We start from the raw sequence: 57,671 nt of genomic DNA on the forward strand, positions 1-57,671 counted from the left end.
TGCGTTTTTACGATGCGCTGCAAATCTTCAAACGTTTGGTCAATATTGGTGATGCCAAATCACTGGCTTGCCATCCCGCATCCACGACTCATCGGCAAATGAGTGAGCAAGAGCAATCTAAAGCAGGCGTGAGACCAGAGATGATCCGCTTATCGGTTGGGATAGAACATATCGATGATCTGTTGGCCGATCTCGAACAAGCTCTCAACGCTTAACACAGCGCTGGTGATTCCAGCGCTTAGCTTGCTCCCTCTCATGCGAGACGGAGCAGCTTACCGCTAAACCCTGCACTTTTGGCCCAGCAAATTGCATTTATCAGCAGATTCTGCGACAGTGGCGCGACTTGTTGCCTGACTCTACAAAGCCTGATGTTACCCGCTAAATTGATTGCCCTACTGCCCGATCTCGCCACCTTTATTGTAGTGGTCAATGAAGGCAGTTTTACCGCTGCCGCTAGCAAACTTGGTGTGACTCCTTCGGCGCTGAGTAAACTGATCACTCGCCTAGAACAAGCGTTATCGATCAAACTGTTTGAGCGAACTACGCGTAAACTGATCATTACTCAAGCGGGACAAAAGGTGTATGAGCAAAGCCGCTTAATGGTCAATGCTGCCCAGCAAGCGATGGAGATTTCCAATGCTGAACACGCTGAACCTGCCGGCGCGCTGACGGTTGCTGCGCCAGAAGCATTTTTAAATTCGGTATTACAGCCGTTTGTGCTGCCGTTTCTCGCCCGTTATCCACACATTCAGCTCAAACTGCGCGCCGCCGATGGTGAGATTGATCTGTTCAAACACAATATTGATGTGGCATTTCGTTTAACCGATAAACCGGATGAAAACTTAGTGCTGCGTGAGCTGTGCAAAACCAACTTAGTGCTATGCGCTAGCCCAGACTATCTCGCGCTGCGCGGTACGCCAAGCCATCCCACTGAGCTGGCCGAGCATGACTGTTTGTATCTGGCCGAAACGGAGAAAGATCATATCTGGAGCTTCGCCCAAGGCCAAGAAACACACACCGTAGCGGTGAGTGGTCGCTACGCGGTCAATCAGTCACAACTGCGTTTAACTGGGGTAAAAAATCATCTGGGCATCGGTATTTTCCACGATTTTGTGGTGCAAGATGCCCTTGCGACCGGCAAGGTAGTGCAGGTGCTGCAAGCGTGGAGTATTAAAAGTAATTATCACGGCGCGATTGCCATGCAGTATGCACAAACCAAATACATGCCCACTCGTGTACGGGTGTTTATTGATTTTGTGCTTGAGCATTTATGCCCGAAGCATTCTACACCCAAACCACTTGGAGTTGCAGGTAAGCAGCAAGTGAGTGAGTCCCCATGAGCATAGGCAAAACTGTGTAATAAGATAAATATGTCATTAGGTAAACGATGTGATTAGGGTCAACGAGCGTAGCCAACACCGCGGCAGCTTTAAGTAGGAAGGGGATAAGGAGTCAACATGCTAAAACGTATTCATCATGCCGCGATCATCTGTGCCGATTACCCACGCTCGAAGGCATTTTATAGCGAGGTTCTCGGCTTACGCGTGATCGCCGAGCACTATCGCGCCGAACGAGACTCTTACAAGCTCGATTTAGCTCTGCCTGATGGGTCGCAAATTGAGCTATTTTCATTTGCTCACCCACCAGCCCGTGCCAGTTTTCCGGAAGCACAAGGATTACGTCATTTAGCGTTTGCCGTGGAAGATGTCGCCCACTGCAAAGCTCAACTAGAACAGCAAGGCATCGAGGTAGAACCGATTCGGATCGATCAATACACTGGCAAAGCCTACACGTTTTTCGCCGATCCGGATGGCTTACCACTTGAGCTGTATCAGATCTAATCTCAATCGCGACTCATATCACGCAACGTGCTCTTTCTTTAAACGAAAAACTTAAACGAAACAGTTAAACGCAATGCTTAAACCAAATCGGCAAACTCGGCAATCGGCTGACGGCCACGTAACTGCAGAAAATCTAAAAACTGCCGAGCAGTGTGCGTGATCACCCGCGATGTCGGGATCCCGACTTGATCAATCAGTTGACTGGCTAAAGATAATTCACCGAGATCTAAGCAAAAATGGGCATCGCTCCCAGTCGTAATATAAGCATCGAGGGTTTTGGCGACCTGAGCAATCTGATAGCAGCGATCGATACTGCCGATCCGACTATTGCCCTTAAGTGTGCTGTTATTGATCTCAATCGCCACATGATGAGCTTTGGCACAAGCAATCACCTCGGCAAAATCGAAATCAAAATTGGGATTGCCCAAATGGCCTAATGCGTCAACCCGACCACTTTCAATGGTATTGATCAGTGCTGCGGTGTGGGTCGCTTTATCGGCTGGAGTAAAAACCGGCTCATGAAAACTGGCAATCACCCAATCAAGGTTGGCATCCACACTCGGATGCAGATCAATCTCCCCTTGCGGATTAAGAATATTAGCCTCAACCCCACGCAGTACCCCGACCCCTTCCAAAAAACGCGGCAAAATACGTTGGTTAGAGAAAAACCAATAATGAGGCGCACCGGGCATTGAGTGTGCATGATCTGTGGTGCAAAACAGGGTCAAACCATTGGCTTTGGCTGCGCGCGCATTTTCAATCAGCGTGCTGTAAGCGTGGCCACTGGCGTAAGTATGAGTGTGTGTATCTACAACAAATTTCATTTTAATCATCCTTGCAAGCGCATTGCCGCCAGTGTAACAGCCCGCCCGATCAGTTACTACGTTGCAGATTATGCTGTAAGTTTGACTTACCCAGCCGATCACTCGGTTATCCGTGCTATGTTTAATCTTACCTGCTGGAACAGCCCAAGCCGCAAACCTTGCGTCACCTCATTCAACCGCGCTGTTCATAGACAAAATCGCTGGCTTGAGCATCAAAAATCTAAATATAACCATTTTTACGTGTCACAATTTAATCGATTGCGCCATCAAGAGTTGATGTATGTCAAAGAGTCGTAGACAATACGCCACCAAGTTGAGTCGGCCTCTCGCTCACGCAGTCGACTTTGTACTTGATTGATTTTATCTATTGAAACTATAGATAGGATCGGTTTTTGATTTGTGTAATGCGCTGCTAGGGTTGGCGCATACTAAGCATACCCAAATATTTTGCGGGGGAATGGTCATTTTTTGCCCGCAAAGATGGGAAATACCTCGTTTCGAAAGGAAAGATGATGGTAATACCTGAAAACAGCAGCATCGTAATTTTCGGTGCCTCGGGAGATTTGACCTACCGTAAGCTTATTCCTGCGCTGTATCACCTCTATGCCAGTCAACAACTGCCAAAATCATTTGTGATTTTAGGGGTGAGCCGTACTGAGTACAGCGATGAAACTTACCGTGACAAATTGCAACGTTCGCTGCAAGAGCTGGAAAAGACTGAACCCGCCGTTTTAGCGGCGTTCATGCAGCATGTGCATTACCAAGCTCTGAATACCTCAGCGGTGAATGACTACCAACACTTGGTGACTAAGCTCGATCAGCTGGCCAACCAACATCAATTAACCCAGCGCAATACGCTGTTTTATCTTGCCACACCGCCAAGCCTGTATGGGGTGATCCCAGCTTGTCTGGCTGCCCATGGTCTCAACGATGAGCGCCAAGGCTGGAAGCGGCTGATCATCGAAAAACCCTTTGGTTACGATCTGCAATCAGCGCAAGCGCTGGATGTGGAGATCCATCACCATTTCCAAGAACACCAGATCTACCGCATCGACCATTATCTTGGTAAAGAAACGGTGCAAAATTTGCTGGTATTCCGCTTTGCGAACGGCATGTTTGAGCCGTTGTGGAACCGTAACTTTATTGATTATGTCGAAATCACTGGCGCAGAGTTTCTTGGGGTTGAAGAGCGCGGCGGCTATTACGATGGCTCTGGCGCGGTGCGTGATATGTTCCAAAACCATCTGCTGCAAGTGCTAGCGATGGTCAGTATGGAACCACCCGCGGCGATCAATGCAGATTCGATTCGTGACGAAGTCAATAAAGTACTGCAAAGCCTACTGCCACTGTCTGAGAGCGATCTGCGCAACAATTTGGTGTTGGGACAATATACCGAATCAGCAGTGCGTGGGCAGTTTTTGCCGAGTTATCGTAATGAACCTGGCGTTGCTGCCGATTCACGCACTGAAACCTATGTTGCGCTGAAAATGTTCATCAATAACTGGCGTTGGAATGGCGTACCTTTCTATGTGCGCAGTGGTAAACGTTTACCAACCCGCGTCACCGAAGTGGTGATCCACTTTAAACGTACGCCGCATCCGGTGTTTGGCCAAAATGCCCCGGAAAACAAACTGATCATTCGTATTCAGCCGGATGAAGGTATTCTGATGAGCTTTGGTTTAAAAGAGCCCGGCGCGGGTTTCAAAGCCAAAGAAGTATCGATGAATTTCCACTATGCCTCACTGGAGCAGATCAAAATGCTCACCGCCTATGAGCGTTTGTTGCTTGATGCACTTAATGGTGATGCGACACTGTTTGCGCGTACCGATGCAGTAGAAGCGTGTTGGAAGTTTGTACAACCCATCCTCGATTTCAAACAAGACCCACAATCGCTGTATGGATACGCCTGTGGCACATGGGGACCACAACAAGCCGATACTTTACTGCAAGCGGACCAGCGCACATGGCGCTTTCCTTGTAAAAACCTAACGGATACGGATTACTGCGAATTATGATCAATCATAAAATTTTTGTTACTGCGGATGCAGTCGTGACCCGTTTGGCCGACGAGTTGCTCAGTTACAGCCAACAAAGCCAACCGGTGCATATTTCACTTTCCGGCGGCAGCACGCCAAAAATGCTGTTTCAATTGCTGGCTAGCCAACCTTATGCGCATGATATTCAGTGGCAAAATCTGCATTTCTGGTGGGGTGATGAGCGCTGTGTGGCTCCCGATGATGCAGAAAGCAATTACGGTGAAGCCAATGCGCTGCTGTTTAGCCACATCAACATGCCTGAGCAAAATATCCATCGCATTTTAGGTGAAAATCCACCTCAGGCGGAAGCGGAGCGTTTTGCCCAAGCAATGGCCGAGCTGATCCCTGTTGATAATAATGGTACGCCAGTGTTCGACTGGATTTTGCTTGGCGTGGGGGCCGATGGTCACACAGCATCCCTGTTTCCAGAGCAAACCGACTACGCGGATCCGCATCTGGCCGTGGTGGCCAGCCATCCACAATCTGGGCAACTGCGCGTATCAAAAACCGCCAAAGTGCTGCAAGCGGCCAAACGCATCAGTTATTTAGTACTTGGTGCAGGTAAAGCCGAGATCGTACAACAAATTCACACCACTCCAGCGGAACAACTGCCCTATCCGGCAGCCAAAATTCACTCTACGAGTGGAGTAACCGAGTGGTATTTAGATTCAGACGCCGCAGCAAAGATTGCGTGAAGGAGAGCAAAAAATGAAAGGTGATATCGGTGTAATCGGCTTGGCTGTTATGGGCCAAAACCTGATCCTCAACATGAATGACCACGGCTTCAAAGTGGTGGCGCACAACCGTACTGCGGCGAAAGTCGACGAGTTTTTAGCCGGCCCAGCCAAAGGCACTAACATTGTTGGTGCTTATTCGCTGCCAGAGCTGGTGGAAAAATTAGCTACCCCACGTAAAGTGATGCTGATGGTGCGAGCTGGTCAAGTGGTGGATGATTTCATCGAGCAGTTGGTTCCGCTGCTTGAGCAAGGCGACATCATTATTGATGGAGGTAACACCAACTTCCCAGATACTAACCGCCGCGTCAAAGCGCTGCGTGACAAAGGCATTCACTTTATTGGTACTGGCGTATCTGGCGGTGAAGAAGGCGCACGTTTCGGACCTTCGATCATGCCAGGTGGCGCACCTGAAGCATGGCAAGCGGTGAAACCGATTTTCCAAGCTATTTCGGCTAAAACTGACGCTGGCGAGCCTTGCTGTGACTGGGTCGGTAACGATGGTGCTGGCCACTTCGTGAAAATGGTGCACAACGGTATCGAATACGGCGACATGCAGCTGATCACTGAAGCATACCAGTTTATGAAAGATGGTCTTGGGATGTCGGCTGACGAGATGCAAGCGGTGTTTGCCAACTGGAACAAAACTGAGCTAGACAGCTATTTAGTTGAAATCACCGCTGATATCTTGGGCTACAAAGATCAAGATGGTGAAGCGCTGGTTGAGAAAATCCTCGATACCGCAGGCCAAAAAGGCACCGGTAAATGGACAGGCATCAACGCGCTTGATATGGGGATTCCTCTCACGCTGATCACCGAATCTGTGTTCTCGCGCTGCCTATCAGCACTCAAAGATCAACGTGTAGCAGCCGAACAACTGTTTGGCAAAACTCAAACTCAGGTGACTGGTGATAAGCAAGAGTGGGTTGATGCCCTGCGTCAAGCGCTGCTGGCTTCAAAAATCATCTCTTACGCACAAGGCTTTATGCTGATGCGTGAAGCATCAAATGAGAATGGTTGGAACCTGAACTACGGTAACGTGGCTCTGATGTGGCGCGGTGGCTGTATCATCCGTTCTGCATTCCTTGGCAATATTCGTGATGCGTTTGAACACAATCCTGATCTGGCATTCTTAGGTTCAGATGCCTACTTCAAAGGGATTTTGGAGAACTGCTTGGCCGCCTGGCGTAAAGTGGCCGCTAAGTCACTGGAAGTTGGTATTCCAATGCCTTGTACCACCTCTGCATTGACGTTCCTTGATGGTTATACCACCGCACGCCTGCCAGCAAATCTGCTGCAAGCACAGCGTGACTATTTCGGTGCCCACACTTATGAGCGCATCGATCGTCCACGTGGCGAGTTCTTCCACACTAACTGGACCGGAACCGGCGGTAATACCGCTTCAACCACCTACGATGTATAAACTTACGATTGAGCTATCGCCAAATAAGGATGAAAAATAGGACTAGCTACTTCTTTGCTCTCAGCCTATAATTTCGCCGTTTAAGGAGGATGTCGGTTTAGCCGACATCCTTTATTTTTTCTGCACATTGGCTTTTTAAGAGAATCGATGATGACTATCAACAAGTACTATGTTTTGGTACCACAAGCGTTACAAACGCCAATACATCAGGATAGTGACGTTGCATCTGAGAAGGAAGCTCAGCGCCAGCAGATGGTGAAACAAGCACAGCAGCAAGGCGGATTATGATCGGTACCCAGCAATATCGTGATTTGAACCGATAAAAAAAGCACCCGCAGGTGCTTTTTTTATTTAGTCATCAGCAATTTTACGATGGCCTTCTTGTAGATGGACAAAATCCACCAGATCATCGCCAGAGACTTGGTAGGCCTGACCAAAACCTTTCACATACAGGCCTTGTTCTGGCTGCAAGCGAAACAAAATAAAGTCTTGTAGTTGGCTTAAACCATCAATAATTTCACCAAACCGCTCACTCATTTGCGCAATCACCGGTTGCCATAGCTCACTGTCGCGCTCAATGATGCTCGCGACTGAATCAAAAGTTAGACGCTTGCGCGCAAACAACTGCTTGGCTTGCCCTTCATCTTCAATCAACATAATCGAAACCTGTGGATTGACTTCCAAATTACGTGCGTGACGGGCAATGCGTGAAATCAGCACAAAATAACCTTGCTGATTTTGCACGAAAGGCGCGTAGCTGACATTCGGGCGACCTTCGGCATCCACCGTGGCGAGTTGCAGTGTTTGGCGTTGTTGGCGAAATTCTTTGATTTCTGGCTCTAAGCGGCCCTGTAAACGCTCTTGTTTAACTTGCTGATCCATCTCTTTCTCCTCAATGATGGGCATTATCGTTATTATTTTTATACCCAAACAACTTGGAGTTGCAGCTAGGTGGCAAGTGAGTGAGTCCCTATGAGCATAGACAAACTATGTGATGGGGGTGAACCAACGTCGCCAACACCGCTGCAACTTCAAGTCGGAAGGGGGATATAATTATACTGACTGCTGTTGCTGCATCGCTTTAAAACGCGCCACTTGCTCGGCAATTAATTCGCGTTTTTCATCACGACCGAGATAGATTTTGAATGCGTTCTCGCCTTGTGCGGTAAAAAATCCAAAGTAGTGGCTTTCACGCCCCATAAACGGTTTGCTGACCAATGCAACATGGCTAATGTTGTCCAGCAGCAAATGGCCATGCAATTCGCCCTCACGACCCATTAAGTTGTAATAACCGCGCGCAACCTTACCTTTTGGAAACGGCGCTTTCACCTCAAAAATTGAGCCAGCCACGGTCATAATGGTCGTGACCGGTCCCCAATCAGGTAAACTTTCTAAAATGGATTGCGCTTGCGCACCATCGATAATCGCGGCCATCTCTTGCGGTAGTGAGCTCACAACCTCAAACTCGGTAATTCCCAATTGCTCCGCCATCGCGGCAGGTAATAACATCGGTTGCTGCTCAAGCAGCTGCATGACTTGCTGTGCTAATGATTCCATTGTGTTTTCCAATCTGGTTGTGCTTAGGCAATAAGCGGTTGTTGATGCGAATGAATGAGAACTTGAATACAGGCTTGCGCTAAACTCACCGACCAAAAACAGCCTGCAGTGGTCAAGATCAAGTAATCCTCTTCGACAATGGCTAGCCCCAGCGCTTGCCAACGTAAAAAGAGTGGCATTAACCATTCAAAAGCAGACTGATGCTGAAAAGCGGGTAAACGTTGTTTGGCTACCACGCCAGCATCAAAACCGGATTTTAAGGCCGCGAATAGCGGTTCATATGTATGCTGACGCATCATCATCGCGCTCAGTGGCTGACCATTTTTCAGCGCGTCTAAATAAGTGGTGAGCTGACGATGTTGCATGAGTCCATAACCGCCAATATTGCCCCCTGCGCCACAGCCGATCGGCAACACTTCGGCGTAAGTTTTTGCCAAGCTGTTGTACAGACTGCGCTCACGATTATCACGTGCCCAGTGATTAACACTCAGTTGGCGCAGGTGATGTTTCGCCATAAACTCCACCCCGATTTGGTACAAGGTGGCTTTTTCTGGCGTAGTGGCGGGCGCGGGTAAACGACCTTGCTCAACCATAGTCAACATGGGTGCACTGCCGCCCACCACCAGTTGATACAAGTCGATACCTTGCGCGCCAGTGGCCATAAAATCGAGCAAATCTTGTTCGAAAACTTGCTCTGTTTGGTAAGGTAAGCCATACAACAGATCGATCACAATCGGCGCTTGTCCGGTCGCCGCTAAAGAAGCGACGCGTGCCATCACCACATCACGATCATCGAGACGTTTAGCCCGGCGGCGCACTTGAGTATCAAAGCTCTGCACACCAAACGAGAAACGGTTAAAACCGCCTTCTAACGCTTGTTCGAACATCTCATCACTAAAACGATGGGTACGTCCTTCTAAGGTCATCTCGCAATCCGCGGTGAGCGGAAAGTAGTGACGGATCGCCTCTCCCAGTTGGCGGATCTGCAGCGGTGAAAGCTCAGTAGGTGTGCCGCCACCAATATACACCGCATGAAATACCCCACTTTGGGTCCAAGGTAGAGCGGCTTTTTGTTTGATCTCTTCGAGCAAGGCATCGAAGTAGGCATCCACCAGCTGACGGCTGGCGGCATTTTGGAAGAAGTTACAGAAGGTGCAACGCACTCGACAAAAAGGCACATGGATATAAAGGCATCGAGTTTGCTCAGGTGAGCTCGGCTGCTGCGATATTTGCTGCCAGACTTTAGCTTGTTCAGGCGGTGCAACAGGCATCGCGATACCACCGGCATGCGCCGAGTGCTTATTTTTGAACGCAAAACGCAGTGGATCTGGGGTATCAGCGCCCAAGATTGATTCATCAAAATTATCTAAATTCAACATACTATTTCTCAAGCCAACACCTAGTGCGACAAGGGTTGTGGTTTATTTAATCTTATGCGGCAAGATCATAAATTGACGCTAATGATAATGCAATTGATAATTGCTATTATTTGCAAGCTAAGGGATAATCCTTAGCGCTGAGGCGTAAATGGTCAAAACTCAGTCAAGTCACAGAATGATGTAATGATGTTGCTAGGGGGTAATCAGTTGAATCTGCACAGATATATTATTGCAGGAGGAGCATCCATCGCGCTTCATGCACTGTTGCTGATCACCACCGATCAAGCTCAAGTGTTTGCCATGCCAGTTGGAAATCCGAGCCAATCGGTAGCAATCAATATGGTTTCGATGCCAAAACCAAGCGCACCCGCACAACCTGAACCGATGTTACCTGCCGCCGTCGAGCCGCAAAAAACCGCGCCAACACCAGCCACTGTGGCCAAACCAAAACCGGCCAAGATCGCCAAGCCTGTGGCTACCACGCCAGCTAAACCACAGTCGACCCAAAAACCGGTTACAGAGCCTATCGAGCCGATCACCCATAATGAAGTGGCGCGTGAAGCGTCCCCAACTCAGCCTAGCGAGGCGAGTAAAGGGATCAGTAGCCAGCCGATTTTGCTTGATAAACCGGCTTTCGTGAGCGCACCGGTGCAACCTCGCTATCCACGTATTGCGCAAAAACGCGGTATCGAAGGCACGGTGATGTATGAAATTTGGCTCGATGAACAAGGACGTCAAATCAAGCAACAACTGATCTCGTCATCCGGCACGGCACTACTGGATCAATCGGCGCTGGAAGCCATTAAACAGTGGCAGTTTTCGCCACGTATTCTTGATGGTGCGCCAGTGGCACACCGAGTTCATATCCCTGTTCGTTTCAAATTGGAAGGCTAATGGAATCGTTACAACAACTCCAACAACAGCTAGGCTTGATGGCTTGGCCACTTTTCATTTGTTCTGCGCTAACTGTGATGCTGTTAGCCGAACGTCTTTGCCAAGTGTTGCTCAGTTTGACGGTTGGTAAAGGTGCAATACGTCAAGCCTTGCAAGCGGTATCACCTAGCAACCCAGATCAAATCGCTGCGCTCACCGAACATTTCAGCCATAAACGACCTGTGTTGTACCGTGGGGTGGCGATGTTATTAGCCCATCATCAATTTGAGAAATCCCTGCGCGAAGATGCCGCGGGTATTTGGCTGCAAGAGCAGCGTCACCAATTTAACTCTGGCTTACGTTTGCTGACCCTGATTGGCGTGATCAGTCCGCTGCTTGGTCTGCTCGGCACGGTATTAGGCCTGATTGCGATGTTTAAAGGGGTGGCCGCAACCACAGGCAACATTACGCCAAACGTACTGGCGGATGGATTAGGTGTCGCGATGTACACCACTGCCGCAGGTTTGATCGTGGCGGTGCCGGCGGTCGCCGGAGCACAACTGCTGAATTTATGGGCCGATCGTACCATGGCCAAATTGGAGCACACGCTCAATTACGTCAATCTTTGGCTCGAAGGGATGACGCTACATGCCAACGCTGCACTGAGCATCGTTACCCGGCAAGACTCTGCAGGTATGCCGACTGAGACAGGAAATGAGCCGCGATGATTAAGTCTTCTGCCAAGCAGCAGGATTTTGGGCTCACTCCCGATCTCACTCCCCTGCTCGATATCATTTTTATTGTGATGGTATTCCTGCTGCTAACGGCTTCCGTGCGGCTGGAATCTTTAGACGTTGCGCTACCCACCACCGATGCACCGGTGGTTAATGAAATTAATCAACAGTCGATCACCATCAATCTATTGGCCAGCCAACCTTACTGGGCGATTGATGGTAAAACCTACCCCGATTGGCATGATTTCTCAGTGGCACTGCTCGAAATGGTACATAACAGCCAACGGCCAATTGTGATCGCCGCAGATCAAGGTGCCGAGGTACAGCAACTGGTTAAACTGCTCGGCTTTTTACAGCAGCATGGCATTCAAGCCACTCAATTACTTACTGAAACTCCTCACTCGTAATGGAAACAAGATGAAACTCACTCAATCATTGGTTGTATTGCTGGCCTGTTGCTCATCGGGCATCACTCTGGCGCAAGAAAGGATCGTTAGTGCAGGCAGTGCCGTCACTGAACTTATGCTCGCACTCGGCGCTCAGCAACAATTGATCGCGGTCGATGTGACCAGCGAACTACCGAGTTCGCTCAATCTGCCCAAGATTGGTTATCACCGTCGCCTAGCCGCCGAAGGTTTGCTAGCGTTAGCGCCGACCCAACTGATTGGATCGGATGAAATGGGTCCCGATAACGCCTTGCAACAACTGCGTAATGCGGGAGTGCAAGTCAGTGTGATTAATAGCGATGCAAGCCCACAAGGTTTATTAACTCGCATTGACCAAATTGCTCAGCTCACCAATAGTGAGTCGCATGCGCAGCAGTTAAAACAGAGCGTGCAACAGCAAATTGCCAGCTTACAAGCCAAGCAGCCGACCACCCCGAAAAAAGTGTTGTTCTTACTGCTGCATGAAGGTCGCGCCGCTAACGTTGCCGGCAGTGATACCGTTCCCGATACCATCATTCGCTTAGCGGGTGGGCATAATCCAGCCAGCCTGGTCACCTCTTATAAACCCCTATCGATGGAATCTATGCTCGAAATGCAACCGGAGATGATTTTAGTCAGCGGCCGCAGCCTAGACGTTTTAGGCGGTGTCGATGCCGTACTGAGTGCCGTGCCAGTATTAGCGGCCACCCCGGCGGGTCAAAACAAAAATATCGTGGCGATCGATGGTCATGCTTTGGTTGGCGGCTTAGGGCTGAAAAGCCTGCAAGAGGCTCAGCGTATTCAATCTCTGCTTTATCCCTGAGGCCGATCCTAGTGTTAAGACGATTTCCGTTTATGCTGACCATAAGTCTGCTGCTGGTGGCGGTGATGTTGGCTGGGATCTACTCGATTACTGTCGGTCCGATGAATATCACGATGACCGACAGTATTCGTAGCCTGCTGTTTCGCTCTGATCAGCAGGCCAGTGCCATCCATCTGGTGATCCATGATATTCGTTTGCCACGTACGTTACTTTGCTTACTGATTGGCGCAATATTGGCGTTATGTGGTACGGCGATGCAGGGGCTGTTTCGTAACCCACTGGCAGAACCTGGTATCATCGGTGTTTCTGCTGGCGCCTCGCTCGGCGCCGCCTTGGCGATTGTATTATTGAGCGATTTAACCTTCCGTTTACCTTGGTTAAATAGCCTGATGTTACCGGTGGCGGCATTTATCGGCGGCGCGCTCACCACGGTATTAGTCTATCGTTTGGGCACCTCTAAATTTGGCACCTCAGTCACCATCATGCTGCTGGCTGGAGTGGCGATTTCGGCCCTTGCCGGAGCAGGCATTGGCTATCTTAACTATTTAGCCAGCGATCAGATGCTGCGTGATTTGACACTATGGTCGATGGGTTCGATGGCTGGCGCCACCCAGTCAAGTATTGTGCTGTGTGGGATCACCTTATTGATCTTATTAGGTTATTTTTGCTGGCGAGCGATGGCGTTAAACGCTTTGCTACTCGGTGAAGCCGAAGCACGTCATTTAGGTGTACCAGTACAACGGCTCAAACGCGAAATGATTTTACTGTCAGCGATTGGAGTAGGCGTCGCGGTGAGCGCGGCAGGCATGATTGGCTTTGTCGGATTGGTGGTACCGCATATTGGTCGTATGTTGGTCGGGCCAGATCATCGTAATCTAGTGCCGATTTCTGCCCTACTCGGCGCATTGATGCTCACCCTCGCCGATATGATCGCGCGAATTGCGGTCGCACCAGCGGAATTACCGATTGGTATTGTCACCGCCTTGGTCGGTGCTCCGTTCTTCTTGTATCTGTTATTCCAACAAAAAGGCCGAATTTTCTGATGCACTCGATGGCAATTCAAGGCACTGATCTTTGTGTCACTTATGGCTCACGCTCCGTGCTCGACCATGTGGATATCACTTTGCGTGGTGGTGAAGTGGCGGCGTTACTCGGTCCGAATGGTGCGGGCAAAAGCACCTTATTAAAACTGCTCAGCGGTGAAATGAGCGGTGCAGGAACACTGCGCTATTTTGATATTCCAGCCAACCAATGGCCAGCAGCAAAACTGGCCACTCATTTGGGTATTTTGCCCCAGCAGAGTTCGCTAAGCTTCCCATTTAGCGCGCAAGAAGTGGTGGAATTGGGCGCTATTCCACTCAATTTATCGCGCAAAGAAGTGCAGCAAGTGGCGCGGCATTATATGCAACAAACCGATGTGTTGCATCTGGCCACTAGCCTCTACCCATCGCTGTCGGGAGGTGAAAAACAGCGCCTGCATTTAGCGCGAGTCTTGACTCAGTTACATCAAGCGGGTCAACAACGCATTTTAATGCTGGATGAACCAACTTCGGCGCTGGATTTAGCCCATCAGCATAATACCTTACAACTGGCACGCGACTTAGCCGACCATCAAGGGTGTGCCGTGGTGGTGGTATTGCATGATTTAAACCTTGCAGCGCAATATGCCGATCGAATGATCTTGCTGCACCAAGGTAAAATTGTGTGTGATGCCGCGCCGTGGCAAGCGCTGACCGCTGAGCGAATTGAGCAAGTCTACGGTTATCAAGCCCTCGTAGCGGCACATCCCACCCGCGATTTTCCGATGGTCTACCCAGCCTAAGCCGCCCGCGATTTCAACCGTAAGCCAGCACCTGAAAAACCGCCGACGTATTGCAAAGCCGGCGCTTTAAACATTCGCGGCTGGCGGCGGTGCTTAACCATCAAGGCCGTTCTGTATGATCACGACTCAGTGGATCATACTGACCAGTGAACGGCCCAGTAACCATTCCACTTCTTTTTGGCTATCTTGGCCAAATTTCTCTGCGGCTAGCTTATATAAGCCATTGATCTCTTTATAAGCAAAATCATCGGCACGTTCTGCACTCACAATATGATGAAATAACAGGCGCAAAATCGCGGTAAATGGCGATTGTTGCAATGCTTGCAGCCAACTGCGACGAAACGCTTCAATATCATGTTCAAAATCAAGGTGTTCAATAAATAGCTTGAAAATCCGCCCATCCAGCGCCGAGGCAAAATCGGTTTTCTTCGGAAAATGATGACTGATCCCAGTCCGAGAAATGCCGGTTTGCTGACTAAGAGTGGTATACGACATTTGGTCATAACCGAGTCGCAACAACTGGTCCACTACTGCATCCATGATGGTCTGAATGGTTATTTGTGTATCTTGTTTACTACGCTTAGGCATGATTAGGCTCTTTTCTAACGTCGATGACTTGTCTGGATGAATCGTGAGCAAGCATCATAATGATTAAAATAGTCAGCTCAAAAGTCACCACCAAACAAGCTCAAGTATGGTTTGGTTGGATCTTTTAATACTAGTCACTCAGTAGATGAATTCACTCTTTTGCATAATTTTTTGACTGTTTTTAAATACCCAGTTCTTATCGCGCCATCGACTCAGTGCAAAAATGCATATCGCTACATGACTAATAATCCATCAATCGATAGACCATAACAATGCGCTAGCGGCAACTCTGACAATTCTCCGACATTGGAAAACCAAATTAGTGCAGAAGCTCACACTGAGCTGCGCAAATTCGCTTCATCACTCGTGGTTTCGAGCTGCGATAGCTCTGACTGACTCAATTCCTACACTCATCGCTGAGCTTTTTTGTGGTATAACCATTCGCTGCGGACTAAAATAGTTCGACTATTGGTAAGAGGATTAGGATATGAGTAACCAAACTTGTGTCGAAAATGAAGTGTGTGAAGCTTGTGGTTGTGCCGGAGAGATTGGTTTTATCATTCGTGAAGGCGATGATGTGGCAGAGGTCTCCATATTTGGTGCTGATCCAGCACATCTGCAAGGCAAATTAGCCGAGTACATCAGTTTAGCTCAGCAGGTTTGTGCTGCAGTGGAATACGAAGTGGCACCGGCCGCAGAGGATGCCACCGAATTACACGCTCGATTTAAATTTGAAGTGAGTGCTGAAAAATTAATTTTCGAACTCAAGACTCGTGCCCTAGCACGCAGCTAAATCAATACTCACTCAGCGGGCATCATGCCCGCTTTTTCTGCGCAGCTAGCCAATTATAACTGGCGCGTGCAACATTGTTTGCAACACTAAAGCCGCGTATTTCCATTCAAGCCAAGGATCGATCGTTATCAATGATGTGGCGTACTTTAGTACTCTGTTGTTCATGTTTAGCCAGTGGCTCACAAGCCATAGCACTGGATCAGTATATGGTGCTCAATCATCTCGATAACTACGGTAATCTGGATTTACGCGCCAAACCCTACCGCTCATTGCCGGAAAATTTTCACATCAAGGGCAATCTGAATATCGGCAACACCGCTATCACATCGCTGCCCAGAGGTCTTATCATCGATGGCAGTCTTGAGGCGGCAAACAGTGGGTTAACCAACGTGCCGCGCGGTACCAGCATCAAAGGCTACGCCAATTTACTGGGCAGCAAAATCAAAGCTTGGCCGGCAGGCATTCGCGTCGGTGGCTATCTCAATTTTACCGATACACCATTAGCCTCCTTACCCGCTCGGCTGACTGTCAAAGGCGATTTAAGCGTGATCCGCACCCCACTGACTGAGCTACCGAATGGCATTATTATTGAAGGTAATTTGTATATTGGTGGCTCACAAATCACCCGTTTTCCTGAGCGGATGACAGTAAACGGCAATATTTATTTAGGTGGTAATCAAATCAGTCAATGGCCAACCGAACTGACACTCGGCGGCGCAGTGGCGCGCTAAAACGCTAAGTGATTACCTACCATCAAACACCGACAAAAAGAGGAGCGTGAGCTCCTCTGGTGATCGGAATGCGCTATACCAAACAGTAACAGCACAGCAACCTAGCGATTAACAACATCCATTAGCTATGAAGATGATTACGCACCGGGTTAGCGTAAGCATCCAGTAGATAACGCTGAGCCGGCTCTGGCAACTCAGCCAGCTTAGCGTTTAACCGCTCACGTACCTCAGCGGTGATCTCGCTATCATCTTGCCCAGCCGCCAAACGGTTGATCGGATAGAGCACATAGTTGTGGTGAATTTGTCGATCAATCTCTTGTGCCAACGCTTCTGGGGTCTCGAAGTCTTCGCCGATCACTTCACCAAAAGCAACATGCACTCGACCTTTTTCACCGATAATGCCTTGGATAATGCTTTCGATATCTTCAAACTCACCTTTTTCGTAGCGACCTTGGGTATCTTTTTCGTACAATTCGCGCGCTTTGGCAATATCACACGGATCGTTTTCATAAGAGATCGCCACCGGAACAATCTGCAAACTACGCATATACTCCGCAAACGGTATTTTTTGATGACGCCCTTCAACATGGAACATTTTCAAAATCGCCGGATCGGTCTGATCGTTGCCATCTTTGGCGCGTCCCTCTTTCTGGGCAATCCAGATCGAATGTCCGGTCTCTAATGAATGCTTGATGTAGCCCGACAGGGTGCCCAACATTTTCATCATCTCACGCGGCCCCTTAGCCGAACGTTTGACAATAAAACTTTTATTTAAGCGCATCAGCTCAGTAGCACAGGGTTTGGTCAATAAATTATCGCCAATCGCGATGCGCACCGTACGATGACCGGCCAGATATAATCCGTAATTGACTAATGCCGGATCCATCGCGATATCACGGTGATTACACACAAATAAATAGGCTTGCTGAGTATCTAACTTATCTAACCCGCTGAAGCTCACCCCTTGTGTGGTTTGAGCTAACGTTTGGCGGAGGTACTTTTTCACCTCAAGTTGGATCGCTTCAATACTGTCCAATTTCGCCCACTTGCGCTTAAGGTAAAACTTAACCAGTGGAGTCATTAAAGCGCGTAACCAGGCCGACTGGTGTTTAAAGCGATGTTTCAAAATCGCCGCAGTAAACTCTTGGTCATTGATCAACCGAGTAAGCGCGGCAGGGATTTCGTCATCGTTGTATGGGCGAATATCAATATAAGGATCAGTTGTTGAAGTCATAAGTTTGTACATCAGATAAAAAACTGGCCTATTCTACGCATAGTTAGCCACGCCATCAGCAAACATCGAAAAGGTCAGACCAGTGCGGCTATTCCTAAAGCACAGCAATTGGCTTTTGCCGTGATAAGGGGTAATCTTAGCGCCGTTAACATTTCCAAGGCCTTTTATGAACTACGCAATTGAGTCGCAAGCCCGCCACTTTGCCCACTTAGCACTAACCGCCCGTAAACGCACACTCAAACACAGTCTGATCCGAGTTGAACAAGGTTTACTGCTGTTTCGACTCGGCAAACACGAGTATGCCGTGGAACACGCTCAAACACTGTGGATCCCTTGTGACTGCCTGTGTGGTCTCACCTTTTTTCCAGATACTCGCATCACTCGCGTAGATTTTTCGGTACGTTTAAGCGCATCCTTTGCCCACCAAGCTGGGCTAGTGCAACTGTCACCACTGGTCAGCGTGATACTTGATCGCTTGCAAGATTGCCCGCGCGAGCAACCCGCATTTGCCCACTTGACCCAACTGCTGATGCTTGAGCTTATCGGCTGCGAGCCTAAACTCATCCATTCGCCACTCACTCAAGCGCTCAGCCAGTGGCAACCAGAAGCGCCATCGGGCATCAGCAAAGAGCATCATCTGGTATTACTGGTTCGTGAAGCGCTAAAACGCTCACAATCTGGCGTGGCGACGCCGCGCATTATTGATCAACTGTTTGCCGGCAATGCTGAGCAATATCAGCAGCTGCGTTCGATTATTTTAGGCCAAGCGTGAGCCATTCACTGGCCCACTAATCGATTAAACCTGCCGAATCATCTCTTGTTCACGAGCTTGACAGGCTAAAGAGGCTGCTCAAGGTAAAGCGGTGGCGACTGATATTCCAACACTTCAATCGAGTCGCCAACCGTAATCATCCCTTCATTTTTGGCCAGCAAATTTTGGCCAAAAAACACACTCCCCTGCGGATTAGCTCGAAATTGGGCCAAGGTGCGCAGCGGCTCTTGGCTTGGTCTAAATGCGCCTTGCGCGAGATCAATGGTGGTTAAAATGCAGCGTTGGCAAGGTTTCACCAGCGTAAACTCCACCTCGCCAATCCGGATCCGCTTCCAGCTATCTTCGGCAAACGGCTCGCTGCCCGCCACCACCAAATTGGTGCGAAATTGATCCATGACATGCGACTCAGGACTGCGCCGATTCAGCTCATCTAAGGAGGCCTGACTGATGACCAGCAGTGGATAACCATCCGCAAAACTGACGTTATGCCCGAGCTTTTCACGCACACGATGGGATTGCTCACCGCAATACAGCAAACGCACCGTCACTCCAAGCAGCGCGCTAAACCAGTGATTAGCCGCATCGGTGGTGGTATAAGCCGGAAAATTATCGGACCAAACTTGAGCTGTAACGGTTTGCCGTTGCAAATCGGCATAACGAATTGTCAGTGCAGCGTGACCGGGCGCGTAAAACTGTACCCCATCATGCCGTAATGCGGTTTTGATCCGCACCAGTTGCGGAAATTGACGTGCAGTGACCATGCGGCCATCACCATCCGCCAACATAAAGCGCCGATCAAAGCTTATCCCTTGTGTTTCAACCCAAGCCGATGACATAGCGATCCCGGCTAATGATTTAACTGGAAAAACATTGATTTGTGAGAGTTGTCCTGCTGACATGCGGTTTCCCTGTGCGTGGTCTAGATAGGGCATCATAAAACAAAGCTCTGATCCGGGATAACAAATTGTGAGCATGCCAAACGTTATAGCCAAGCTACTTGGCGTTGCAGGTTGGCGGCAAGTGAGTCCCGATGAGCATAGACAAACGATGTGATTGGGGTGAATGAACCTAGCCAACACCGCTGCAGCTTCCAGTAGGAAGGGGATAGTTAAGCGAGTGCAACAGAAATAAAGGATGAAAAGGATTAGGCTTTGCTCTATCATCCGCACGCCTAAGCGGAACCGTTTGCGCGGCGCGCTAGGCTCCAATCATTTTATGCCTTTATGGTGGGAGTACTTCATGACAACACTGACCATTACACGCCCAGACGACTGGCACGTTCACCTTCGCGATGGTGAGGTTCTTACCGATACGGTGCGTGATATTAGCCGCTATAACGGCCGCGCACTGATCATGCCCAATACCGTGCCACCGGTCACCACCACCGCCATGGCGTTAGCCTATCAAGAGCGGATCATGGCCGCTCAGCCCTCGGCACATTTTACCCCGTTGATGACGCTGTATCTTACTGATAACACCACCGCCGATGAAATTCGTCACGCTAAAGCATCGGGCCAAGTAGTGGCCGCCAAGCTTTATCCTGCGGGCGCAACCACCAATTCAGATTCTGGTGTTACCTCGGCGCAGAAAATCTATCCAGTGCTGCAAGCGATGCAAGAGGTGGGGATGTTGCTGCTGGTGCATGGCGAAGTCACAACGCATGACATCGACATTTTTGACCGTGAACAAGCGTTTCTTAATCAAGTGCTTGCACCAATCGTGGCCGATTTTCCACAGTTGAAAATCGTCCTAGAGCACATTACCACCGCCGACGCAGTCAATTTTGTGCGCCAAGCGGGCGCTAACGTTGCTGCCACGATCACCGCGCACCATTTACTGTTTAACCGTAACCATATGCTGGTCGGTGGCATTCGCCCCCATTTCTACTGTTTACCAATTTTAAAACGCGCCACTCACCAACAAGCCTTAGTGGCTGCCGCCACCTCGGGCAGTAAACAATTTTTCCTCGGGACTGACTCCGCTCCTCACGCCAAAGATCGTAAAGAGGCGGCTTGTGGTTGTGCGGGATCTTACACTGCCCATGCTGCGCTTGAGCTGTATGCAGAAGTGTTTGAAAAAGAAGGTAAACTAGAGAATCTGGAGGCGTTTGCCAGCTTGAATGGCCCTGATTTCTATGGTTTGCCGCGCAACCCAACCACTGTCACCCTGACCAAGCAAGCATGGCCAGTGGCACACAGCATGCCGTTTGGCAGCGATAGCGTGGTGCCGATCCGCGCCGGTGAGCAGATCGAATGGACGGTTAGCTAAGCACGCTGCAAATATCGAATATTGGTCGATATCCAACAGGAGAGGCTCGCCTCTCCTTATCTACCCAAACCACTTGGCGTTGCAAGTAGGCGGCAAGTGAGTCCCGATGAGCATAGGCAAGCTATGTGATTGGGGTGAACCAACCTAGCCAGCACCGCTGCAGCTTCAACTAGGAAGCGGATATTTTCATCAATCCCGTCTTACCAATAACGTCAGCACTTCCGCATGATCGGTGTGGGGAAACATATCAAACCACTGCACTCGGATCAGTTGATAACGAGCAAGCTCAGCGATGTCTTTGACCATGGTATGCGGATTACAGCTAGAGTAGAGAATATGTTTGGGCGCAAGGGCTTGCAGTTGGGCGGTCAGTTCCCCCCCTAAGCCACGCCGCGGAGGATTAACCAACACTAATTCCGGCGCACTGATTTGCGTGTGCGAAAATTTAGCCGAATCAAGAGCGGCAAAGCTGAGATTTTCAATCCCCATCAGTTGAGCTGAGCGCTGCGCACTGGCAATCGCCTCTGGCTCGATTTCAATCCCCGTGACGGAAGTTTGTGGCGCGGCACAATGCAGTGCAAAACCGCCAACCCCACAAAACAGATCCCACATTTGCTGTGGTGCAATTTCACGCACCCAAGCCCGCGCAGTCGCGTAAAGCTGCTCGGCAACTTGAGGATTGGTTTGGAAAAAACTTTTCGGGCGGATCACCATCGGCACATCATTGAACTGCTCAAGCAAGCTTTGCGTGGCGGTCAGGAAAATTTCCTCTTCACCTTCTAAGCGCGCCATATGCACCGGCTGAATATTGACCGACACCACCGCAATGCTCGGAAACGCCGCCAGCAACGCAGGCAAATTACGTTCAATCCGCTCAAGCACGGCATGACTGCGCGCCACAAAACGCAGCATATATTGGCCACGAATCGCACTGCGGGTGAGCAGAATAAACTTCAACTCACCTTTTTTCTTCAACTTGTTATACGGTGCAATGCCAGCAACCCGGATCCAGTTTTGCAGATACACGAGTAGCTCTTGCATTGGCTGAGGATAAAGTGGGCAACTGACCAGCGATAACGGCTCGCCTTGCCGATCTTCAATACCTAAAATCGGCGCGTGAGCGGCTCCAAGCACCACCATCTTGGCTTTATTACGAAACCCCGTTTCAGCACTGGTGACCGGCTCTAACCACTCGACATCCAAGCTCGGCGTAATCAAGGCTCGCAACTGCTGATCTTTATTCTCAACTTGCTGGGAATACGGCAGCGCACACTGTTGGCAAGAGCTACACCGCTTTTGAATAAAGAACTCACATTGCATACTATCCACCACCGAAAAAGCAAAGCCGCTAGTTTATTGGCCTGCCTGAAAATAACAAGCAGGATCACTCGACTAACAACCGATTTTTATACTGCTCAGGGGTTAAACCGGCGTATTTTTTAAACATAGTGATGAACGGGCTGGCTTGATTGTAACCCAGTGTCAATGCCACCTCTTTCACCGCATGGCCTTGGCGCAGCAGTTCCATCGCATAGAGGTAGCGCACTCGCAAACGCCATTCAGTAAAACTCATCCCCAATTCCGCCTGACAATGACGTGCCAGCGTGCGTTCCGTGGTGTGTACTCGCTCAGCCCACTGCTGCAAGGTGGTATTATCGGTCGGGTTCTCTTCGACACACGCCAAAATCGGCGCTAAATATTTGTGATGGGTCGAGGGCAGAAAATGGTGTTGCGTTTCACGAGTTGCCAGTTGATCAAGCAGTACCTGTACTAAGCGCTGATCTTCACGACTGTCGGCGACATTAATCTGCCGCGCTCGAAAATCATCAATAATCGCAGACACAATCGGGGTGACTTTAATTAAGCTGGTTTTGGTTGGAAACGTGGCAGTTAAATTCGAGGCAATATTCAGTGAACAATATTCAATTGGCTTGCGGTTATAGCTGCGGTGCAAAATCCCCGCGGGTACCCAAATTGCCAAATGAGGCGGAGCAAGAAAGCGGGTATCCTGCGCTTGCATTTCCAAAATGCCACCGGCAATCAATTGTACCTGTCCCCAAGGATGACTATGTTCGCGGGTTTCGGTATTGGACAGAAAAGCTTCGAAATTCATAAACACATCTGAGGGTGGATGTTCGATGGATAATGAAGGGTGCAAATGGCGTGGATGTTTGCTCAAACTTGTCTTCCTATCGCTCACAATGTCTTTTCAAAGATAGTTATAATTATAAAGACCTGCCACACTATGATCCAAGTAACAAAGAGTGATGAGACTCACATGATTTATCTTCTGCCATTTTTAACGGTGCTGATTTGGGGTGGCAACTCGATTGTCAACAAGCTCGCCTCCGTCACCATCGAACCAAGCGCGATGAGTTTTTATCGTTGGTTATTAGCCATGCTGCTATTAACGCCATTCTGCCTACCGAGCGCGATCCGTCAATGGCCGACCATCAAACGTTACTTGAGCAAACTTGCGGGTTTGGCATTGCTGGGCATGGTACTGAATCAATCGCTCGGCTATTACGCGGGGTTAACCACTACCGCCACCAATATGTCCCTTATCTCCTCTTTCGTGCCACTGATGAGTGTATTTATCAGTGTGCCGCTACTCAATAAACCGATTTCACCACTGAGTGTAATTGGCGGAATACTATCGCTAACCGGTCTGGCTTATATGCTTGGCGCAGGCAACCCGCTCTTTTTCTTGCATCAAACCATTACCGAAGGCGATGCTTTAATGGTGATGGCCGCGCTGGTTTATGCGCTATATTGTGTGTTGCTCAAACGATGGAAAATGCCATTTAGCAATTGGATGCTGATTTATTTGCAAGGAATGTGCGCGGTGTTAATGCTGATCCCACTTTGGCTGACCAGTGATCAGCTATTACCGACCTCCGGCTCACTGCCATTGATTGCCTACGCAGGGATTGGCGCATCATTACTGGCTCCTTGGATGTGGGTCAAGGCGATTGATGCGATCGGGGCCGATTCTACCGCGATGTTTATGAACTTATTACCGGTCTTTTCGGTTTCGTTAGCGGCAACCTTATTAGGCGAAACGGTCCATTTTTACCATTTGATTGGTGGCATGTTGGTGGTCAGTGGGGTGGTGTTATCTCAGTTGAAACTTCAACGTTGGCGCAGTGATGCGGTAGAAAAAGTCTCTCAGATTTGATGTTGACTCAACACGCTAACCCCAGGTTAGCGTCATAACGACTCCCTCGTTGCACAACAGCTGAGAAGCGATAGTGCATTTTGATCACGATAGTTCGTTTTTATAAAAAAGGATTAAAAACGAAAAGAATACGCAAATCATGGTTTAAAATTGCGCCGTGACTTCGTAAACTGGAGGCCATTGAAATGATAAGGATATTACGGTGAAAGCAGTCAAGCGCCATCAAGAAATCATTGAATTAGTTCAAGCTCAAGGTTTTGTCAGTACTGAAGAGTTGGTTGCACGGTTTGATGTCAGCCCACAAACCATCCGCCGCGATCTCAACGAATTAGCCGAAGCCAATCAATTACGCCGTAACCACGGCGGTGCCACGATTCCTATCAGTTCAGAAAACTCCTCGTATTACACCCGACAAGTCTCTTATCAAGCCGAAAAAGAGCTCGTGGCTAGCGTGTTGGTACAGCATATTCCCGATGGAGCGACGCTTTTTATTGATATTGGAACTACACCAGAAGCCATCGCCCGCGCATTGATGGTCAACCATCATCAACTAAGGGTTGTGACCAATAACCTCAATGTTGCCACCATGTTGATGAATAAACCTGATTTCAGCGTGATTCTAGCCGGCGGAGAAGTGCGCAATAAAGATGGTGGTGTTACAGGTGAAGCCACCCTAGACTTCATCTCCCAGTTTCGTTTAGATTTTGGCATTTTGGGCATCAGTGGTATCGATTATGATGGCTCATTACTCGATTTTGATTACCATGAAGTGCGAGTCAAACGTGCGATTATTGAAAACAGCCGTAGTGTATTCCTTGCCGTTGATCACAGTAAATTTGGCCGTAATGCGATGGTAAAACTCGGGACCTTAGCCGATGTGGATTTGATCATTACCGATCAAGCCCCACCGCAAGAGATCGCCGAATTTGCTAAATTGCATGAAGTCGCCATTCAAGTGGTTTAGCCGGTCAGCGCTGCAACAGCGCAAAAAGGATCAATACTGCTCAAATTTGTGAAAAATTAAAGAGTTGTCAGGCGCTGTAAGGTTATTTACCAGCGCCTGTCATCCAATTGTCATCAAACTTTGCTTAAATGTTTGCCCATCTCTAGCTCACGGATTGTACGCTTTTGTTATGGCGCTAACCCTCGATAAAATTACGCTAACCGAAACGACTTTAAACAACCTAAAATCGGTCGAATATCAATGGGTCAGAACACTGTACGTGCAAGGCTATCAACCAGAAGCAATTAACCACTATATTCAAACCTGTTTTGGTGGTGATACCACTTTTGCCGATCTGTTCCGTCGCGTTGCGATGCATGAGGAGAGTCTCTATTTGCTGCTGAGATACTTAAATTGTGCGCCTTCTAGTCGAGAGTTCTAATTTTTCTGTACTCTTCATTCTTGATTACCACTCAATTTCTGATCTGACTCGCAACCTATCATGCTAGCTCTGTTGGCAAATAAGGTTGTGCTTATACTGGCAAGCGTGTTCGATATCCTTCTTACTTGAAGCTGCAACTACGTTGTTTGGGTATATAACAGAGATCAGCCATAAAAAAACCCGAGCTAAGCTCAGGTTTTGGTTACAAAAACTGTTAGTCGTGAACTAGTAAGGAATAGAGCTAACAGCCAGCTATGCGTAACGCCAGAATTGCAGCTTCTTAACTTGTCGGCGGCCAAACCAATAGTTGTTAAGAAGGGATACAATGGGCGACCTTAGGTCGCCCTTATGGTTATTATCCTTTCACACCACCAGCCGTAAGTCCTCCGACTAACCAGCGCTGCGCAAGTAAAAATACAATCGTGATTGGGAATGCTGAGAGCACCGCTGCGGCGGCAAAATCACCCCACAGATAGTTCTGAGGATAAAGATACTGCTGCATACCAACCGCAAGAGTGTACGAGTTTACATCAGAAAGCAGCAGCGATGCCACCGGAACTTCGCCCACCACACCGATAAATGACAAAATAAACACCACCGCCAAAATCGGCACGGATAACGGCAGCAACACCAGTCTAAACGCTTGCCAAGGGGTAGCACCATCCAACGCTGCCGCTTCTTCTAATGAACGATCGATCGTTTCAAAGTAACCTTTAATCGTCCAAACGTGCAGCGCAATCCCACCAAGATAAGAGAAAATCAAGCCACCATGAGTATTTAAGCCCAAGAATGGAATGTACTGACCAAGCTTATCAAACAACGCATACAACGCCACCAAAGCCAGCACCGCAGGGAACATCTGGAAAATCATCATCGCTTTTAAAATCGTCTCTTTACCTTTAAAACGCATCCGAGCAAAGGCATACGCAGAGGTGGTTGACAGTGCAACGATCAATACCGACGTGATCCCCGCCACTTTGACTGAGTTCCACAGCCAAGTCATCACCGGAAACGGAGGTGGTGTCACCGTACCATCAGCATTTTGCACCGCAATACCAAGTGCTAATTTCCAATGCTCCAGCGATGGGCGATCCGGAATTAAGCTGCCAGTCGCGAAGTTACCTTCACGAAACGAAATCGCGATAATCATTAACAACGGGAAAATAATCATTGCTAAGAACACCCACAGTGCCGCGTGGGTTGCCCACACGCGATACTTAAGAGATTTACCTTGTACCATAGCCATATGAATGCTCCTTATTATTGGCTCAGCTTAGTAAAGCGCAGGTTAAGCAGCGCTAAGGCGCCTACCAGTAAGAAGATCAACGTGGCAATCGCACTCGCCAGACCGAAGTCTTGGCCGCCCGCGCCTTCAAACGCAATCCGGTAGGTATAGCTGACCAGCAGATCGGTGTAACCCGCAGGCTCTGAAGTGCCGATACGGTTAGGTCCACCTTGAGTTAACAACTGAATCATAACAAAGTTGTTGAAGTTAAAAGCAAAACTTGCGATCAGTAACGGTGTCAGTGGCTTAATCATCATTGGCAACGTAATTTTGGTGAAATTATTAATAAAATTCGCACCATCAATCGCCGATGCTTCATACAGATCATCCGGGATCGCTTTAAGTAGCCCCATACACAAAATCATCATATAAGGGAAACCAAGCCAAGTATTGACAATCAATACCATGGTTTTGGCCAGCAGTGGCTCAGAGAACCAAGCCGGACTGATCCCAAATAAGCCATTCAGTACCATATTGATTTCACCGAAGCTTTGGTTAAACAAACCGCGGAAAATCAAAATCGAGATAAATGCCGGAACCGCATAGGGCAGAATCAGTAGCACACGATAAACCGCGCGGCCTTTGAGTGCTTCCCACTGCACAACACTTGCCAGTACCAGCCCAATGATCAGGGTAAAAATCACCGTTAAAACTGAGAAGATCACCGTCCAAATAAAGATATTGATAAACGGCTCTTTAATGCCCTCATCTTTCCAGACTCGTTCAAAGTTGTGAGTCCCAATCGATACCACAAATCCAGGCGAGACGCGATCACCGATAAATTCACCGCTATCATTGACTGGTTGGTAAAAACCGATTTCCATATTAGGACTAAGCTTTTGACCCGACTGATTATTGATCAGCGTTTCACCATCCGCTTGTAGGGTATACAAAGGTTTGACTGCGGCGAATTTGCGTAACCCGCTCATACGGATATCTTCACCATCAGGGAAATGCAGATCAATGCCACTTAATACCGAACGATAACTGATGATGGTTTTGATCGGTTCAAGTTCACCCGCAACACCCTCTACCACTTCGATATTGAGATCCGATGGAATATTCTCACTCAGCGAGAAAGCTTCAGTAGCTAAAAGCTGATCTCCATCTTCAATCAGTAAACGATAACCTTGCTCAGTGTTATAAAGTTGGAATGTATAACTCTCGCCACTTTGAAAGGTCTGATCCATCAGCACCGACTGCGCCCGCTCCAACGAGAGCTGATTTTTCGCACTGTAGTTGGTAAAAGCCAGGTTCACGGTATACGCGAGGGGGAACAGAATAAACAGGATCATTCCCGCAATACCGGGATAGATATAACGATGTGCGTATGTTTTAGGACTGGCAAATACATACAAAGCCAATGTGGTCAGGATCAGCGTCAGCAATGCAAACGCTACCTCACCGCGAGAATACATAATAATGGTTGCGTAGCCATTCACGATACCTACTGCGCCAAGTACTGCCCATTTTAAAAATGCACGTTTGTCGATTGGACGTACCGCAGTTGGTTCGGACATAGCCTGTGTACCTTGAGCTGACTGCATAAATAACCTGCTAGCGTGTTGTTACCAAGAAATGGGAGGGGGAAAATGCCCCCTCCAAGATATGACGATGGGTTATCGAGTCATCTGTTTTTCAGCATCAGCCAGTGCGGCATCAACGGTTTGGCGACCATCAACAATGTTGATGATGGCATTTTTCACTGCACTCCAGAATGCGTTCATTTCTGGAATATTAGGCATGATTTCACCATTCATAGCGTTATCCATGGTCGCGGCAATACGTGTATCCGCATCCAATTCACGCTGGAATGAATTCAGTGCTACAGCACCCAGTGGTTTATCATTGTTCACCATACGTAGACCATCATTGGTCAACAGATAGTTTTCGATAAACTCAACCGCTAGATCTTTGTTTGGAGAAGCGGTACTGATACCCGCAGTCAGTACGCCGACAAAAGGTTTTGACGCTTGAGAGTTAAATTTAGGCAGCGTTGTCACACCATAATTGATGCCTGACTTATCAATGTTGCCCCATGACCATGGGCCGTTGATGGTCATCGCTGTGGTACCTTGGTTAAAGGCTGCTTCAGATACCGAATAATCCATATCTGGTGAAATGATCCCTTTATCAACTAGGCCTTTGACGAAGTTCATCGCCTCTTTGACACCTTTGTTGTTAACGCCAGCATCTTTGACATCGTAACCATCCATGCCATATTTGAACGCATAACCACCATCAGCAGCCATTAGCGGCCAAGTGAAATACGGTTCTTTGAGGTTCCACATAATCGCGGACTTGCCTTCTTTTTTCAGTTTGGCATCCAGTTCAGCCACTTCTTCCCAGTTCTTCGGTGGGTTAGGCACTAAATCTTTGTTGTAAATCAAAGATAGCGATTCAACAGCAATCGGATAACCGATCAGCTTACCTTTGTATTTCACCGCATCCCAAGCAAAGTCCACGGTACCCTCTTGGATTTTCTTGGAAGGTTTGATCTCAACCAACAGACCCGCATCAGCATAACCACCAAAGCGGTCATGAGCCCAGAACACAATGTCAGGACCATCACCCGTGGCCGCCGTTTGTGGGAATCGATCTTGCAGGCCATCAGGGTGAGCCACGGTCACTTTCACCCCAGTGTCCGCTTCAAATTTTTTACCGACTTCCGCCAGACCGTTATAACCTTTATCACCATTAATCCAAATAGTGAGTTGTCCTTGTTCTATAGCAGCATGGGCACCAAACGAACCAAGAGCAACCAAAGTGCTCAGCGCGACTGTGCTTAGGGCATTTTTCATATTTATATCCTTTTTTTTGTGTTGTAGGGCTCACCAAGAGGTTTTGCCGTATTTCGCCATTCATGATCAGAAAAAAGCGCATGCAACTCATCATCCCAATCCCTACGCCCTCGGTATTATGGCGTATTTTCGTGATCTCTATCGATGCATGTCAGCGAGCTAAATCACAAAAAGCAGGATTGGTGTGATCCTACGCAACTTATCCGCCATCAATTATTTGAACTGGATCTAACTACGCCTGACACCCCCTCCTCCACCTCATCCTTGACTACTCCCCCTACAAAAAAAATGATGAGGAGGATGCAAGCATTGACCATTTCACACAAACTCACTGCATCCTAAAGAGGATGGTAAGAGCCTTTTCCAGTTCACAACTTGTGACTGGTTCCACCGCCAAGTCGGTTGTCGATATAAAATCATATTGGTAGTGAGCATTACGGGAGAGATATGATTTTTTATACGGGGGAAACAACCGACTTTTCGTGGCAGACGGGTGAATGGCTTCATAGCCGGAGTCTTCACCCTTTCTTTTCTTACCTAATAAGGCGGCGCTGTCAATCGAGCCACTGTGGTTCGCCTTATCCAATTCCTGCTGTTATTGCGTGCACAATAATTCATATAATGAGCCGCAGTAATGATTAAAAATCTTGATCGAGGACGAGCTAGATGGCGAGTGTCACGTTAAAAAATGTATGTAAAGCTTATGGCGATGTGCTGATTTCTAAGGATGTCGACCTAGAGATTCAAGAAGGCGAATTTGTGGTATTCGTCGGCCCTTCAGGTTGTGGTAAATCAACCCTACTGCGTTGTATTGCCGGGCTCGAAGACATTACCTCGGGCGATCTGTATATCGGTGAGCAACGGATGAATGATATTGAACCGTCCAAACGCGGAGTGGGTATGGTGTTTCAATCCTACGCACTTTATCCGCATCTCAACCTCTATGACAACATGTCGTTTGGCTTGAAACTGTCTAAATCGGACAAAAATGAGATCAAACAACGCGTCGATCACGCTGCTGAAATTCTGCAGCTCAGTCATCTGCTCGACCGTCAACCAAAAGCCCTGTCTGGTGGTCAGCGCCAGCGAGTAGCGATTGGTCGTACTCTGGTTTCGCAGCCTAACGTCTTTTTACTCGATGAACCGCTGTCTAACCTTGACGCGGCGCTACGCGTGCAGATGCGCTCAGAAATTACCAAGCTACAACGCAAACTAGGCTGCACCATGATTTACGTTACTCACGACCAAGTCGAAGCGATGACCATGGCCGATAAAATCGTTGTGTTGGATGCTGGTTTTGTCTCACAAGTGGGTAAACCACTTGAGCTGTACCACTACCCAGAAAATCGCTTTGTGGCCGGTTTTATAGGTTCACCAAAAATGAACTTTATGAGTGTGTTTATTGAGGCGGTAGAAAAAGATCGCGTACAAGTACAACTTTCTAAAGGAGCAACATTCTGGATCCCTGTCGATGGTACCACCGTCACACGCGGTCAACGTATGTCGCTCGGTATCCGTCCAGAGCATTTAGTCGAAGCGGAAAAAGGTGACGCTCAAATCGAAGGTAAAGTGATGATCGTTGAGAAATTGGGCAACGAAACACAAGTCTATATGAATCTAAAAGGCTCTGACTCTGATGTCATTTATCGCCAACCCGATACCCTCGATGTTGAAACCGGTGACTCGTTGACAATTGGCATCCCTGCCTATCGCTGCCATCTGTTTCACAGCGATGGTCGAGCTTGCCGCCGTCTATACCAAGAAAAAGGCACCGAATCCAAGCGTTAAGCCTATCTTTACTGACTACGCCCTCTTATTTAAGAGGGCTTTTTATTATGCCTAATTAAGCATCAACATCTTCAAGACCGATATTATTTTTGGCCCAAATCAGAGCCTGCAGGCGGTTTTTGGCATTAATTTTTTTAAATACATTATGCAAATGGGTTTTAACGGTATTTTCACTGACAAAAAGCTGATCGGCAATTTCAATATTAGATGCCCCACTGCCCAGCAACTTAATAATTTGTTGCTCTCTTTTGGTTAATTTTGCGTACATTTGCGAAGTCACCACAGAATGGCCGGTACGATAATGCAGGATATATTCTTGAGCCAGTTTACGCGTTAACCACATTTCGTCTTGCAAAACGTTGCCCATACCTTTGATCAGCTTATCGATATCATCCTCTACATAAAAAACACCGACCAGATTATTCCACTTGAACAATGCTTTATGCTCAATATCGAGCGGACAATTTATAATGACTTCTTTTGCATCAGGGCAGCATAGCTGCTTGAAAGCGCTATAATCATTTAAGGCATTGTCTGCAATTCTCGAGTAATCAATCATCAATATCTGAATATTTCGACTGGCGGGCTTATTTTCCTCAAGCCAGATTTGTGAAAATGGCGTGATCTCCAGCGCCACGGGAAGCTTTGATTCCAGTGCCTCTTTCAACAATCTCGATTGCATACCAACATCAGACAACATTCTAACGTTTAGCTTTTCCTGACCTTTCATTTCATCCTTCCTAACGCAGCAAGACCAACGTAATTAAACTAACGTTAAGTAAGGCGAAGTCAATCTTCAAAAATAAGACAAACGTTTAAGCAGGGAAATTTAAGACCATAATGAGCATAATGCATCATGTTGAGCGTTATTTCTCAATATTAAGAATATATTAATCACAACCACGGCAAGCATTAATCAAATATCAACCAAGTTGCTTAATTAATTGGCAAAAATTACGTACGATAAAGCACTTTGATGACATGCCAACCAAATTTGGTTTTAACCAACTGCGGGGTTAATATCTCCCCCTGAAAACACGCTTTATCAAAAGCAGGCACCATTTGACCTTGGCGAAACTCACCCAGATCGCCGCCTTTTTTACCTGAAGGGCACAACGAATATTTTTTGGCTAACAGATGAAACTTAGCCCCTTGCTTGAGTTGCGCGAGAATATCATCCGCTTGTTGTTGATGTTTGACTAAAATATGCAACGCTGCCGCAGTACGAGCCATAGGATCCCCCGATTTTAATTAGCCGCGTAGTGTACCTGAACAGCCATAAATGTAAACGTATGGCTTAGATCAAAATAAATGGCTTAAATATCAGCTAAATTCAAGCTATACCCAAATAACTTGGAGTTGCAGGTAGGCGGCAAGTGAGTGAGTCCCCACGAGCATAGGCAAACTATGTGATTGGGGTGAGCAAACGTAGCCAACACCACTGCAGCTTCAAGTCGGAAGGGGCTATTGCATTACCGATAAGGTAATTTCGTCTAGTATCAATCACCTTCACGAGATAAAGATAGCGTTATGGCAAAAGTGGTCAGTAAAGCGAATCAAGCACAGGGCATGTTGATGTTCACCCTCAGTGCTCAACAACAACTTTTCGCGATTGGTACTCTAAAAGTGCGGGAAATTGTCACTTACCAACCGATGACGCAAATACCCTACTCCCATCATCATGTGATTGGTACTGTGACCATTCGCAATTTAACCATCCCGGTGATTGATATGGCGGCTGCAATTGGCTTTCGTGCTATCCAGCCCAGTGAATATCAACAATGCTATCTGATCGTGACCGATTGTTTGCGCACCGTGGTCGCGTTTATGGTGCGTAGTATTGAAAAAATCATCGAATGCGATTGGCGACAAATTGAGTCCTCGCCGCCTTCTGCTGGGCACAATGTGTTTGTCACCGGCATCACTCACTTTCAAGATAAGATAGTCCAGCTCCTTGATGTAGAATTACTGCTGTCAAAAATCTATCCTCAGTATGAGTCATCGAAAATACCCATGTTGACCGATATTGAACGTGAACGGCTTAAGCCACTCAATATTCTGCTCGTCGATGATTCTTCGATTGCCCGTAAACAGCTCTCTGATGCGTTAGACCGCATTAATATTGCCTATCAGATATGTAAAAATGGCAATGATGCGATCGAACTGATGCGTAACATGGCGAGAGAACATCGCGCAATCAATATTCTGGTCAGTGACATTGAAATGCCCGGCTTAGATGGCTATGAACTGGCGTTTGAAGTGCAAAATGATCCCGCGTTAAACCAGGCCTACTGTATTTTGCACACCTCCTTATCCAGCGAAATCTGTCTTGATCGCGCCCACCAAGTCGGGGCTCATGAAGCATTAGAGAAATTTAATGCGACCGAATTGATTGAGGCGATGCTACGCGGAGCCAAAAAACTCCAAACTCAGTGCTTAACTCAGACATAAATCGCTCAGTAGGTAACGGCTAGCCTCTTATTGAAAATGCCCATCCCAGCGCTGTTCATAATGGCTTAGCCATTGCTGCAATTGATTGGACAGCGCATCTTGCTCAAGCTCAGAAAAACCGTTCAAAATGCGCGTTTGCCACGCCAAATATTCGACTAACAAGGCGTCGATGCGGTACACACCTTGCTCACTGAGCGTAACGTCAATACTGCGCCGATCCGCTTGGCTTATGGTCCGAATCAGCCAGCCTTTGTGTTCAAGCTGATCCAGACGATAGGTCATCGCACCTGAGCTCAACAAGGTCAGACTTTGCAACATAGCGGGGGTTAAACAGTAAGGCGCTCCAGCACGACGCAGCGCAAGCAACACTTCAAATTCACCTGGGGTTAAGTCAATTTGCTGGTAAAACTTCGCCATTGCCAATTCAATACGTTTAGTGATGCGCAAGGTACGGTCAATAATTGCCATCGGTAAGGTATTCCACTCTGGCTTTTGATCTGCCCATTGCTGAATCGCGATAGTCACTGAGTCCATAGGTACTCTTCCTTTTCATACTTAGAGATTATGTTATCAACATCATGGAAATAAACCATTTTTCGGTATTCCCATTACAATTCAGTTCAGTTCATCTACTATGATAGAAATATCAACTATACCCAAATAACTGGGAGTTGCAGGTAGACGGCAAGTGAGTGAGTCCCAATGAGCATAGGCAAACTATGTGATTGGGGTGTACGAACGTAGCCAACACCGCTGCAACTTCAAGTCGGAAGGGCATATATCCAAGCCAATAATCGCTAAGGAATAGCCAGTGCTTGCGAAAATACCGACCAGAATCGCGTTAGCCATTTTTATCTCACCACTGATTATTCTGTTGCTGACCCAACAGTTGTGGGTTACTTATGCGATACAGTTTTTGCTCAATCAAAAATTTACAGAAATTAATCAATATGTTGAGCAACGTAATCTAGCTTTGGATAACATGATCACCACTCAAGTGCAGTCGATGACTTTTAGCTGTGACACGAATGATATGCAACTAATTAATAATCCACTGTTTTACAATCGCTTTATCCGTCTGATCGGGATTGAAACTGCGCAAGGAGTCGGTTGCTCAACCATAGGTTACCCGATCCCACTACCCGCTGAGTTGCCTAACTCAACCATAATGAGCATGGGCTATCACCTTTCTGCCACACCGCAAACCGAAAGTGCGTCACGGGAGCTGTTAATTCAATATGTTGAGCCGCGTGGCCGGGTATTTTGGGTAGTGGATGGTAGCTGGGCACAAGAACTGCTACGTGAGCCTTGTACCGAGTGTTTTTATCTGAAATTTCGCTTTTTAGACCCGGCCCTGAGTGCGCTCACCATCCAACGCGGCAATTTGGCCATTTTGGCGCAAACCGAGAAGCTGTCGGTTTATCGACAATCCGGCCAGGCGCCCTTTGAGAGCGAACAGACCTTGATCGCAGGAGCGGCTCTACACACTTTCGCCCGCCAACAAATTTTCGCATGGGGGATCCCTATCTCTCTGCTGCTTGGCTTACTGTTTTCCAGCAGCTATCTGATTTTGCGTAACTATCGTAACTCAATTGAAGGCTTGATTGAGAAAGGGATCCGAGATGAAGAGTTTATTCCTTACTATCAACCGATCGTCGATTCTAGAACCCGTGAAGTGGTCGGTTATGAAGTCCTACTACGCTGGCAGAAAGGCCAGCAATTGTTACCGCCAAGCCTATTTATCTCTGCTGCCGAAAATTCCGGTTTAGTGGTCGAAATGACCAATCAACTGATCCAAAGAGTCTGCTTAGATTTAGCGCATATTCCGGCTCACTGTTGGATAAGTATAAACGTGGTCGCTGATCATCTAGAGCAACACCATCTTTCCCAATTATTGGAACAGTTACACTGGCCATACAGTGAACGTATTACGTTTGAATTAACCGAAAGAACACCGATCAAAGTCATGACCCAAGCGCAAGATGAAGTGGCTAGTCTATTGCGACAAGGCTACCAGTTTAAACTGGATGATTTTGGTACTGGCTATGGTGGATTTGCTTATCTACAAAACTTACAAATTACCAGCATTAAAATCGACAAAATGTTCGTCGATACCATCAACACCAGTGATGTAAAAATCAGCGTATTAGATTCGATTATTGGCTCAGCCCAGGGCGGTAATATTGAAGTGATCGCCGAGGGAGTGGAACATCAGTATCAGGTCGATTATTTAGCGCAACGCGGTGTATATTGGATCCAAGGTTATTTCTATGCTAAGCCGATGCCACTAGAGCAAGTTTTGCAATTTACCCTCCATCCAACACCGACACGGTAAGTCGGTGATGAGCAGTAACGCGACTCTAGCGCGTCACCGCCTCATCCGACAACCATGATAAAAGAGAGATCAAAAGAGAAGCGCGGCGATCAATTATGCCGCTGAAATATAATTGCGTGGCGAACGGGTTTGCTGTGCAAGCTCTTGGATCAGCGCATCTAGATTCAGTTCAATATTAAAGCGGCGTTTAAGGTTGGCGAGAAAGATCGGATCTTCACACATCGCTTTCTCAGGTTGGTCACTGATTTTTGCCACCGGACGACCTTGACACTCAGCCAGCTTAATCACCATCGATAACGGACGATATTCAACCCCTGCCGCGTTGCGCCACTGGGCTAAATCATTGGTCAAAAAGGTGCCAATCCCAAACGAAATTTTCACTCGTCCAGCAAAATACTCACACAAATCCAACGCCTGATCGAAATCCAAGCCATCAGAAAAAATAAACAGCTTGCTCATTGGATCAATACCGAGCTGCTGATAATGAGCAATCATGCGATCCCCCCAGCGGAATGGACAACCGGAATCGTGGCGCACCCCATCATAAGCATTGGCCAAGTGACGATTAAAATCACTCAAGAAAGCATCAATGGTTAAAGTATCGGTTGGAGCAATCGCCAACATGCCATCAAAAGCGCTTAGCCAACGCTGTAATGCCACTTGTTGTGAATCACGCTCATTCACCAGTGCTTGATGGCCCATAAACCACTCATGGGCAATCGTGCCAATCGGTTTTAAACCAAACTCACGCGCGAAATGATAATTGCTGGTGCCCAACATCCATTGTGGAATTTCTTGCTGCAAACACGCCACCACATCACGTTGTACTTGGCTGGAGAAACGACGCCGCGTGCCCATTTCTGTGAGTGAGAAATTGGTGATGCCACGGCGAGCAATGTCGGCTTTGAGTTTAGTTAATTTGCGCTGTAACACCTTGAGCGGCAAATCAGCGGGAACATCCGCCCAACGCTGACGACTGCGCACTTCGGCCACAATCGCCATCACTAAGGTTTCATATAAGATGGTGTCACGCCAACTACCGCGAATACCAATCCGCAGTTGCTGTTTACCTGCCTGCTGCAGCACACCGATTTCCACCTGCTCTTGCGGCGTAAAATGAAAATAGCGCAGAGATTGCAAAAAAGTCGGCTTAAGATGGGGCGCATGCTGGATTAAATAGTGAATATCCGCGTCTGAAAAACGCAGTGAACCCAGTTCGGCGATCGCTTGACGAATTTCGGCGAGTAGTGAACTGACATCCTCATCACTGCGCACAATCAACTCGTAACGTACTGATACATCGGGATAAAAATGGTGTATCGCCTGCATCATATTGATTTTATAAGCATCAAGGTCAAGCAGACTACGAATGATGTGGGGAGAAAACAGGCGTGGACTCATGATTGCCCTCCTTCAGTTCACTTTCGATGTTAGTAACATATTGTTGCTAACTTTTGCTGGCACGATAATCGAGCCACCAGCGTTTGTCAACTTTTGTGACAAACCAAGCATAAAAATGGCCATCATCACTCTTATCACCAGCTATGACTATACCCAAATAACTTGGAGTTGCAGGTAGGCGGCAAGGAAGTGAGTCCGCATGGGCATAGACAAACTATGTGATTGGGGTAAACGAACGTCGCCAACACCGCTGCAGCTTCAACTCGGAAGGGGATAGACACAGCTCTTTTGATTATCGATAGTGGCACCATTATGTCTGAAACCTAAGTTTGTCACATTTTGTTATTTATATTTGACCCTTACCTTTCAGTTACCTAGAATACTCCTATCTCACTTTAGGAGCCTTGTATGATTGTCACCATTGATATGGTCTGCTTGCGCCTAGCCCCAGCGGGTATTGAGACCTTATTAGTCAAGCGCAACAATCCACACCGCTCTGACTGTGGCTTATGGGCATTGCCTGGCGGCTGGGTGTTTGATGAAGATCTCAGCGCCCAAGGCGGAGAGCCGGCCGATAAAGATTTTGACTCTGCGCGGCGGCGCATCTGCCGCCAAAAAATCCATACCTACCCGAATTTCATCAGCGATCCACTGGTCGATGGCAACCCTAAACGCGATCCTGATGGTTGGAGTATCAGTATTTCCCACTACGCCCTACTCAATCACACCAACATTAAACAAATTGAAGAAGCGGGCATGGCCAAAAGCCGTGTCAATTGGTTTGCGCTGGAGAATATATTACAAGGTAAGCAGACTCTGGCCTTTGATCACGTGGCACAAATTCAGCACGCTTGGAAAAAACTGCGCGCTGCGGTCGAATACACCTCTGTCGCCCTATTCTTGCTTGAAAAAGAATTTTTGGTCGCCGACATTATTGATGCCTACGCTAAATTCGGCGTCGAAGTGAACCGCATGACCATCAAACGCCGCTTAATCGACACAGGTGTGATAGTCAGCACTAACCGGATTGTCGCCTCCAACAAAGGCAAAGGCGGCAAACCTGCGATGGTCTATCGCTTAGCCAGCAAAGAGATGATCTATTTTCAGACCTGCTTACGCAGTTAGTCGGTAAATAGATCATTACTACGCCTCACCAATCCTCCAGATCAGCCTTCGATCAAGGAGGATGACGCCCAGCAAGCCACGTCTATAATCCCAGCCATTGAATTGCTTCAAACCCATGCACCACACGACAAAAATGTGTGGCGGCGTAGTTGCAGGGAGTCACACCATTGTCCAAATCCAATGCCAACGTTATTTTGCATGCCTTTGATTGGCCATATGCAGAGATCGCCAAACAAGCCAAATTAATTCAGCAACTGGGCTATGGTTCAGTACTGGTTTCACCACCGATGCGCAGTGCTCACTGCGCGCCATGGTGGCAACGCTATCAACCACAAGATTACCGAGTGATCGATAACCCACTAGGCAATACCCTCGATTTCAAAGCCATGCTCACGGCCCTTAGCCAGCATGGCGTGCAAGTTTATGCCGATGTGGTGTTTAACCACATGGCCAATGAAACCAAACAACGCAGTGATCTGAGCTATCCTAGTCAAGCCGTACTTGCCGAATACCAACAAGATCCCGAACACTACGCCGAACTACGCTTATTTGGCAATCTAGCTGAACCGCTATTTAACCAGCAAGATTTTGTCGCCGCATTTGGGATTAAAAATTGGCAGGATAAGTGGCAGGTACAAAATGGCCGCATCAGCGGAGGACCAACGGATCCTGGCTTACCGACCTTACGCGTGCATCCGCATGTGATCGAGCAGCAGAAAAACTATTTGCTCGCCCTCAAGCAAATGGGCGTGAAAGGTTTTCGCATCGATGCAGCAAAACACATGACCTTAGAACATATTAAGCAAGTGTGGAGCGATGCTATCACCGATGGTATGCATATTTTTGGTGAAATTATCACCGCAGGAGGCGCCACCGAGCAGGAGTATGAAATTTTTCTGCAGCCCTATCTGCAAGAAACACGCTTTGGTGCCTACGACTTTCCGCTGTTCAGTATTTTATTTAACGCTTTTTCAGCCCAAGGCAGCTTAAAAAGTTTGATTGATCCCTACTGCTTTGGCCAAGCGCTTTCCAATCGGCGCGCGATTACCTTTGCGATCACCCACGACATCCCTAACAACGCGGTATTTGCCAATCTAGTGTTGGATGAAGCCGATGAATGGTTAGCGTACGCTTATGTGTTAGGTCGTGATGGAGGAACCCCTCTGGTGTATACCGACCTCAATCCAAGCGGGATCGAAAATCGTCAAGGCCAGCCACGCTGGGTCAATAGCTGGCAAGATCCACGCATGGCGCAGATGATCGCCTTCCATAATCAATGTCATGGCGAACCGATGCAAGTGCTGATCGGCACCGATGATCTGCTGATCTTCCACCGCGGTACCCAAGGCTTAGTCGCGATCAATAAATCACAGCGTAAGCAGTCGGTAACCATCGCTTGGTCACAAGCTATGCAAGAGACGTTAACGGGTCAAACTTGGCAGCCAAATAATGGCCAATTAGAACTGGAGCTTGCAGCGCAAGCTTATGTCATGTTGTGCAGCTTCAGTGAAGCCTAAGCCAAGTGGGTAATTGGTATCAACCGATCTAGTCCACATTGCGGCAGCTTCAAATAGATAGGCAATAAGTGCGATAAAAAAATCCCCACTGATTGGCTTGAGTCACTTAACACTCAGTCAATCAATGGGGAGAGTCGATGCGCTGCCTCACCCACTTAGCATGGTGTTTCACCACGCCCAGTCAGTGGACAAATAAACCCTTACAGGAATAGGTTCATCACTAACATCGCGCCAAATGCGTTGAGTACTGAAATCGCAATCATCACTGGGATATAGCGACCTTCAGTACCAATTGGTCCAAGAATACGACCGATATACTGCACTTGCGATCCCATCAAATAAATCGCAGGAGCCAAAATCGCAATGTGGGTACCATTTAAAATACCTTGGTCAAACAAGGTGATCACCACACCAACCGCACCGCCCATCGACATCCATGCACCAATCAGTACTGCCGCCGCTTCACCAGGCAAACCAAAAATAGCCATCAGTGGTGAAAATACCGTACCCATCAGATCAAGAGCACCGGTAATTTGCAGCGCTTTGATGATCACAAACGCCATCAGTACATTCGGTACTGTTGAAGTCGTTGCAATCACCCAGCCTTTTTTCGCCCCTTCGACGAAAATATCCGTCACCATTGGCTTTTTCGCTTTCACTTCGCTCATCAGTTTGCTTCCTCTAATTTTGGCTCTTGCTGAGCAGATCCTTTACCTTCGGTGAGGTTCAAATAGATACGGAACAAGTTGGCACCGACAATTTTGAAGATAAACATCACCGCAACCGCAAGACCGATTGAAGAAGTTACCGCGGCAGAGCCGTCAGCCAGCGTCAGAGTGAACAGCACCGCACCAGAAGAGAAGAAGTTAACAATGGTCGCACCTGCAGAGAATTGGAACATGGTAAACACGTCCGCTTCACGCTTAGTCAGATGACCTTCATCTTTAAGCTGACGAGTCATGGCTGAACCCGCATCGGTACTTTGCAAAGAAGCAATCAGCGCTAAACCAGTATTACCCGGAATACCCATCACTGGGCGCAATAATGGTGTTAACAGCTTACGAGCCGCATCCAGTGCGCCGTAATGTTCCAGCACATTGATCATACCCAGTGCGAACATTACGGTTGGGATCAGGGTCAGAGCAAACAGGAAACCATCACGAGCACCACTGCCCCCTTGGCCACGCAACGAAGTGGTTGCAACTTGTAGCCCATCAGCGGTTTCGCTGACATTGTACGCCACTTTACCAAAAGCACCGTTTAACGTGGTGAAATCAAATACACCATACCATTGGTTAGATTGCAGTAAGCCAGAGAAAAAGACCACTGCGAATGCTAACGCAACGTAGCATCCCCAGGTCACTTTTCGCTCTAGAGTTGTCGATTGACTCATCATTACCTCTATAAGATTGAAAAAAATTGGCCGCTATGGTGCACCAATTGCGTGCCAGAGGGAATGATCAAAGTCAATTAGATGATAAAGCTGAGTTTTTGATTAAAAATAAAACATTATTTTGTTAAATTAACAATAACAAGCATTAAAGAACAATTCACCCAACAACTAGATCGTCGTCATTGATAATCAATTCAAAACCAACTCGGTGCTTATGTGCTTGTTCGCTGCTCAAGATCCAGCAGAAATGCTTTGCGCTCTAAACCGCCCGCATAGCCGGTCAATTGACCATTTTTTCCTACCACACGATGGCAAGGCACAATGATCGACAGTGGGTTTTTACTATTGGCTACCCCAACGGCTCGCACCGCTTGCGGATTACCGATCGCCTCAGCCAGTTGCTGATAACTGCAAGTTGCTCCGTAGGGAATCGCACACAATCCACGCCATACCGACTGCTGGAATGGTGTACCAGTAGCCGCCAATGGCAGATCAAATTGGCGGCGCTGACCTGCAAAATACTCATTCAGTTGTTGAATGGTTTGCTTGAGAATCGGCCACGTTTGGCTCTCATGACCTAAATCGCTCGGTTGCGTGGTTTGAGTAGCAAACCATACCCCAAGCAACGCGTGTTGATCGGCTTGCAAAGTCATGCGCCCGATCGGAGATGAATAATGGGTAAAATATTTCATTGCCTCGCTCCTCCCGCTAACTCGCAGCGCTGATCGAGTCATCGATTAAACCACGCGCAGATCCAACGGTCTCAATCAGATAATTTCAGCCACTGTGCTGCTGGCACTACGCAGCGTCTCCAGTGGATCGAGTGTTTTGATCAGCTTTTCTACCTGTACAATCGCTTCGATGGATGAGCTATTTTTACGATAGCTAAGATAGAGAGGTCGATGCCATTGATTGACCTCAGACACTGGATATAACTGTCCGCTTTCTAGCAAAGGTCGCACCATAGTTTCAGGCAAATAAGCACTGCCGCCTTTCTCAATAATAAAATCGAGCGCAATTCTCGCGGTCGAAGTGCGTAAAAACGGTGCAGGCGCTTTCGGATGACGATCCGCATGCTCGGATGCAAATCGAGCGCCCCAATCAACATACACATAGCGATGTTCAAACACATTTTGTGCATTCGCCGGCTGAGTCGAGACTAACAGCAACACCAGATCAGCGACTTTTTTACAATGCAGCTCTTCCGCTTTGATCGGGTCAAAAGCAAACGCCATATCCAAGGTTCGCTCTAACAAGCCACGGTTGAGTTGTTCACGCCCCATCACTTCTGCTAAAAAGCCATAGCCTTCAAACGTATCGGTGATCCGACTCAAACAGTGCTGTAAATACGCATCCCAAATATTGGGCGTACCCCCTAACGTCAGCTGTAATGCTTTACCGCTTTCCAGCGATAATTCAAATTTAGCCTGTTGCAGGGTCGCTACCATTACCTCGGCATAGCCAACCAAACGTTCACCCGCCGAAGTTAATTTGATGTTGTTGCGATCTCGGGTAAACAACTGTGCATCAAAATGATTTTCCAGTTGTTTGATCCGCGCGCTGACCGCGGCTTGCGTCAAATACAGGTTTTCAGCCGCGCGCCCAAAGTGGCGCACTTTAGCCAGTTCAAGAAAGGTGCGAAAGACTTTTACGTCCATATAGTTTCCTCTGATATTACCCGCGCAGATTAACAAGGAAGCGGTATTATGACGATAAAAAATTTTTGTTTTTCTTTTATTAAGATTACGCCTAACTTTCGCCGTGACCCACGCTTACACGCTGGTTGAACATAGACACATGAGGTTGACATGGCTGAGACAGCATTTCGTCAAGGAAAAAAACGTTTTTTCGATACTAAAAAGTTCCCAAGAGGCTTTGCTAAGTCTGGAGATTTTACTCTGGCAGAAGAAGAGATTTTAAGCCTATACGGAAATACCATGCTCGGTTTAGAGAGTGGTGAACTGACCCCAGAAAATGACCAAGAACAGCATTTCATTAAGGTGCTAGAAAACCCAGATTTAGCTGAGCATAAATTAGAAAAAGCTTGGTTAAAATACACTCGTTTAGCACGTGGTCGTAAACGCTTTCACACCTTAAATGGCCGCAATAAGCCAGATGGGACTGAAGATTACACTGACGATGAACCGAGCTTAACAGAAGAAGATTAATTCTGACGGCGATCATTCCATCGGTCGCCATTGTGACATGGATGGACGACAATTTGCGTCCTTATTGGAGGTAAAATGTCGAACCCTGTGTGCAATGTTTATTCGCTTGATGAGATGCTCTCGATGATCCAGCGTGAACAGCCTTTTGCTGGATCACTGGAATCAGCGGGCTGTTATATCAAGGTGGATAACTATCTGCCGGTGGTCTGCACCGCCATCCATGCCGGTAGCCGTTTACGCGAAGATTTGCTCAAACAGTGCCAGTTAAGCCAAGCGGAGCGCCATTTAGAAGAAGCGCCTTACACCGATCAATTTATCGCCTCACAGCCGATCACATTATGTGGCCTCGATTCACGTTTCGAATACGATCTCAATCGCGCTAAAACCCTCAGCACTCGCTACAAATCAGCCTGGAATCGCCCACTGAACGATAAGCAACGCAGTGAAAGTCACCGCAAACACAGTGCATTTTATCAGCTCTATGAAGCCTTGATCCGCAAACTCGAAGCCATGCACGGCATGGTGATCGTGTTCGATATGTATGCTTATAACTATCAGCAACTGGGTGATAAACCCACGCCGGTATTTAATGTCGGCACCGCGCAAATCGATATGCAACGTTGGGGGTCGGTGGTCAAACGCTTTTGCACTGAATTAAGCAAAATTCAACTACCGCACATCAAAAACCAAACCGAAATCAATGCTCTGTTTGAAGGACGTGGCTATTTGATTGCCCACACCAATGCGCACTTCGATCGCACTTTAGTGCTGCCGACCGAAGTAAAAAAAGTGTTTATGGAAGAAACTAGCGGCACGGTTTACCCCTTGGTATTGAACGCCCTGTGCAGTGGCTTGAAAAGCGCGTTTAGTCAAACCAGTGCCTATTTTCAGCGCCAGCATAATCGGCGGCGGATCAGTAAATCAAAAATGCTCAGTTCATCGATTGAGCCTGCAATTTTGGCGATTGATGACGCGTTATCCAAACTGACTCGCAAAGTCGAAACGCTTAAATACGTCAACCCGACTAACCTCAATAGCGAGCAAAAACGCTTTGAAGCGGCACCCAGTCGCTACAAACCTGAGTTTCGCTACAAACAGTTACCAATCAATGCTAATCAGTTCAAACAGCAGCTCTATCAATTGCCGATTGACACCATTTCCGATCCCGATTTAAAACAACTTTATGGATCGATGGTGGATAAATTGAATGAAAAAATCGATTTATTAACCAGCATTGGCCAAGAAGCATTTTTGTATAACTCACTGCGTTTTTATGGTCGCCCCAAACACACGGCGCTCGAAAACGCGAAATTTTTGCTGTACGCCAAAACTTTAGCCGAAGAGCAAGGACCACTGTATAACGCGGATCAAGCGGCGCAAATCATGCTGGAAAAGGCCCAGCAGTGGGGGATGCATTGCCATATTACCCCAACAGCATCATTAGCTGCCCGCGCGATGGTCAGTGGTAAAAAACCACCTACCCTGTATCTCAACAGTAAAGCGACGTATTCACATGCAGAAATTCAGCGCTTGATCCAGCATGAAATTGGTGTGCACTTAGCTACCACCTTTAATGGTCGGATGCAGCCTTTGCGAGTATTTTCCATCGGCTTGCCCGGCGCAACAGAATCACAAGAAGGCTTAGCGATTTGGGCTGAATACAAAGCGGGCTATATGTCACACGAGCGCTTAAAAACCTTAGCCACTCGGGTATTGGCGGTCGATTCAATGCTTAAAGAGCAGGATTTTCACCAAACTTTCAGCTATTTAACCGATGAATATGGCGTGGATCGCGACAGTGCTTTTATCACCACCACCCGTGTTTACCGTGGCGGTGGTTTTACGAAAGATCATCTCTATCTCGAAGGCTTTATAGGCATCTTGCACCAAGCCCAAAAACGCAACCTCGATAATCTATTGGTCGGAAAATGCAGCTATCAATATCTTGATTTGATTGATGAGCTGGTCGAGCGTGGTTGGTTAATCAAGCCACAGTTTCGATTTGATGATTTAGGCAGCGAACCGACACCGACCCTCAAATATTTGATTGAATCACTACGCTATTAATCACCAATCGCCAACCTTAAGCACGGTTGCCCTCTCCGCCTAAATTGATTCAGGATCAGAGCTCAGAGCTCAGAGCTAAGCAATGCTCACAAAATAACTTAATTTTCAAAATGAATTTTTTATGGCGAGATGTGATTGACTCAGACCAAACCACAAATTTCCTCAGCTCAAGCGATTGAATATTGGCTCAACATACCACGATTGACGATACAATCGACTCAAGACTCGATTTTTTGACCTAAAACAATAGCAGTTTTTGAGGTCTTATTTTATAATGCAAATTAACTTATCCATCCCCGCTGCTGATCGATAAAACAGCGTCAAATAGGATGGGATCACAAGACATCATAAATTGAAATTTAGGGGCAATACATGAGACTTATCCCACTGAAAGCCGCAGCACAAGTTGGTCAATGGGCAGCAGCACACATCGTTAAACGTATCAACGAGTTCCAACCAACCGCTGAACGTCCTTTTGTACTAGGACTGCCAACTGGCGGTACGCCACTAGCGACCTATAAGGCACTGATCGAATTGCACAAGGCTGGCAAAGTCAGCTTTAAGCACGTAGTGACATTTAACATGGATGAATACGTAGGTCTGGCGGCAGATCACCCAGAGTCTTATCGCTCGTTTATGTACAATAACTTCTTCAATCATATTGATATTCAAGAACAAAATATCAATCTATTGAACGGTAATGCCGCGGACCAAGAAGCCGAATGCCAACGCTATGAAGACAAAATCAAATCATACGGCAAAATTAACCTCTTCATGGGTGGTGTTGGCAATGATGGGCATATTGCATTTAATGAACCTGCATCATCACTCTCTTCACGCACGCGGATCAAAACCCTGACGGAAGATACGCGTATTGCCAATTCACGTTTCTTTGCTGGCGATATCAATCAAGTGCCTAAATACGCCCTGACCATCGGTGTTGGTACTCTGCTCGATGCACAAGAAATCATGATCCTAGTTACTGGCCACAACAAAGCGCTCGCACTGCAAGCGGCGGTTGAAGGTAGCGTTAACCACCTATGGACCGTTTCTGCCCTGCAACTGCATCCTAAATCAGTGATTGTGTGTGATGAGCCATCGACTCAAGAGCTGAAAGTGAAAACCGTGAAATACTTCACTGAGCTTGAAGCAAAAAATATTGTTGGCTTCTAAGTTGCGCTTCAGCTAAGCAATCTCGGATCGCGGTAATCACCGTATCCGAAACCCTATCCAAGACCCTATCTAAAAAACTAACGCCCCGAAATTCGGGGCGTTAATTGTTGTCTGCCATAACATGTTGCTGAATAAATCGGCTCGTTAAATCAACCCAAACCAGCTTTATCGGTTATCGATCATCGGCTGGGAAAAATCTAACGCTTCAGTGCGCTCATACGCCATGGGATCAGCCTGAGGCATTGGTTCAAGGGAGCCATCAATACTCTCCACAGGTTGCACAGCAATAGAGTTAAGCTCTTCGCTTTTAAGCGGCAGCGGAATCTGACGTTTATACAATTTATTTAACGCGCGGATAATCGAGTGCTTAGTCACTGAACCAGTTGCCAGTTTGCGTTGCAATGGCTTGGCTAATGATTGTAAACCAACGATCGATTCAACCCCAAATTTACCGCCCACCCAATCTCGTAAATGTTTAGCGGGTTCATAGCCCATCGAAGCGGAAAGAAACAGCCAGATGTAGCCAATCGCATTACCATGAGCACCACGATCAAGCCACGCCTCTCCGGCATGAAACATCGCTTGGGCATGGCCTTTTTCCGAGGCTCGCTCTAGCCAATAACATGCGCTGGGAAAATCACTTGCGCCACCCACACCATGTAATAAGTTTAATCCAAACTTCATCATCCCCTCGGCGCTGCCCATTTCGGCCGCTTTGCTATACCAAAAGGTCGAATCGGCCGGCGTTGGAGCAATATTATCGGCGGACACACACCATCCACCCATAAACAATATAGCCTCGATCAAATTCGCCTCTGCCGCCGCTTGGATCAGCTCAATCCCTTTCGCAACATTGACTTCAATATTGCGACCATGCAGCCACGCCATACCCGTTTCAAATTTAGCCACAAGATCGCCTTCCATGCCCTGAGCGCAAGTCTGCCAAAACTTGGCTTTCTCTTGCGCAATCACATCATCGCGGATCCGCTGGCAAATGCGCACCATGCCATACATGGCGGAGATATTATCCAACTGTGCGGCTTTCTCATACCAAAATAGCGCTTCTTTTAAACTACTACGCTCAGCCTCTTTGGCTAAAAACAAAATCGTTGGAATATGCCCCGATTCGGCTTTAAACAACCGCTCTTTGCGTTCTTGCTCTCGGTTACGCTCTAACGCTTTGCGATAGGTTTCTTCGCGCGCTTTACGCTCAGCTTCTAGTCGTTTACGTCTTGCTGATAACACCATCATCCAGATAAAAAATAGGATCAATGTTAACCCTGTCGCACCAATTGCTATTCCAATAATATTCATAATTTCTCTAATAAGGTGATTGTATTTGCCACCATACGAGCCAGTGGACCACCATAAAAACAGCTTGGATTGTACTGTACATCTCACTGAGAAACTATGTCTTACCAAGAAACTCTGCACGATCAAAAATGGGTGGCAATCGGCCACCCATTTGATACTACGAGCGTTTAGTGGCGAGCATTCACCGCTTGCACAAACACCTCTTGCACCCCTTCGATGCCCAGTGCTTTAGCTTCATCTAATAAGCTGAGGGCTTTAGGTAGATCATTGGCTTTAACGGCTTGCTCTATCGATGAGAAATAATAAGCCTGCGTATCCGGCTGCACTTGAAGCTGTGTTTTTGCAGTATCGCTAGAAGTCGTGACTTGACGTTCTTCGCTACGTACAAAAGAAAAGAAAGAAGGTCCTGAAACTTCCAACTCAATCATTCCAGTTAACGCATGAGGCACCGCGATATCTTTCACTTCTGGAAGATGATTGCCTCGCGCCTCCGCATCAATTCTTGCTGGGTGTGCGACGTATGTGACATCTTGTAAATCTTGCTGCTTGGTGTACACCAATACAAATAGAGATTGATAACCTTGCGGTGGATAAAAATTCAACTCTGCCACTAAACGATTACCTAAGTGTAAACGCGGCTTACGGTATTCAAACACCGAATCATCAAACGACTCAACCACTTGGCCTTGTGCATCGACAATCATTACATGTGGGTAGAACACCGAACGGCCAATTTCACTGGTAATCGTCAGTGTCATTTGTCCACGATCTGCTGGGATCTCAAACAAAGCAACCGGACTGGCAACCATTTGGTTACGTAAATATTGCGTTTCGTTGCTCAAAGCGACTTTAGTTGAACTCGGAAACTTGACTTTGATCGCTTGTAACTGAGAGATTTGCTGAATATCTTGTTGCACATTAGACGTGGTTTGCTCAATCACTGCGGAATTTTGACAGCCAGTCAATGCAATACATCCGCCCAAAAATAAGGCTCTAAACACCATAACAACTCCTTTTTATCATTTTTTTTAAGGCTCTCATTAAATCAACCCACTGCAAACCGAAGTTGAGCAAATTTGTGTCATATCCCAAAAACAATTTGAGATACGATAATGTGAACCCTGAAAAAAATAGCCGATTAAGATCGGCTATTTGGACTATGGACAATAATGTTTAAAAACGAGGGTAATTACCACCAAGCTTCGACTTGAATACCGAACACAAAGTCAGAATCACCTTTTTCGCCAAAATTAGATCCTTCATGATCGGTTAGGTAAGAGCCGTAGACACGCAGTTCAGGACGCGCCCAGAAGCTATCCCCCATAGCCCATGCTTGAGCAACAGTAAATTTGCTGTATTCGAAATCAGCACCAGAGGTATCTTCACCACTGTTGTAGCCAGCTTCAAATACGGTGCGCATAGTGTCGTTCCACTTGTACATAGGACGCACAACAACAGAGTATTGATCGATATCGGCTTTCGCAGAACCAATATCTGAACCTGATAAATAAGCTAATTGATGGCCCATTTCCCATGCTTCACCTAGATTAATCACACCCCAGTTTAACAAACGGAAACCAGTTGCATCATTGTTGTTAGTTGAACCACGACCATAGTAGCTACCCGCACCCCAGAAGTTAGCCATTTGTTCACCGTAACCTGCAGTACCATATTGGAAAATGGTTTGGTTAAAGCCATTGCTCAAACCTTGATGTAAAATTGCAGAACCCAGTACGCCATCATCAGCTACTTCAGTCTTGTTATCTTTCTCAGTAGCAAAGTTGTATGCCACCGCTAACTCAAGAGAAGCATTTTCCCACAGTCCGATATTGGCTAGACGCGCATCAAAAATATAACCAGAGGAGTCGTTATTATCACCATCTTGAACCAAAGCTACAGACAGTTTTTGATTACCCACAGATAGGTTTTCAATACCACCACCAGTACCTGAGGTGTTTAGGAAATAAAAGTCGGTAATATGGATATCTTTACGTTGATAGTAACGTTTACCCGCCCACAGTACTGCTTCTTTATCAGAAGCAAATAGGCCTTTCGCCTGCACGTTAAACTGTGCAACGTTAAAGTCACCATCTTCCCAACCATTTGCGCCATTATTACCTTGCGCAATCATCGATTCTACTTTCCATGTTTGATCGCCAGTTTTTAATTCCTCAGCAAAACCAAACTCATAGTAGTTGTCATTTTCATTCCCAAGACGACCAATACCATTCTTTTGGAAAGAGAGATCTGCATTACCATTACCGCTAATCCCAGTTCCAGCGCGGAAGTAGCCATTGAAATCAACAGCGAAAGCAGATCCAGCTACGAGCGTGGCAGCCACTGCGGCAGCAATTACACTTACTTTTTTCATAATTAACTCCATTTAGGGTTTTTATTTTGGATTCTTCTCTCTCTTTTCTCTTATGCCGCCTAAAGGCAGAAAATAGACAGCGTAAAAGAGAGGTAAGATGGGAACGAGTCCCCAGTTGTTTCAACTATGATGAGCTTACGTGGGGAGGGTAAAAGCGACTTCCTCCACCCCAATTTTATTTAGGGGGGAGGAGAAAGGAGGAGAAAAATGACCGCATGCCGTTTTTAAAGCTTAGATCACGTTATTTGGGGGGAGGAGGTTAGCCACTTTCGAAATAACCCAATACAAAACGTATTGGCGATCACTTTTTAGCGTTATATCACCCCACTCCATGAAATAAAATTACAGATAAATATTTGTGACCACGCGCTTGACCTGAGGCGGACAAAGCCTTTTACTTAAAACAATAGTGCGCAAATACAACGATTAAAAATGAAAAAACATCTGTCAACGCCGTATCCGTTAGGGGCAACCCTCGATAGCGAGGGTTGCAACTTCGCCATTTATACCCCGGCCAATAAAGATATTTTATTGGCACTGTTTTATGCGGATGGCAGTTATGAAACCCATCAACTTGAGCATCGATATGCCGGTATTAAACACACTTATATCGCAGGCATTCGCCCTGGCCAGAAGTACGGTTATTTAATCCAAGACGATGATCAATTGCATTACATCGCCGACCCTTATGCGCGCGCTTTAGACGGGATATTGGATTATGAGCCACCATTTGACAGCCACAAAAGTTTTGACCTACCGAAATGTGTGGTGACCAAGCCACAGTTTGATTGGCAAAATGTCGCCAAGCCACGCATTGCCCGTAATGAGATGGTGCTGTTTGAAACCCATGTGAAAGGGATAACGCAACTCAATCCGGATATTGACCGCATGCAGCAGGGTAAATATTTAGGTTTAGTCAGCCAACCGATGCTGGATTTTTATCGCCAGCAACATATCAATACGCTGCAACTGCTGCCGATTGCCGCTTGTATGCACGAACCCCATCTGCTCGAGAGTAATAAAGTCAATTACTGGGGCTATAACCCTTATCTGTTTATGGCTCCCGATCCGCGTTATGCCAATCAAGATGCGGTAACCGAATTAAAAACGACCATCCGGGAATTACATCGCCACGGTATTCAGGTGATTTTGGATGTCGTGTACAACCACACCGCCGAAGGTGGTGCTAATGGGCCAGTTTTTAACCTTAAAGCGCTCGATCCCAACTACTATCTACATCATGGTGATAACTACGCTAATTACACCGGGTGCGGTAACACGGTCGATCTCGCCAATCAAGCCGCGCTCAACTTAGTGATGGATAGCTTGCGCTGTTGGGTAACCGAATATCAGGTTGATGGTTTTCGGTTTGATTTAGCCGCCACGCTAGGTCGCCGAGGTGATGAATTCAGTAAAGAAGCAGCCTTTTTCAAAGCCCTAGCGCAAGATCCAGTACTGCGCGAAGTCAAACTGATTGCCGAGCCTTGGGATATTGGCCCCAATGGTTATCAAGTGGGTAATTTCCCCTTTGGTTGGAATGAAACCAATGACAAACTGCGCGATATTATGCGTAGCTTCTGGCGCGGTGATCAGGGCTTTTTAAAGGAGTTTGCCACTCGGCTAATGGGCTCTCGAGATCTCTATAGTGCTTCAAATTGGCCTTATAAACTGACGGTAAATTACATCACTTATCATGATGGTTTCACTTTGCAGGATTTAGTGTCGTATAAATACAAACATAACGAACAGAATGGCGAACAGAACCGCGATGGCCATGGAGATAACCGTTCGGATAATTATGGTTTTGAAGGGGAAACCGACAATCTCACCATTCGTGCCATTCGTGAGCGGCAAAAGCGTAACTTGATGGCCAGCTTACTGTTTGCGTTTGGCATTCCACACATTCTGATGGCGGATGTGCTTTCTCATACTCAACAAGGTAATAATAACGCCTATTGTCAGGACAACGATATCTGTTGGTTAAACTGGGAAAACAACGAAACCAAACAAGACTTTCGTGAATGGCTAGCCAATATGGTGGCGGCAAGACAAACCTACATGGTGCCTTTTATTCGTGCATTCAGTGGCGATAGCCGTAACAGCAATCGAATTGCCTGGCTGCGGGTCGATGGCAAAGCCATGGAAATGGACGATTGGAATCAACTCTCCTCGGTCGCGCTGCACATTGGTATTGGTAGTGATGGACCGGAAATGCTGTATTTAATTAATCAGACCAATGCGCCCGCGCGTTTTATGTTACCAAAAGATCGCCAGCAGCCGTGGCAATTGATTTGCGATACCAATATGCGTCATACCTCACATGGCCATGTTGAAGGCGAAATTTTACAACTTCCAGTATCAATGTCGATTTTGTACTGTCAACAAAAAGTAGGGGGAGCAAAAGAAGTAACTAAAAACACCCCAAAACCATAAATGTTACACAAACGTAAGCAAGTCACACCAAATATGATATATACTTTATAAAATAAAACCCAAAACAATACAGCGCTATGCAACAACAAGCACACAGGTGGAACTCGCTATGACTTTTTTCAAAAATTTAGCCATAGGCAAAAAAATAGCTATCACATTTAGTGTTATAGCTTTGATTAACCTAGCTTTTGGCGGTTATTTATATCGTTCACTAAATACAATTGAAAGTAACGTTTTCAACCTGACCGATGATAACTTACTATCGATGATGATAGCGAACAGTATAAAGTACAATATGTCATCGGTACGTAGAGCACAAATCAGCCTTCTATCATCAAGTAGCGACTCTGAGACTGCTGAAGATATAAATTGGATGACAGATCGCTATCAGCAAATTGTCCAAGATTTCGAACACTATGAACAAGGTATTTCTGCTAATAACGATCATGAACGACGTTTGTTTATTTCTGTTAAAAATTTATGGCAAGAATATTTGCGCCAACTAGGTGCATTTAACGATGATGTTTTACTCAAAGATATGGTTAAAGCACAGCAAGACTTACAACGTTCACTTCCTACTTTTGAAAGATTGGAAGTGGCGATTGATGAGTTACTTAAACTCAATGTGTCTTATGTGGATAATAATCGTAATCAATTAACTTTTTTGATTGATGAAATCAGCCAGTTTTCCGTAACTAGTATTATCGTCTTACTATGTATTATGGTCTTTTTGACTTGGTTACTAACCAGATTAATATGCAATCCATTGCGAGAGGTTGTAAAACAAGCTCATGCCATTGCTTCAGGAAATCTGAGTCATCATATAAATCGTTCAAATATTGGGCACGATGAATTAGGTGAGCTAGCTGATGCCTGTAGTCAAATGCAGAGTAATTTATCCCTAATAGTTGAAGAAATCATAACTAGCTCCACCCAGTTGGCCTATGCAGTCAATGAGGTTAGTGCTGTTTCTGAACAAACTTCACAAAGTATGCAACTTCAGCAAGAAGAAGTGATGCAAATTGCTACTGCTATGGCAGAAATGAAATCAACAGTTGAGGAAGTAGCACGTAACACAGAAGCAGCATCTAATGCCTCACGCGATAGCCACCAACATGCAAATGTAGGTTCGCAACAAATGCATGCCGTGAATAATTCAATTCAACAAGTCAATAGAGAAATTGATCATGCGGAACAACAAGTACTAGAACTCGAAAACCAAGCTCAACAAATCAATATGGTGGTGGATGTGATCAGCAATATTGCCGATCAAACTAACCTACTGGCGCTCAATGCTGCAATTGAAGCCGCACGAGCCGGTGAACAAGGGCGTGGCTTTGCAGTGGTCGCAGATGAAGTCCGTGCACTGGCAGGAAAAACCCAACAATCCACTGGAGATATAATTAACATCATTCAGAACTTGCAGCATTCTGCAGCTAAAGCACGTCAAGCTACCTCTAATAGCAGTCAATTAATTGATAGCTGTGTTGAACAAAGTGAGCATACCCAACAAGCGATTGATCTTATCCGCCAGCAAAGCAGCCAAATTGCTGATATGACAATCCAAATTGCCAGCGCTTGTAGCGAGCAAGACTCGGTTAGCGAAGAACTAAGTCGCAATATTGAACGCATAAATGAATCAGCCAAACAAGTAGCACACGGCTCATCTAGTGCTGCAAAATCTTGTGGTGAACTCAATAAATTAGCTAATCAACTACAAAATACCGTACAGCGCTTCCGCTTATCATAATGTGAATCAAGCATTGAGAATAACATTCGATAATGTCGACTTTCTCAATCAAGTAAAATAAACCAGAGTGGCGATTCATCATGAGTCGCCCTATTTTCTATTTTAAGCGCTGATATTCATCCGTGGGTGTTAGCTTGGCTAACCGTTAGAAATTGGCTCATCACTTGAACCATGAGCAAGCTCTGTCTACAATGGCGCACTTTTCTCGCTTCAGGTCACATACAATGAACGACACCACAGCCAAACCAGCGTTACCCGATCGCCTAGCCGGCAACTCACGTAGCCCATTTTTCATTAAAGAGTGTTTTGAGCACCAAATCGGCATTCGCTTTAACGGCCAAGAACGTCACGATGTTGAAGAGTACTGCATCAGTGAAGGCTGGATTAAAATTCCATCGCCAAAAGCCAAAGATCGCTACGGTAACCCAATGCTGATCCAACTTAAAGGTACGGTAGAAGCTTACTACGTGTAACTGTTTACTGAGTAAGCATTCACTCGCAGGCTAAGTCAGTACCATAGTCACGATCCGATACCAACCAGCCGTTTAACGCTATTTAAAGCCGTCAAACGGCTTTTTTGATCATGCCGGATTAGGTAGTCAGCAGCGCTTAAATTGATCCTATCACTACACGGTTTCCAGCCTCACTCACCACGCAGATTAACGCTTAACTTTGCTTTGAAACTGTTTCGCACTGTGCTTATTTTGCGTGCGACGATTGGCTTGTTTATCACGCGGCGCACGTTTGCTCTCTCCTGTTGCAGGCTGATCGGTCACTGGGAAACCCTCTAAATCCTGCACCACTAAATCGCGTTGGGTCAAACGGCGAATCGCATTGAGCGCATCCATTTCTCCATGGCACACTAACGAGAGCGCCATACCTTGCTGACCCGCTCTGGCAGTACGACCAATCCGGTGGACATAGGTTTCGGCGTGCATCGGTAACTCAAAGTTGATCACGACCGGAAGCTGCTCAATATCAATGCCGCGCGCCAGTAAATCCGTGGCAATTAATACTTGAGTTTGACCGTGTTTAAACTCCGTCAAGGCCATTTCACGTTGCGCTTGGCTTTTATCGCCATGCAGCGCACTCGCCACCAAACCCGCTTTATTGAGTTTTTTACTCAAATTATCCGCATTGTCTTTGGCACCAATAAACACCAACACTTGTGGCCATGCATGCTGTTTTAACAGCGCAATCAAGGCTTGGGTTTTGCTGCCTTTATTCACCAAATACAAGCTTTCTTGTATTGCCGGTTGATCTCTATTCTGGGGACGTGCCGCCACCAGAGTCGAGGTATCCATCAGTTGCTGCGCCTTCAGTTTCAGCGCTTCGGCAAAAGTCGCTGAACACATGACCGTTTGGCGCACACTGGCAGTTTGGCTTGCCAGCGCTTGCACTTGCGGCCAAAAGCCCATATCAAGCAGACGATCCGCTTCGTCTAACACCAGTGTGGTTACGCGCTGCAAACTCAATCCACTTTGGGTTAAATCGAGCAAACGTCCACTGGTGGCAACCAGAATATTCGGGATCGCCGTCAGCGCATTCTGTTGCTCGGTTTTATCTGCCCCACCACACAAACATAAGGTGTGCAGCCCCAATCGCTCACCAATCTGGGTAAAGACTTGGCTAACTTGCGTGGCTAATTCACGGGTGGGCACCAACACCAAAGCTTGCTGATCAGGGCTGTTTTTTAAACGCTCAAGCAGAGGCAGACCGTAAGCCAAGGTTTTACCACTGCCAGTATTGGCCTGGGCCAGCACATCTTTACCGGTTAGTATCGCTGGGATCACCAAGCTTTGAATGGTGGTGGGTTGAGTGATCTCTTGAGGCAGCGCCTTGATCAGATCAGCGCTTAATGCGAGGGAAGCAAATGACATGGATAACCTACTATGAATGATAGCCAGCGAACAAAACCAAAGGGGCGAGACTTTACCATGATAAGCCCAATCAACGCCAACCGGCATTGATATAAAAGCCAGCCCACGAATACCTGCTTGCAACTTCAAGTCGCTAAGGGATAACGCTATACTGCTGGCATTTACACGAAAAAATCACCGACTGGCGGACGCCATAATACGTGCTCTCCCTAGCGACCGCCCACTTCACCGCAAGGATTTTCTGATGTTTAAGTTATTTGAAGGTTTCACCGAGCCCTTCCCGACAGGTGAGCCACAACGTCCGCCAAATACATTGTGGGCATTTTGTCGCCATTATACTCGCGGTTTTGAAAAGCCTTTATTGGTGATGGCGCTGCTCAGTACCTCGATCGCGATTATTGAAGTCTCCCTGTTCGGTTTTATGGGACAACTGGTTGACTGGCTTTCGACTAGCCAACCAGACACCTTTTTAGCCGAAAATCAAACCACGTTAATTGGATTAGGTTTGCTGGTGCTGGTCGGTATGCCGCTGTTGATCGCGCTCTATTCGCTGCTGATCCATCAATCCCTGCTCGGTAACTATCCGATGTCGATCCGCTGGTTAGCGCACCGTTATCTGCTCAAACAGAGTGTGGCATTTTATCAAGATGAGTTTGCCGGACGCATATCGACTAAAGTAATGCAAACCGCGCTGGCCGTGCGGGAAACCGTGATGAAAAGCCTTGATGTATTTGTGTATGTGCTGGTCTACTTCACCGCGATTGTAGTGATTTTGGCACAAGCCGATTGGCGTTTAATGCTGCCGATGCTGCTGTGGCTGACCATCTATATCACGGTGCAATTGTACTATGTGCCAAAACTGAAACGAGTGGCCTCTGAGCAGGCCGATGCGCGCTCACTGATGAGTGGACGGATTGTCGATAGTTACACCAATATCATGACGGTTAAGCTCTTTTCCCATAGCCAACGGGAAACCCAATACGCCGAGCAAGGTATGCA

Annotated in this window: 54 protein-coding genes and 2 pseudogenes (2 of these 56 only partly in view); 32 read left to right on the forward strand and 24 right to left on the reverse strand. The window is 47.1% G+C overall.

The genetic code is table 11. From position 1 onward, the window contains the following. From OOK74_RS13315 to gloA2, 3 genes are all read left to right on the forward strand, one after another. Positions 1-215: the 3' end of an O-acetylhomoserine aminocarboxypropyltransferase/cysteine synthase family protein gene (locus OOK74_RS13315; protein WP_278183273.1), read on the forward strand. Its footprint begins 1,054 nt before the window's first position; only the last 215 of its 1,269 coding nucleotides appear in the window; its start codon lies beyond the left edge, outside the window; the stop codon is at positions 213-215. A gap of 153 nt (positions 216-368) precedes the next feature. Then, positions 369-1,340: a LysR family transcriptional regulator gene (locus tag OOK74_RS13320; protein ID WP_278183274.1), complete on the forward strand. Its 972-nt coding sequence runs from the start codon at positions 369-371 to the stop codon at positions 1,338-1,340. A gap of 117 nt (positions 1,341-1,457) precedes the next feature. Then, positions 1,458-1,841 carry an SMU1112c/YaeR family gloxylase I-like metalloprotein gene (gene gloA2 / locus OOK74_RS13325; protein ID WP_278183275.1) on the forward strand — a complete coding sequence of 128 codons (384 nt, stop codon included), beginning with the start codon at positions 1,458-1,460 and terminating at the stop codon, positions 1,839-1,841. 77 nt (positions 1,842-1,918) lie between these two features. Here gloA2 and OOK74_RS13330 read toward each other — a convergent pair whose 3' ends face one another. Next, complete coding sequence (locus OOK74_RS13330) at positions 1,919-2,665, reverse strand: phosphatase (RefSeq protein ID WP_274721574.1); 747 nt, start codon at positions 2,663-2,665, stop codon at positions 1,919-1,921. A 512-nt stretch (positions 2,666-3,177) separates the two neighbouring features. On the opposite strand from OOK74_RS13330, the gene zwf reads away from it, so the two are divergent. From zwf to OOK74_RS13350, 4 genes are all read left to right on the forward strand, one after another. Then, positions 3,178-4,680, forward strand: coding sequence for a glucose-6-phosphate dehydrogenase (zwf, locus tag OOK74_RS13335; protein ID WP_278183608.1), 1,503 nt, complete (start codon positions 3,178-3,180; stop codon positions 4,678-4,680). Beyond that, the gene (gene pgl / locus OOK74_RS13340; RefSeq protein ID WP_274721576.1) at positions 4,677-5,396 is read left to right on the forward strand and encodes a 6-phosphogluconolactonase; all 720 of its coding nucleotides are present in this window, start codon (positions 4,677-4,679) and stop codon (positions 5,394-5,396) included. The genes zwf and pgl overlap by 4 nt, the downstream gene beginning before the upstream one ends. 13 nt (positions 5,397-5,409) lie before the next feature. Continuing rightward, positions 5,410-6,858 carry a decarboxylating NADP(+)-dependent phosphogluconate dehydrogenase gene (gene gnd, locus OOK74_RS13345; protein ID WP_274721577.1) on the forward strand — a complete coding sequence of 483 codons (1,449 nt, stop codon included), beginning with the start codon at positions 5,410-5,412 and terminating at the stop codon, positions 6,856-6,858. Between the two features lie 147 nt (positions 6,859-7,005). Then, complete coding sequence (locus tag OOK74_RS13350) at positions 7,006-7,146, forward strand: hypothetical protein (protein WP_166015056.1); 141 nt, start codon at positions 7,006-7,008, stop codon at positions 7,144-7,146. 63 nt (positions 7,147-7,209) lie between these two features. Here the strand turns inward: OOK74_RS13350 and hutZ are convergent, their stop codons facing one another. The 3 genes from hutZ to hutW form a co-directional block, all read right to left on the reverse strand. Continuing rightward, positions 7,210-7,740: a heme utilization protein HutZ gene (hutZ, locus tag OOK74_RS13355; protein WP_274721578.1), complete on the reverse strand. Its 531-nt coding sequence runs from the start codon at positions 7,738-7,740 to the stop codon at positions 7,210-7,212. Positions 7,741-7,911: 171 nt separating this feature from the next. Then, positions 7,912-8,415: a heme utilization cystosolic carrier protein HutX gene (gene hutX, locus OOK74_RS13360; RefSeq protein ID WP_278183276.1), complete on the reverse strand. Its 504-nt coding sequence runs from the start codon at positions 8,413-8,415 to the stop codon at positions 7,912-7,914. A gap of 23 nt (positions 8,416-8,438) precedes the next feature. After that, entirely contained in the window at positions 8,439-9,794 is a 1,356-nt protein-coding gene (gene hutW / locus OOK74_RS13365) for a heme anaerobic degradation radical SAM methyltransferase ChuW/HutW (protein ID WP_278183277.1), read from the reverse strand. A gap of 207 nt (positions 9,795-10,001) precedes the next feature. Here hutW and OOK74_RS13370 point away from each other — a divergent pair, with 207 nt between their 5' ends. The 6 genes from OOK74_RS13370 (at position 10,002) to OOK74_RS13395 (ending at position 14,471) form a co-directional block, all read left to right on the forward strand. Beyond that, positions 10,002-10,688, forward strand: coding sequence for an energy transducer TonB (locus tag OOK74_RS13370; RefSeq protein ID WP_278183278.1), 687 nt, complete (start codon positions 10,002-10,004; stop codon positions 10,686-10,688). After that, positions 10,688-11,395, forward strand: coding sequence for a MotA/TolQ/ExbB proton channel family protein (locus tag OOK74_RS13375; RefSeq protein ID WP_277207396.1), 708 nt, complete (start codon positions 10,688-10,690; stop codon positions 11,393-11,395). The genes OOK74_RS13370 and OOK74_RS13375 overlap by 1 nt, the downstream gene beginning before the upstream one ends. Then, positions 11,392-11,808, forward strand: a complete 417-nt coding sequence (locus OOK74_RS13380; protein ID WP_274721583.1) for an ExbD/TolR family protein — start codon at positions 11,392-11,394, stop codon at positions 11,806-11,808. The genes OOK74_RS13375 and OOK74_RS13380 overlap by 4 nt, the downstream gene beginning before the upstream one ends. Before the next feature lie 10 nt (positions 11,809-11,818). Continuing rightward, positions 11,819-12,649, forward strand: coding sequence for a heme/hemin ABC transporter substrate-binding protein (locus OOK74_RS13385; RefSeq protein WP_278183279.1), 831 nt, complete (start codon positions 11,819-11,821; stop codon positions 12,647-12,649). A gap of 65 nt (positions 12,650-12,714) precedes the next feature. Next, positions 12,715-13,692 carry a FecCD family ABC transporter permease gene (locus OOK74_RS13390; RefSeq protein WP_274721811.1) on the forward strand — a complete coding sequence of 326 codons (978 nt, stop codon included), beginning with the start codon at positions 12,715-12,717 and terminating at the stop codon, positions 13,690-13,692. Beyond that, complete coding sequence (locus OOK74_RS13395) at positions 13,692-14,471, forward strand: heme ABC transporter ATP-binding protein (protein ID WP_278183280.1); 780 nt, start codon at positions 13,692-13,694, stop codon at positions 14,469-14,471. Before OOK74_RS13390 ends, OOK74_RS13395 begins: the two co-directional genes overlap by 1 nt. A 126-nt stretch (positions 14,472-14,597) precedes the next feature. Here the strand turns inward: OOK74_RS13395 and OOK74_RS13400 are convergent, their stop codons facing one another. Beyond that, on the reverse strand, positions 14,598-15,059 hold the full coding sequence (locus OOK74_RS13400; RefSeq protein ID WP_274721586.1) for a TetR/AcrR family transcriptional regulator: 462 nt from the start codon (positions 15,057-15,059) through the stop codon (positions 14,598-14,600). Positions 15,060-15,546: 487 nt separating this feature from the next. On the opposite strand from OOK74_RS13400, the gene OOK74_RS13405 reads away from it, so the two are divergent. After that, a complete protein-coding gene (locus OOK74_RS13405; protein WP_166015126.1) occupies positions 15,547-15,852 on the forward strand; it encodes a YfcZ/YiiS family protein in 306 nt (101 codons plus the stop codon). A 134-nt stretch (positions 15,853-15,986) separates the two neighbouring features. Further along, positions 15,987-16,583 carry a leucine-rich repeat domain-containing protein gene (locus OOK74_RS13410; RefSeq protein WP_430741994.1) on the forward strand — a complete coding sequence of 199 codons (597 nt, stop codon included), beginning with the start codon at positions 15,987-15,989 and terminating at the stop codon, positions 16,581-16,583. 121 nt (positions 16,584-16,704) lie between these two features. Here OOK74_RS13410 and OOK74_RS13415 read toward each other — a convergent pair whose 3' ends face one another. Further along, positions 16,705-17,817, reverse strand: a complete 1,113-nt coding sequence (locus OOK74_RS13415) for a 1-acyl-sn-glycerol-3-phosphate acyltransferase (RefSeq protein ID WP_278183282.1) — start codon at positions 17,815-17,817, stop codon at positions 16,705-16,707. 166 nt (positions 17,818-17,983) lie between these two features. On the opposite strand from OOK74_RS13415, the gene OOK74_RS13420 reads away from it, so the two are divergent. Next, on the forward strand, positions 17,984-18,589 hold the full coding sequence (locus OOK74_RS13420) for an AraC family transcriptional regulator (RefSeq protein WP_278183283.1): 606 nt from the start codon (positions 17,984-17,986) through the stop codon (positions 18,587-18,589). 74 nt (positions 18,590-18,663) lie between these two features. On the opposite strand, the pseudogene OOK74_RS13425 reads toward OOK74_RS13420, so the two are convergent. After that, positions 18,664-19,488: pseudogene (locus OOK74_RS13425) on the reverse strand (MOSC domain-containing protein); the annotation flags it as partial. A 340-nt stretch (positions 19,489-19,828) separates the two neighbouring features. Here OOK74_RS13425 and pyrC point away from each other — a divergent pair. Further along, positions 19,829-20,857: a dihydroorotase gene (gene pyrC / locus OOK74_RS13430; RefSeq protein WP_277207382.1), complete on the forward strand. Its 1,029-nt coding sequence runs from the start codon at positions 19,829-19,831 to the stop codon at positions 20,855-20,857. Positions 20,858-21,046: 189 nt separating this feature from the next. Here the strand turns inward: pyrC and rlmC are convergent, their stop codons facing one another. Together rlmC and OOK74_RS13440 are read right to left on the reverse strand one after the other, a co-directional pair. Further along, positions 21,047-22,177 (reverse strand): 23S rRNA (uracil(747)-C(5))-methyltransferase RlmC, encoded by a 1,131-nt coding sequence (rlmC, locus tag OOK74_RS13435; protein WP_278183284.1) that lies wholly within the window; start codon positions 22,175-22,177, stop codon positions 21,047-21,049. Between the two features lie 64 nt (positions 22,178-22,241). Then, positions 22,242-23,036 carry an AraC family transcriptional regulator gene (locus OOK74_RS13440; RefSeq protein WP_278183285.1) on the reverse strand — a complete coding sequence of 265 codons (795 nt, stop codon included), beginning with the start codon at positions 23,034-23,036 and terminating at the stop codon, positions 22,242-22,244. A 99-nt stretch (positions 23,037-23,135) separates the two neighbouring features. Here OOK74_RS13440 and OOK74_RS13445 point away from each other — a divergent pair, with 99 nt between their 5' ends. The 3 genes from OOK74_RS13445 (at position 23,136) to OOK74_RS13455 (ending at position 25,420) form a co-directional block, all read left to right on the forward strand. Next, positions 23,136-24,035, forward strand: a complete 900-nt coding sequence (locus OOK74_RS13445) for a DMT family transporter (protein ID WP_274721593.1) — start codon at positions 23,136-23,138, stop codon at positions 24,033-24,035. 202 nt (positions 24,036-24,237) lie between these two features. Then, positions 24,238-24,999: a DeoR/GlpR family transcriptional regulator gene (locus OOK74_RS13450; protein ID WP_278183286.1), complete on the forward strand. Its 762-nt coding sequence runs from the start codon at positions 24,238-24,240 to the stop codon at positions 24,997-24,999. Between the two features lie 169 nt (positions 25,000-25,168). After that, entirely contained in the window at positions 25,169-25,420 is a 252-nt protein-coding gene (locus tag OOK74_RS13455; RefSeq protein WP_274721594.1) for a hypothetical protein, read from the forward strand. A gap of 355 nt (positions 25,421-25,775) precedes the next feature. On the opposite strand, the gene malG is transcribed toward OOK74_RS13455, so the two are convergent. The 3 genes from malG to malE all read right to left on the reverse strand — a co-directional run bounded on the left by malG (position 25,776) and on the right by malE (position 29,506). After that, a complete protein-coding gene (malG, locus tag OOK74_RS13460) occupies positions 25,776-26,666 on the reverse strand; it encodes a maltose ABC transporter permease MalG (RefSeq protein WP_274721595.1) in 891 nt (296 codons plus the stop codon). Between the two features lie 14 nt (positions 26,667-26,680). Continuing rightward, complete coding sequence (gene malF, locus OOK74_RS13465) at positions 26,681-28,252, reverse strand: maltose ABC transporter permease MalF (RefSeq protein WP_274721596.1); 1,572 nt, start codon at positions 28,250-28,252, stop codon at positions 26,681-26,683. Between the two features lie 72 nt (positions 28,253-28,324). Next, complete coding sequence (gene malE / locus OOK74_RS13470; RefSeq protein WP_274721597.1) at positions 28,325-29,506, reverse strand: maltose/maltodextrin ABC transporter substrate-binding protein MalE; 1,182 nt, start codon at positions 29,504-29,506, stop codon at positions 28,325-28,327. 666 nt (positions 29,507-30,172) lie between these two features. Between malE and malK the strand changes: the two genes are divergently transcribed. After that, positions 30,173-31,294, forward strand: coding sequence for a maltose/maltodextrin ABC transporter ATP-binding protein MalK (malK, locus tag OOK74_RS13475; RefSeq protein WP_166015140.1), 1,122 nt, complete (start codon positions 30,173-30,175; stop codon positions 31,292-31,294). A gap of 55 nt (positions 31,295-31,349) precedes the next feature. On the opposite strand, the gene vpsT is transcribed toward malK, so the two are convergent. Together vpsT and ppiC are read right to left on the reverse strand one after the other, a co-directional pair. Beyond that, entirely contained in the window at positions 31,350-32,024 is a 675-nt protein-coding gene (gene vpsT, locus OOK74_RS13480; RefSeq protein ID WP_277207372.1) for a LuxR family transcriptional regulator VpsT, read from the reverse strand. A gap of 224 nt (positions 32,025-32,248) precedes the next feature. Further along, the gene (gene ppiC / locus OOK74_RS13485; RefSeq protein ID WP_166015142.1) at positions 32,249-32,527 is read right to left on the reverse strand and encodes a peptidylprolyl isomerase PpiC; all 279 of its coding nucleotides are present in this window, start codon (positions 32,525-32,527) and stop codon (positions 32,249-32,251) included. A gap of 297 nt (positions 32,528-32,824) precedes the next feature. Here ppiC and OOK74_RS13490 point away from each other — a divergent pair, with 297 nt between their 5' ends. Further along, complete coding sequence (locus OOK74_RS13490; RefSeq protein ID WP_278183287.1) at positions 32,825-33,745, forward strand: chemotaxis protein; 921 nt, start codon at positions 32,825-32,827, stop codon at positions 33,743-33,745. A 27-nt stretch (positions 33,746-33,772) separates the two neighbouring features. Here OOK74_RS13490 and OOK74_RS13495 read toward each other — a convergent pair whose 3' ends face one another. Beyond that, positions 33,773-34,279: a MarR family winged helix-turn-helix transcriptional regulator gene (locus tag OOK74_RS13495; protein WP_278183288.1), complete on the reverse strand. Its 507-nt coding sequence runs from the start codon at positions 34,277-34,279 to the stop codon at positions 33,773-33,775. 277 nt (positions 34,280-34,556) lie between these two features. On the opposite strand from OOK74_RS13495, the gene OOK74_RS13500 reads away from it, so the two are divergent. Then, entirely contained in the window at positions 34,557-36,080 is a 1,524-nt protein-coding gene (locus OOK74_RS13500) for an EAL domain-containing protein (protein ID WP_278183289.1), read from the forward strand. A gap of 93 nt (positions 36,081-36,173) precedes the next feature. On the opposite strand, the gene pncB is transcribed toward OOK74_RS13500, so the two are convergent. Further along, a complete protein-coding gene (gene pncB / locus OOK74_RS13505; RefSeq protein ID WP_278183290.1) occupies positions 36,174-37,481 on the reverse strand; it encodes a nicotinate phosphoribosyltransferase in 1,308 nt (435 codons plus the stop codon). A 408-nt stretch (positions 37,482-37,889) separates the two neighbouring features. On the opposite strand from pncB, the gene OOK74_RS13510 reads away from it, so the two are divergent. After that, the gene (locus OOK74_RS13510; protein ID WP_274721604.1) at positions 37,890-38,606 is read left to right on the forward strand and encodes an NUDIX hydrolase; all 717 of its coding nucleotides are present in this window, start codon (positions 37,890-37,892) and stop codon (positions 38,604-38,606) included. Between the two features lie 149 nt (positions 38,607-38,755). Beyond that, entirely contained in the window at positions 38,756-40,123 is a 1,368-nt protein-coding gene (locus OOK74_RS13515; RefSeq protein WP_430741976.1) for an alpha-amylase family protein, read from the forward strand. Positions 40,124-40,323: 200 nt separating this feature from the next. Here OOK74_RS13515 and OOK74_RS13520 read toward each other — a convergent pair whose 3' ends face one another. The 4 genes from OOK74_RS13520 to OOK74_RS13535 form a co-directional block, all read right to left on the reverse strand. After that, entirely contained in the window at positions 40,324-40,791 is a 468-nt protein-coding gene (locus OOK74_RS13520; protein ID WP_166015149.1) for a YjiG family protein, read from the reverse strand. Then, entirely contained in the window at positions 40,791-41,516 is a 726-nt protein-coding gene (locus OOK74_RS13525) for a nucleoside recognition domain-containing protein (RefSeq protein WP_166015150.1), read from the reverse strand. Before OOK74_RS13525 ends, OOK74_RS13520 begins: the two co-directional genes overlap by 1 nt. A gap of 212 nt (positions 41,517-41,728) precedes the next feature. Then, positions 41,729-42,208, reverse strand: a complete 480-nt coding sequence (locus tag OOK74_RS13530) for a methylated-DNA--[protein]-cysteine S-methyltransferase (RefSeq protein ID WP_274721606.1) — start codon at positions 42,206-42,208, stop codon at positions 41,729-41,731. Between the two features lie 75 nt (positions 42,209-42,283). Then, entirely contained in the window at positions 42,284-43,174 is an 891-nt protein-coding gene (locus OOK74_RS13535; RefSeq protein ID WP_274721607.1) for a LysR family transcriptional regulator, read from the reverse strand. A gap of 150 nt (positions 43,175-43,324) precedes the next feature. Here OOK74_RS13535 and OOK74_RS13540 point away from each other — a divergent pair, with 150 nt between their 5' ends. The 3 genes from OOK74_RS13540 (at position 43,325) to nagB (ending at position 46,924) form a co-directional block, all read left to right on the forward strand. Next, the gene (locus OOK74_RS13540; protein ID WP_166015153.1) at positions 43,325-43,684 is read left to right on the forward strand and encodes a MaoP family protein; all 360 of its coding nucleotides are present in this window, start codon (positions 43,325-43,327) and stop codon (positions 43,682-43,684) included. 75 nt (positions 43,685-43,759) lie between these two features. Then, entirely contained in the window at positions 43,760-45,751 is a 1,992-nt protein-coding gene (locus tag OOK74_RS13545; RefSeq protein ID WP_278183292.1) for a flavohemoglobin expression-modulating QEGLA motif protein, read from the forward strand. Between the two features lie 372 nt (positions 45,752-46,123). Then, positions 46,124-46,924, forward strand: a complete 801-nt coding sequence (nagB, locus tag OOK74_RS13550; protein WP_166015155.1) for a glucosamine-6-phosphate deaminase — start codon at positions 46,124-46,126, stop codon at positions 46,922-46,924. 306 nt (positions 46,925-47,230) lie between these two features. Here the strand turns inward: nagB and OOK74_RS13555 are convergent. The 3 genes and pseudogenes from OOK74_RS13555 to lamB form a co-directional block, all read right to left on the reverse strand. Next, a pseudogene (locus tag OOK74_RS13555) lies at positions 47,231-48,238 on the reverse strand (tetratricopeptide repeat protein); the annotation flags it as partial. 167 nt (positions 48,239-48,405) lie between these two features. After that, complete coding sequence (locus OOK74_RS13560) at positions 48,406-49,242, reverse strand: MalM family protein (RefSeq protein ID WP_278183294.1); 837 nt, start codon at positions 49,240-49,242, stop codon at positions 48,406-48,408. Positions 49,243-49,427: 185 nt separating this feature from the next. Continuing rightward, a complete protein-coding gene (gene lamB / locus OOK74_RS13565; protein ID WP_278183295.1) occupies positions 49,428-50,609 on the reverse strand; it encodes a maltoporin LamB in 1,182 nt (393 codons plus the stop codon). Positions 50,610-51,041: 432 nt separating this feature from the next. Between lamB and glgX the strand changes: the two genes are divergently transcribed. From glgX to OOK74_RS13580, 3 genes are all read left to right on the forward strand, one after another. Continuing rightward, the gene (glgX, locus tag OOK74_RS13570; protein ID WP_278183296.1) at positions 51,042-53,042 is read left to right on the forward strand and encodes a glycogen debranching protein GlgX; all 2,001 of its coding nucleotides are present in this window, start codon (positions 51,042-51,044) and stop codon (positions 53,040-53,042) included. A gap of 109 nt (positions 53,043-53,151) precedes the next feature. Then, a complete protein-coding gene (locus OOK74_RS13575; RefSeq protein WP_278183297.1) occupies positions 53,152-54,792 on the forward strand; it encodes a methyl-accepting chemotaxis protein in 1,641 nt (546 codons plus the stop codon). A 224-nt stretch (positions 54,793-55,016) separates the two neighbouring features. Beyond that, the gene (locus OOK74_RS13580) at positions 55,017-55,265 is read left to right on the forward strand and encodes a DUF3297 family protein (protein WP_274721614.1); all 249 of its coding nucleotides are present in this window, start codon (positions 55,017-55,019) and stop codon (positions 55,263-55,265) included. Positions 55,266-55,451: 186 nt separating this feature from the next. Here the strand turns inward: OOK74_RS13580 and OOK74_RS13585 are convergent, their stop codons facing one another. Then, positions 55,452-56,672 carry a DEAD/DEAH box helicase gene (locus OOK74_RS13585; RefSeq protein ID WP_278183298.1) on the reverse strand — a complete coding sequence of 407 codons (1,221 nt, stop codon included), beginning with the start codon at positions 56,670-56,672 and terminating at the stop codon, positions 55,452-55,454. A gap of 244 nt (positions 56,673-56,916) precedes the next feature. Here OOK74_RS13585 and OOK74_RS13590 point away from each other — a divergent pair, with 244 nt between their 5' ends. Continuing rightward, positions 56,917-57,671, forward strand: the 5' end (the start) of a protein-coding gene (locus OOK74_RS13590; RefSeq protein WP_274721616.1) for an ABC transporter ATP-binding protein. 1,135 nt of this gene lie beyond the right edge of the window; only the first 755 of its 1,890 coding nucleotides appear in the window; the start codon lies at positions 56,917-56,919; its stop codon lies beyond the right edge, outside the window.

Source organism: Vibrio misgurnus (assembly GCF_029635775.1).
GTDB lineage: Bacteria > Pseudomonadota > Gammaproteobacteria > Enterobacterales > Vibrionaceae > Vibrio > Vibrio chanodichtyis.

What these genes read in the sequence shown, in the direction of transcription:
- OOK74_RS13445 (WP_274721593.1), top strand. Translation starts at nt 23,136, where the DNA reads ATGATTTATCTTCTGCCATTTTTAACGGTGCTGATTTGGGGTGGCAAC.
- rlmC (WP_278183284.1), bottom strand. Translation starts at nt 22,177, where the DNA reads ATGCAATGTGAGTTCTTTATTCAAAAGCGGTGTAGCTCTTGCCAACAG.
- OOK74_RS13575 (WP_278183297.1), top strand. Translation starts at nt 53,152, where the DNA reads ATGACTTTTTTCAAAAATTTAGCCATAGGCAAAAAAATAGCTATCACA.
- OOK74_RS13390 (WP_274721811.1), top strand. Translation starts at nt 12,715, where the DNA reads ATGTTGGCTGGGATCTACTCGATTACTGTCGGTCCGATGAATATCACG.
- OOK74_RS13380 (WP_274721583.1), top strand. Translation starts at nt 11,392, where the DNA reads ATGATTAAGTCTTCTGCCAAGCAGCAGGATTTTGGGCTCACTCCCGAT.
- OOK74_RS13585 (WP_278183298.1), bottom strand. Translation starts at nt 56,672, where the DNA reads ATGTCATTTGCTTCCCTCGCATTAAGCGCTGATCTGATCAAGGCGCTG.
- vpsT (WP_277207372.1), bottom strand. Translation starts at nt 32,024, where the DNA reads ATGAAAGGTCAGGAAAAGCTAAACGTTAGAATGTTGTCTGATGTTGGT.
- malE (WP_274721597.1), bottom strand. Translation starts at nt 29,506, where the DNA reads ATGAAAAATGCCCTAAGCACAGTCGCGCTGAGCACTTTGGTTGCTCTT.
- OOK74_RS13385 (WP_278183279.1), top strand. Translation starts at nt 11,819, where the DNA reads ATGAAACTCACTCAATCATTGGTTGTATTGCTGGCCTGTTGCTCATCG.
- nagB (WP_166015155.1), top strand. Translation starts at nt 46,124, where the DNA reads ATGAGACTTATCCCACTGAAAGCCGCAGCACAAGTTGGTCAATGGGCA.
- OOK74_RS13395 (WP_278183280.1), top strand. Translation starts at nt 13,692, where the DNA reads ATGCACTCGATGGCAATTCAAGGCACTGATCTTTGTGTCACTTATGGC.
- hutW (WP_278183277.1), bottom strand. Translation starts at nt 9,794, where the DNA reads ATGTTGAATTTAGATAATTTTGATGAATCAATCTTGGGCGCTGATACC.
- OOK74_RS13400 (WP_274721586.1), bottom strand. Translation starts at nt 15,059, where the DNA reads ATGCCTAAGCGTAGTAAACAAGATACACAAATAACCATTCAGACCATC.
- OOK74_RS13510 (WP_274721604.1), top strand. Translation starts at nt 37,890, where the DNA reads ATGATTGTCACCATTGATATGGTCTGCTTGCGCCTAGCCCCAGCGGGT.
- OOK74_RS13545 (WP_278183292.1), top strand. Translation starts at nt 43,760, where the DNA reads ATGTCGAACCCTGTGTGCAATGTTTATTCGCTTGATGAGATGCTCTCG.
- OOK74_RS13520 (WP_166015149.1), bottom strand. Translation starts at nt 40,791, where the DNA reads ATGAGCGAAGTGAAAGCGAAAAAGCCAATGGTGACGGATATTTTCGTC.
- OOK74_RS13560 (WP_278183294.1), bottom strand. Translation starts at nt 49,242, where the DNA reads ATGGTGTTTAGAGCCTTATTTTTGGGCGGATGTATTGCATTGACTGGC.
- hutZ (WP_274721578.1), bottom strand. Translation starts at nt 7,740, where the DNA reads ATGGATCAGCAAGTTAAACAAGAGCGTTTACAGGGCCGCTTAGAGCCA.
- OOK74_RS13420 (WP_278183283.1), top strand. Translation starts at nt 17,984, where the DNA reads ATGAACTACGCAATTGAGTCGCAAGCCCGCCACTTTGCCCACTTAGCA.
- OOK74_RS13580 (WP_274721614.1), top strand. Translation starts at nt 55,017, where the DNA reads ATGAACGACACCACAGCCAAACCAGCGTTACCCGATCGCCTAGCCGGC.
- OOK74_RS13540 (WP_166015153.1), top strand. Translation starts at nt 43,325, where the DNA reads ATGGCTGAGACAGCATTTCGTCAAGGAAAAAAACGTTTTTTCGATACT.
- malF (WP_274721596.1), bottom strand. Translation starts at nt 28,252, where the DNA reads ATGCAGTCAGCTCAAGGTACACAGGCTATGTCCGAACCAACTGCGGTA.
- hutX (WP_278183276.1), bottom strand. Translation starts at nt 8,415, where the DNA reads ATGGAATCATTAGCACAGCAAGTCATGCAGCTGCTTGAGCAGCAACCG.
- malG (WP_274721595.1), bottom strand. Translation starts at nt 26,666, where the DNA reads ATGGCTATGGTACAAGGTAAATCTCTTAAGTATCGCGTGTGGGCAACC.
- OOK74_RS13375 (WP_277207396.1), top strand. Translation starts at nt 10,688, where the DNA reads ATGGAATCGTTACAACAACTCCAACAACAGCTAGGCTTGATGGCTTGG.
- OOK74_RS13410 (WP_430741994.1), top strand. Translation starts at nt 15,987, where the DNA reads ATGTGGCGTACTTTAGTACTCTGTTGTTCATGTTTAGCCAGTGGCTCA.
- malK (WP_166015140.1), top strand. Translation starts at nt 30,173, where the DNA reads ATGGCGAGTGTCACGTTAAAAAATGTATGTAAAGCTTATGGCGATGTG.
- gloA2 (WP_278183275.1), top strand. Translation starts at nt 1,458, where the DNA reads ATGCTAAAACGTATTCATCATGCCGCGATCATCTGTGCCGATTACCCA.
- OOK74_RS13490 (WP_278183287.1), top strand. Translation starts at nt 32,825, where the DNA reads ATGGCAAAAGTGGTCAGTAAAGCGAATCAAGCACAGGGCATGTTGATG.
- OOK74_RS13525 (WP_166015150.1), bottom strand. Translation starts at nt 41,516, where the DNA reads ATGAGTCAATCGACAACTCTAGAGCGAAAAGTGACCTGGGGATGCTAC.
- gnd (WP_274721577.1), top strand. Translation starts at nt 5,410, where the DNA reads ATGAAAGGTGATATCGGTGTAATCGGCTTGGCTGTTATGGGCCAAAAC.
- zwf (WP_278183608.1), top strand. Translation starts at nt 3,178, where the DNA reads ATGGTAATACCTGAAAACAGCAGCATCGTAATTTTCGGTGCCTCGGGA.
- ppiC (WP_166015142.1), bottom strand. Translation starts at nt 32,527, where the DNA reads ATGGCTCGTACTGCGGCAGCGTTGCATATTTTAGTCAAACATCAACAA.
- OOK74_RS13535 (WP_274721607.1), bottom strand. Translation starts at nt 43,174, where the DNA reads ATGGACGTAAAAGTCTTTCGCACCTTTCTTGAACTGGCTAAAGTGCGC.
- OOK74_RS13530 (WP_274721606.1), bottom strand. Translation starts at nt 42,208, where the DNA reads ATGAAATATTTTACCCATTATTCATCTCCGATCGGGCGCATGACTTTG.
- OOK74_RS13350 (WP_166015056.1), top strand. Translation starts at nt 7,006, where the DNA reads ATGATGACTATCAACAAGTACTATGTTTTGGTACCACAAGCGTTACAA.
- OOK74_RS13405 (WP_166015126.1), top strand. Translation starts at nt 15,547, where the DNA reads ATGAGTAACCAAACTTGTGTCGAAAATGAAGTGTGTGAAGCTTGTGGT.
- glgX (WP_278183296.1), top strand. Translation starts at nt 51,042, where the DNA reads ATGAAAAAACATCTGTCAACGCCGTATCCGTTAGGGGCAACCCTCGAT.
- lamB (WP_278183295.1), bottom strand. Translation starts at nt 50,609, where the DNA reads ATGAAAAAAGTAAGTGTAATTGCTGCCGCAGTGGCTGCCACGCTCGTA.
- pyrC (WP_277207382.1), top strand. Translation starts at nt 19,829, where the DNA reads ATGACAACACTGACCATTACACGCCCAGACGACTGGCACGTTCACCTT.
- OOK74_RS13320 (WP_278183274.1), top strand. Translation starts at nt 369, where the DNA reads ATGTTACCCGCTAAATTGATTGCCCTACTGCCCGATCTCGCCACCTTT.
- pgl (WP_274721576.1), top strand. Translation starts at nt 4,677, where the DNA reads ATGATCAATCATAAAATTTTTGTTACTGCGGATGCAGTCGTGACCCGT.
- OOK74_RS13495 (WP_278183288.1), bottom strand. Translation starts at nt 34,279, where the DNA reads ATGGACTCAGTGACTATCGCGATTCAGCAATGGGCAGATCAAAAGCCA.
- OOK74_RS13455 (WP_274721594.1), top strand. Translation starts at nt 25,169, where the DNA reads ATGGCGCTAACCCTCGATAAAATTACGCTAACCGAAACGACTTTAAAC.
- pncB (WP_278183290.1), bottom strand. Translation starts at nt 37,481, where the DNA reads ATGAGTCCACGCCTGTTTTCTCCCCACATCATTCGTAGTCTGCTTGAC.
- OOK74_RS13330 (WP_274721574.1), bottom strand. Translation starts at nt 2,665, where the DNA reads ATGAAATTTGTTGTAGATACACACACTCATACTTACGCCAGTGGCCAC.
- OOK74_RS13415 (WP_278183282.1), bottom strand. Translation starts at nt 17,817, where the DNA reads ATGACTTCAACAACTGATCCTTATATTGATATTCGCCCATACAACGAT.